Source organism: Microbacterium saperdae (assembly GCF_006716345.1).
GTDB classification, from domain to species: Bacteria; Actinomycetota; Actinomycetes; order Actinomycetales; family Microbacteriaceae; genus Microbacterium; species Microbacterium saperdae.
Map to the genome: position 1 here is coordinate 955590 of NZ_VFOX01000002.1, position 57671 is coordinate 1013260.

51 protein-coding genes (2 of these 51 cut by a window edge) are annotated in these 57671 nt (G+C 68.4%); 34 read left to right on the forward strand and 17 right to left on the reverse strand.

The window, feature by feature from the left end; translation table 11 throughout:
- The 18 genes from FB560_RS19130 to FB560_RS19215 all read left to right on the forward strand — a co-directional run.
- Positions 1-59, forward strand: the 3' portion of a protein-coding gene (locus FB560_RS19130; protein ID WP_141874299.1) for a hypothetical protein. Its footprint begins 667 nt before the window's first position; only the last 59 of its 726 coding nucleotides appear in the window; its start codon lies off the left edge, out of view; its stop codon occupies positions 57-59.
- Positions 56-1498, forward strand: a complete 1443-nt coding sequence (locus tag FB560_RS19135; protein WP_141874300.1) for an RDD family protein — start codon at positions 56-58, stop codon at positions 1496-1498. The genes FB560_RS19130 and FB560_RS19135 overlap by 4 nt, the downstream gene beginning before the upstream one ends.
- 43 nt (positions 1499-1541) lie before the next feature.
- The gene (locus FB560_RS19140) at positions 1542-6053 is read left to right on the forward strand and encodes an FtsK/SpoIIIE domain-containing protein (protein ID WP_141874301.1); all 4512 of its coding nucleotides are present in this window, start codon (positions 1542-1544) and stop codon (positions 6051-6053) included.
- Between the two features lie 127 nt (positions 6054-6180).
- The gene (locus FB560_RS19145) at positions 6181-6516 is read left to right on the forward strand and encodes a flagellar protein FlgN (RefSeq protein WP_141874302.1); all 336 of its coding nucleotides are present in this window, start codon (positions 6181-6183) and stop codon (positions 6514-6516) included.
- A gap of 1 nt (position 6517) precedes the next feature.
- A complete protein-coding gene (locus tag FB560_RS19150) occupies positions 6518-7780 on the forward strand; it encodes a hypothetical protein (RefSeq protein ID WP_141874303.1) in 1263 nt (420 codons plus the stop codon).
- Positions 7780-8328, forward strand: a complete 549-nt coding sequence (locus FB560_RS19155) for a hypothetical protein (RefSeq protein ID WP_141874304.1) — start codon at positions 7780-7782, stop codon at positions 8326-8328. Before FB560_RS19150 ends, FB560_RS19155 begins: the two co-directional genes overlap by 1 nt.
- Positions 8315-8932 (forward strand): hypothetical protein, encoded by a 618-nt coding sequence (locus FB560_RS19160; protein ID WP_141874305.1) that lies wholly within the window; start codon positions 8315-8317, stop codon positions 8930-8932. Before FB560_RS19155 ends, FB560_RS19160 begins: the two co-directional genes overlap by 14 nt.
- 5 nt (positions 8933-8937) lie before the next feature.
- On the forward strand, positions 8938-9804 hold the full coding sequence (locus FB560_RS19165; RefSeq protein WP_141874306.1) for a hypothetical protein: 867 nt from the start codon (positions 8938-8940) through the stop codon (positions 9802-9804).
- Positions 9805-9929: 125 nt separating this feature from the next.
- Entirely contained in the window at positions 9930-10217 is a 288-nt protein-coding gene (locus FB560_RS19170; RefSeq protein WP_052678951.1) for a WXG100 family type VII secretion target, read from the forward strand.
- A 69-nt stretch (positions 10218-10286) separates the two neighbouring features.
- Positions 10287-10589, forward strand: coding sequence for a hypothetical protein (locus tag FB560_RS19175; RefSeq protein WP_141874307.1), 303 nt, complete (start codon positions 10287-10289; stop codon positions 10587-10589).
- Positions 10586-11713: a hypothetical protein gene (locus FB560_RS19180; protein ID WP_141874308.1), complete on the forward strand. Its 1128-nt coding sequence runs from the start codon at positions 10586-10588 to the stop codon at positions 11711-11713. The genes FB560_RS19175 and FB560_RS19180 overlap by 4 nt, the downstream gene beginning before the upstream one ends.
- Positions 11710-12345 carry a hypothetical protein gene (locus FB560_RS19185; RefSeq protein ID WP_141874309.1) on the forward strand — a complete coding sequence of 212 codons (636 nt, stop codon included), beginning with the start codon at positions 11710-11712 and terminating at the stop codon, positions 12343-12345. The genes FB560_RS19180 and FB560_RS19185 overlap by 4 nt, the downstream gene beginning before the upstream one ends.
- 9 nt (positions 12346-12354) lie before the next feature.
- Positions 12355-13020 (forward strand): hypothetical protein, encoded by a 666-nt coding sequence (locus tag FB560_RS19190; RefSeq protein WP_141874310.1) that lies wholly within the window; start codon positions 12355-12357, stop codon positions 13018-13020.
- A gap of 25 nt (positions 13021-13045) precedes the next feature.
- Positions 13046-13945, forward strand: a complete 900-nt coding sequence (locus FB560_RS19195) for a hypothetical protein (RefSeq protein ID WP_141874311.1) — start codon at positions 13046-13048, stop codon at positions 13943-13945.
- Between the two features lie 124 nt (positions 13946-14069).
- Positions 14070-14357 (forward strand): WXG100 family type VII secretion target, encoded by a 288-nt coding sequence (locus tag FB560_RS19200; RefSeq protein ID WP_052678951.1) that lies wholly within the window; start codon positions 14070-14072, stop codon positions 14355-14357.
- Between the two features lie 84 nt (positions 14358-14441).
- A complete protein-coding gene (locus tag FB560_RS19205; RefSeq protein WP_141874312.1) occupies positions 14442-14735 on the forward strand; it encodes a hypothetical protein in 294 nt (97 codons plus the stop codon).
- Positions 14732-16396 carry an alpha/beta hydrolase gene (locus FB560_RS19210; protein ID WP_141874313.1) on the forward strand — a complete coding sequence of 555 codons (1665 nt, stop codon included), beginning with the start codon at positions 14732-14734 and terminating at the stop codon, positions 16394-16396. The genes FB560_RS19205 and FB560_RS19210 overlap by 4 nt, the downstream gene beginning before the upstream one ends.
- A 14-nt stretch (positions 16397-16410) precedes the next feature.
- A complete protein-coding gene (locus FB560_RS19215) occupies positions 16411-17112 on the forward strand; it encodes a hypothetical protein (protein ID WP_141874314.1) in 702 nt (233 codons plus the stop codon).
- A 25-nt stretch (positions 17113-17137) separates the two neighbouring features.
- On the opposite strand, the gene FB560_RS19220 is transcribed toward FB560_RS19215, so the two are convergent.
- Both FB560_RS19220 and FB560_RS19225 read right to left on the reverse strand, forming a co-directional pair.
- Positions 17138-17614: a recombinase family protein gene (locus FB560_RS19220; RefSeq protein WP_141874315.1), complete on the reverse strand. Its 477-nt coding sequence runs from the start codon at positions 17612-17614 to the stop codon at positions 17138-17140.
- A 53-nt stretch (positions 17615-17667) separates the two neighbouring features.
- A complete protein-coding gene (locus FB560_RS19225) occupies positions 17668-18657 on the reverse strand; it encodes a malate dehydrogenase (protein WP_141874316.1) in 990 nt (329 codons plus the stop codon).
- 52 nt (positions 18658-18709) lie between these two features.
- On the opposite strand from FB560_RS19225, the gene ypfJ reads away from it, so the two are divergent.
- Both ypfJ and pip read left to right on the forward strand, forming a co-directional pair.
- Entirely contained in the window at positions 18710-19588 is an 879-nt protein-coding gene (gene ypfJ / locus FB560_RS19230; protein WP_141874317.1) for a KPN_02809 family neutral zinc metallopeptidase, read from the forward strand.
- A 66-nt stretch (positions 19589-19654) separates the two neighbouring features.
- On the forward strand, positions 19655-20623 hold the full coding sequence (gene pip / locus FB560_RS19235; protein WP_188895044.1) for a prolyl aminopeptidase: 969 nt from the start codon (positions 19655-19657) through the stop codon (positions 20621-20623).
- Positions 20624-20644: 21 nt separating this feature from the next.
- Here pip and FB560_RS19240 read toward each other — a convergent pair whose 3' ends face one another.
- From FB560_RS19240 to FB560_RS19250, 3 genes are read right to left on the reverse strand one after another with little or no spacing between them, the layout of a single operon-like run.
- Positions 20645-22411, reverse strand: a complete 1767-nt coding sequence (locus FB560_RS19240; RefSeq protein ID WP_141874318.1) for an aldehyde dehydrogenase family protein — start codon at positions 22409-22411, stop codon at positions 20645-20647.
- Between the two features lie 58 nt (positions 22412-22469).
- Entirely contained in the window at positions 22470-23849 is a 1380-nt protein-coding gene (locus tag FB560_RS19245) for an MFS transporter (RefSeq protein WP_141874319.1), read from the reverse strand.
- A gap of 43 nt (positions 23850-23892) precedes the next feature.
- Entirely contained in the window at positions 23893-24156 is a 264-nt protein-coding gene (locus FB560_RS19250; protein ID WP_141874320.1) for a glutaredoxin family protein, read from the reverse strand.
- A gap of 84 nt (positions 24157-24240) precedes the next feature.
- Here FB560_RS19250 and FB560_RS19255 point away from each other — a divergent pair, with 84 nt between their 5' ends.
- Positions 24241-24633, forward strand: coding sequence for an SIP domain-containing protein (locus FB560_RS19255; protein WP_141874321.1), 393 nt, complete (start codon positions 24241-24243; stop codon positions 24631-24633).
- A 29-nt stretch (positions 24634-24662) separates the two neighbouring features.
- On the opposite strand, the gene FB560_RS19260 is transcribed toward FB560_RS19255, so the two are convergent.
- Positions 24663-25118: an adenylyltransferase/cytidyltransferase family protein gene (locus FB560_RS19260; protein ID WP_141874322.1), complete on the reverse strand. Its 456-nt coding sequence runs from the start codon at positions 25116-25118 to the stop codon at positions 24663-24665.
- A 189-nt stretch (positions 25119-25307) separates the two neighbouring features.
- On the opposite strand from FB560_RS19260, the gene FB560_RS19265 reads away from it, so the two are divergent.
- Positions 25308-26516: a glycosyltransferase gene (locus tag FB560_RS19265; RefSeq protein WP_141874323.1), complete on the forward strand. Its 1209-nt coding sequence runs from the start codon at positions 25308-25310 to the stop codon at positions 26514-26516.
- On the opposite strand, the gene FB560_RS19270 is transcribed toward FB560_RS19265, so the two are convergent.
- From FB560_RS19270 to FB560_RS19295, 6 genes are all read right to left on the reverse strand, one after another.
- Positions 26513-27928, reverse strand: coding sequence for a sugar nucleotide-binding protein (locus tag FB560_RS19270; RefSeq protein ID WP_141874324.1), 1416 nt, complete (start codon positions 27926-27928; stop codon positions 26513-26515). The two genes, FB560_RS19265 and FB560_RS19270, sit on opposite strands and share 4 nt — an antisense overlap.
- Positions 27928-28926, reverse strand: coding sequence for a dTDP-glucose 4,6-dehydratase (rfbB, locus tag FB560_RS19275; RefSeq protein WP_141874325.1), 999 nt, complete (start codon positions 28924-28926; stop codon positions 27928-27930). The genes FB560_RS19270 and rfbB overlap by 1 nt, the downstream gene beginning before the upstream one ends.
- A complete protein-coding gene (gene rfbA / locus FB560_RS19280; RefSeq protein ID WP_141874326.1) occupies positions 28923-29795 on the reverse strand; it encodes a glucose-1-phosphate thymidylyltransferase RfbA in 873 nt (290 codons plus the stop codon). Before rfbA ends, rfbB begins: the two co-directional genes overlap by 4 nt.
- Before the next feature lie 94 nt (positions 29796-29889).
- Positions 29890-31146: a hypothetical protein gene (locus tag FB560_RS19285; protein WP_141874327.1), complete on the reverse strand. Its 1257-nt coding sequence runs from the start codon at positions 31144-31146 to the stop codon at positions 29890-29892.
- A 14-nt stretch (positions 31147-31160) separates the two neighbouring features.
- Complete coding sequence (locus tag FB560_RS19290; RefSeq protein WP_141874328.1) at positions 31161-31808, reverse strand: hypothetical protein; 648 nt, start codon at positions 31806-31808, stop codon at positions 31161-31163.
- 63 nt (positions 31809-31871) lie between these two features.
- The gene (locus FB560_RS19295; protein WP_141874329.1) at positions 31872-32804 is read right to left on the reverse strand and encodes a glycosyltransferase family 2 protein; all 933 of its coding nucleotides are present in this window, start codon (positions 32802-32804) and stop codon (positions 31872-31874) included.
- Between the two features lie 97 nt (positions 32805-32901).
- Between FB560_RS19295 and FB560_RS19300 the strand changes: the two genes are divergently transcribed.
- The 5 genes from FB560_RS19300 to FB560_RS19320 all read left to right on the forward strand — a co-directional run bounded on the left by FB560_RS19300 (position 32902) and on the right by FB560_RS19320 (position 40176).
- Entirely contained in the window at positions 32902-33645 is a 744-nt protein-coding gene (locus tag FB560_RS19300) for a CDP-alcohol phosphatidyltransferase family protein (RefSeq protein ID WP_211350007.1), read from the forward strand.
- Positions 33638-34696 carry a glycosyltransferase family protein gene (locus FB560_RS19305; protein ID WP_141874330.1) on the forward strand — a complete coding sequence of 353 codons (1059 nt, stop codon included), beginning with the start codon at positions 33638-33640 and terminating at the stop codon, positions 34694-34696. The genes FB560_RS19300 and FB560_RS19305 overlap by 8 nt, the downstream gene beginning before the upstream one ends.
- Positions 34693-36024 (forward strand): phenylacetate--CoA ligase family protein, encoded by a 1332-nt coding sequence (locus FB560_RS19310; protein WP_141874331.1) that lies wholly within the window; start codon positions 34693-34695, stop codon positions 36022-36024. The genes FB560_RS19305 and FB560_RS19310 overlap by 4 nt, the downstream gene beginning before the upstream one ends.
- Before the next feature lie 187 nt (positions 36025-36211).
- Positions 36212-38932 carry a right-handed parallel beta-helix repeat-containing protein gene (locus FB560_RS19315; protein ID WP_141874332.1) on the forward strand — a complete coding sequence of 907 codons (2721 nt, stop codon included), beginning with the start codon at positions 36212-36214 and terminating at the stop codon, positions 38930-38932.
- 95 nt (positions 38933-39027) lie between these two features.
- Complete coding sequence (locus FB560_RS19320; RefSeq protein ID WP_141874333.1) at positions 39028-40176, forward strand: glycosyltransferase; 1149 nt, start codon at positions 39028-39030, stop codon at positions 40174-40176.
- A gap of 30 nt (positions 40177-40206) precedes the next feature.
- Here FB560_RS19320 and FB560_RS19325 read toward each other — a convergent pair whose 3' ends face one another.
- Positions 40207-40932 carry an arsenate reductase/protein-tyrosine-phosphatase family protein gene (locus tag FB560_RS19325; protein ID WP_170198219.1) on the reverse strand — a complete coding sequence of 242 codons (726 nt, stop codon included), beginning with the start codon at positions 40930-40932 and terminating at the stop codon, positions 40207-40209.
- Positions 40933-41052: 120 nt separating this feature from the next.
- Here FB560_RS19325 and FB560_RS19330 point away from each other — a divergent pair, with 120 nt between their 5' ends.
- Positions 41053-42438, forward strand: coding sequence for a polysaccharide biosynthesis tyrosine autokinase (locus FB560_RS19330; RefSeq protein ID WP_170198220.1), 1386 nt, complete (start codon positions 41053-41055; stop codon positions 42436-42438).
- Positions 42439-42443: 5 nt separating this feature from the next.
- Entirely contained in the window at positions 42444-43778 is a 1335-nt protein-coding gene (locus tag FB560_RS19335) for an MATE family efflux transporter (RefSeq protein ID WP_141874336.1), read from the forward strand.
- On the opposite strand, the gene FB560_RS19340 is transcribed toward FB560_RS19335, so the two are convergent.
- Complete coding sequence (locus tag FB560_RS19340; protein WP_141874337.1) at positions 43775-44962, reverse strand: DUF1972 domain-containing protein; 1188 nt, start codon at positions 44960-44962, stop codon at positions 43775-43777. The genes FB560_RS19335 and FB560_RS19340 overlap by 4 nt on opposite strands.
- A 59-nt stretch (positions 44963-45021) precedes the next feature.
- On the opposite strand from FB560_RS19340, the gene FB560_RS19345 reads away from it, so the two are divergent.
- Together FB560_RS19345 and FB560_RS19350 are read left to right on the forward strand one after the other, a co-directional pair.
- Complete coding sequence (locus tag FB560_RS19345; RefSeq protein WP_229673012.1) at positions 45022-46044, forward strand: glycosyltransferase family 4 protein; 1023 nt, start codon at positions 45022-45024, stop codon at positions 46042-46044.
- Positions 46045-46242: 198 nt separating this feature from the next.
- Positions 46243-51639, forward strand: a complete 5397-nt coding sequence (locus FB560_RS19350; RefSeq protein ID WP_170198221.1) for a PKD domain-containing protein — start codon at positions 46243-46245, stop codon at positions 51637-51639.
- 262 nt (positions 51640-51901) lie between these two features.
- Here FB560_RS19350 and FB560_RS19355 read toward each other — a convergent pair whose 3' ends face one another.
- Both FB560_RS19355 and FB560_RS19360 read right to left on the reverse strand, forming a co-directional pair.
- A complete protein-coding gene (locus FB560_RS19355; RefSeq protein WP_141874338.1) occupies positions 51902-52864 on the reverse strand; it encodes a glycosyltransferase family 2 protein in 963 nt (320 codons plus the stop codon).
- Between the two features lie 4 nt (positions 52865-52868).
- Positions 52869-54401 (reverse strand): sugar transferase, encoded by a 1533-nt coding sequence (locus tag FB560_RS19360; protein WP_141874339.1) that lies wholly within the window; start codon positions 54399-54401, stop codon positions 52869-52871.
- A gap of 357 nt (positions 54402-54758) precedes the next feature.
- Between FB560_RS19360 and FB560_RS19365 the strand changes: the two genes are divergently transcribed.
- Positions 54759-55913: a low temperature requirement protein A gene (locus FB560_RS19365; protein ID WP_141874626.1), complete on the forward strand. Its 1155-nt coding sequence runs from the start codon at positions 54759-54761 to the stop codon at positions 55911-55913.
- A gap of 168 nt (positions 55914-56081) precedes the next feature.
- Complete coding sequence (locus FB560_RS19370; protein WP_141874340.1) at positions 56082-56369, forward strand: hypothetical protein; 288 nt, start codon at positions 56082-56084, stop codon at positions 56367-56369.
- Between the two features lie 37 nt (positions 56370-56406).
- Here the strand turns inward: FB560_RS19370 and FB560_RS19375 are convergent, their stop codons facing one another.
- Positions 56407-56880: a hypothetical protein gene (locus FB560_RS19375; protein WP_141874341.1), complete on the reverse strand. Its 474-nt coding sequence runs from the start codon at positions 56878-56880 to the stop codon at positions 56407-56409.
- Positions 56881-57020: 140 nt separating this feature from the next.
- Here FB560_RS19375 and FB560_RS19380 point away from each other — a divergent pair, with 140 nt between their 5' ends.
- On the forward strand, positions 57021-57671 hold the 5' portion of the coding sequence (locus FB560_RS19380; protein ID WP_407662575.1) for a fatty acid desaturase family protein. The gene runs 462 nt beyond the window's last position; 651 of the gene's 1113 nt are visible here — the first part of the coding sequence; it begins with the start codon at positions 57021-57023; its stop codon lies beyond the right edge, outside the window.

Below are 57671 nucleotides of genomic sequence, written 5' to 3' on the forward strand. Positions count from 1 at the left end.
CGGATCTTCCGCTGCTGGACGCCTCCCACGATGAAGAAGCAGAAGGAGAGCAGGAGTGATCTGGGAGATCGACGATCACGCTCCTGAGATCGAGGGACTCGACAAGAACGGACGGCCCGATCCGGCGTACGCCGCTTCCCTCGGCCTGATCATGGCGGGCCGCGGGGCCCGCGTCGGAGCGGCGCTGCTGGAATGGGCCGTGGCGGTGGTCATCGCCCTGCCGGCGATCATCGCGTTCACCCCGGTGCTCGCCGAGATCGTCTCCGGCGGTTTCGATCCGGAGGCGTTCTTCGCGCGCTCCGACCTGGTGTGGCTCATCGTCGCCGCCGCCGTCTCCCAGGGACTCATGATCGCGTACACGGTGGTGCAGCTGGTGTTGCACGGCCGCAAGGGCGTCACGCTCGGCAAGGCGGTGTGCGGCATCCGCTCCGTCAACGTCCGCACGCTCGAGCGGCCGGGCTTCTGGCGCGGAGCCGTGGTGCGATATCTGGTCGCGGGCGCGTCGTTCCTGATCCCCGTGATCGGACCCGTGCTGGTGATCGCGCTCTCGCCATTGTTCGACATCGAGCGTCGAGGTCGCGGGTGGCTCGATCTCGCCGCCGCCACCTGGTTCGTCGATGTTCGTCACGGCCTCAACCCCTACGACCCGAAGCGGATGCGCATCGCGCGCAAGCGCGTGAAGACCCCGGAGCATGAGGAGAAGGCACCGCTGCCTTCGCTCGCGACCCCGGTCGACCGTGACGCTCCCGCCGAGTACGTGCCGAGTGCGCGCCTGTCGGGTGGCGTGATCGGCGCCCACCGGGGCGGCACTCCGACCCCGGCCGCCCCGCAGGCGGAGGGAGCCGTCGCAGGAGCGGTCGTCTCGTCCGTGCCGCCGTCTCTGGCGACGGGAGCAGCCCCGCCCGCAGCCTCGGCGCCGAGCTTCGCGCCGCCTGCCGCCGCACCTCGGCCTGCGCCGGATCCCGTCCCTGCGCCGACTCCTGCGCCGACTCCTGCCGCTCCGGCGGCGTCGTTCGCGCCTCCTGCGGCCGTCTCGCCGCCGGCATTCGCGCCACCGCCCGTGCTGCGTCCGGCAGCCGCCGCTCCGGCAGCGGTGCCGGCGCCTGCATCGGCACCGACCCCGGCAGCAGCGACCCCGGCAGCACAGACCGCCGCCGCCGCTCCCGCCGGCACCCGTGCCGTGCTGATCCTCGACTCGGGAGAACGCATCGAGGTGCGAGGCACGACACTGTTCGGGCGCGCGCCCGCTGCCGCCGCCGGCGAGGGCGAGGCGCAGCTGGTGCGCGTCGCCGACGACACCCGCTCCGTCTCCAAGACGCACCTGGCCGTGATGCCTGCGCGACGCGGCGTGTTCGCCGTCGACCGTGCATCGACCAACGGCAGTGCGATCATCCGCGACGGGATCGAGACCGCGCTGGTCGCCGGTCATCCGGCGGAGCTGCGGATCGGTGACACCGTGCGCTTCGGCGACCGGCTGCTGACGGTGGAATGGGTATGACCGCACACGATGAGACGCGCCCCCGGCGCGGTGAGGACGGACGATGAGAGTCAAGCTGACCCTGCGTCGACCCGCAGCTCCCCTGACCGACGTGGTGGTGATGGCGGACTCGACGGCGACGATCGCCGATGTCGCACGCCAGATCGCGTCGACCGATCCGCTGCGCAGCATCGCCGCCGGCCCCGCCGATGTGCTCACGCTGTCGGTGGCGCCGCCGACCAGCGATCAGACGACCATGCTGAACCCCGACCTGCTCGTGGGCGATGCGCCGATCGGCTCCGGCTTCCTCGCCGAAGTCGTCAACGTCGGGCCCAACCGCGCCTCCGTCGGCACTCTCGGTGCCCGGCCGGCCGCATTGCTCAGCGTGGTGTCCGGACCGGCATCCGGCCAGGAGTTCCCGCTGCCGATCGGGCACTTCCTGATCGGGCGCGATGCCGCCAACGACGTCACGGTGGCTGATCCGCTGGTGTCGAAGCGTCACGCTCGCATCGAGGTCGCGTCGACCTTCGTCGAGCTCGTCGACCTCAACTCCGCCAACGGCATCCTCGTCGACGGCGGTCTCGTGCAGCGTCTGCGCGTGATCCCCGGCCAACGGTTCACGCTGGGCGACTGCGAGTTCGTGGTGCACCTGGTCAGCGACTTCGACGGCTCCGCCGACGGCGACCCCGTGCTCGAGCGCGGCGGAGCACTCATGTTCAACCGCAGCCCGCGGGTCGAGGAGCGGTTCACGGGCGAGGAGATCGACGAGCCGCGGTACCCCCGCGACCAGCCGTCACGACTGTTCCCCTGGCCCATGCTGGTCGCGCCCATCCTGCTCGCGATGACGATGTACAGCCTCACCGGCCGTCCGGCCTCGCTGCTGATGGCGGCGGCGTCGCCCATGATGATGTTCGGCAACTTCATCTCGCAGAAGACGAACATCGGGCAGCGTCTGCGCAAAGAGGTCGAGTCCTTCGAGGAGCAGTTCGAGCGGCTCGAGGAGAAGCTGTACCACTCCCATCCCAAGGAACGCGAGGTGCGGCAGAACGAGGTGCCCGCCGTCGCGGTCGTGTTCGACGAGGCGATGCGCCTCGGCCCGCTGCTGTGGACGCGCAGGCCCGAGCACTGGAACTTCCTGTCGGTGCGGCTCGGCGTGTGCGACGACATCGCGCGCACGCGCATCAAGCGCACCGACACTCCGGAGGCGCTCGTCGAGTACGTCGAGCGCGTCGACCGCTTGGAGGAGCGCTACCGCACGATCACCGAGGTGCCGATCCTGGAGTCGCTCCAGAGCGTCGGCTCGATCGGCGTCGCCGGACCCACGTCGCTCGCGAGCGACGCCCTGCGAGGGATCGCGGTCCAGCTGTTCGGCACGCACTCCCCGAACGAGCTGGTCACGGTCGCCCTCACCGAACCGGGCTGGGCGAACGAGCTGGACTGGCTCAAGTGGCTGCCGCACACCTCCAGCGAGCGGAACCCCTTCAAGGACATGCCGCTGGCGGACTCCGCCTCCACCGGCACGGCGCTGCTCAGCGGTCTCGAGGAGATCGTGCTGCGCCGCTCGCGCGAGTCGAAGTCCGCGCGTCCTCCCTACGGCGCGGACTGGGATCCGATGCGCTACGGCACCGACGTCAAGCGGGCGGCCGAGGACGCCACCTTCCCCGGACAGACCGCGATCCTGGTCATCGTCACCAACGACGCCCCCGTCGACCGCGCTCGTCTGACCCAGATCCTGGAGCGCGGCGCCGACGTCGGCGTGTACGCCCTGTTCGTGGCTCCCGTGGTCGAGGCGCTGCCGGCGGCCTGCCGCACGTTCGTCGATGTCGGCAAGGGCCTCGACGACGCCACGGTCGGCACCGTGCGCAGTGGCGTGGACTACCGCGGCGCCCAGGTCGAGGGCGTCTCGCACGCCTACATGATGATGTTCGCCAAGCGCCTGGCTCCGGTCGTCGACTCCAGCACCGTGATCGAGGATGCCTCCGACATCCCGAACTCGGTCAGCTTCCTCTCGCTGGTGGGCGCCGAGATCGCGGAGGACGCGAACGCGGTCATCGACCGCTGGCGGCAGAACAACACGATCATCGATCGCTCCGGAGCACCCCAGTCGCGACTCAAGAAGGCCGGCAACCTGCGCGCGATCATCGGTCAGTCGCAGACGGATGCCATGACCCTCGATCTGCGTCTGCAGGGCCCGCACGCGCTGGTCGGAGGAACGACCGGCGCGGGCAAGAGCGAGTTCCTCCAGGCATGGGTGCTCGGCATGGCGGCGGCGCACAGCCCCGACCGCGTCACCTTCCTGTTCGTCGACTACAAGGGTGGGTCTGCCTTCGCGGACTGCGTCGACCTCCCGCACACCGTGGGACTGGTCACCGACCTGAGCCCGCACCTCGTGCGCCGCGCGCTCACGAGTCTGCGTGCCGAGCTGCACCACCGCGAGCACCTCTTCAACCGCAAGAAGGCGAAGGATCTGCTCGAGCTCGAGAAGCGCCGCGACCCCGAGACGCCGCCCGCGCTGGTTCTCGTGATCGACGAGTTCGCGGCGCTCGCCGGAGAAGTGCCGGAGTTCGTGGACGGCGTGGTCGACATCGCCCAGCGCGGTCGCTCGCTCGGCATCCACCTGATCATGGCGACGCAGCGTCCGGCCGGCGTGATCAAGGACAACCTGCGCGCGAACACCAACCTGCGCGTCGCGCTGCGCATGGCCGACGAGTCGGATTCGAAGGACGTCGTGGACGATCCGGTGGCGGCGACCTTCTCGCCTTCGCTGCCCGGTCGTGGCATCGCGAAGACCGGCCCTGGGCGCCTCGTGCCGTTCCAGTCCGCCTATGCCGGAGGATGGACGACCGAGGAGGCGCAGGTCGCCGAGGTCAAGGTCGCCGAGCTCCGATTCGGCTCGATCCAGACCTGGGAGGCCGAGCAGGCGCCGGAGTCCGACTCGCACGACGAGGACCTCGGGCCCAACGACCAGAAGCGCATCGTGGCGACCCTCGTGAGCGCCGCGCGTCAGGCCCGCATCCCCGCTCCTCGTCGGCCCTGGCTCGACGATCTGGAGGGCGCTGTCGACATCCGCGATCTGCCCGTCCTCGGTGACGGACAGGTGCTGCTCGGCAAGATGGACGTCCCGGAGCGCCAGCTCCAGGAGCCTGCCTACTTCCACCCGGACAAGGACGGTTCGCTGCTGGTCTACGGCACCAGCGGATCCGGCAAGTCGACCGTGCTGCGCACGATCGCGATCGCCGCCGGCTTCGATCCGGCGCACTCGAACGTCGAGGTCTACGGTCTCGACTTCGGATCAGGATCCCTCAAGAGCCTCGAGGTGCTGCCGCACGTCGGATCGGTCATCTCCGGCGACGACTCCGAGCGCGTGCAGCGCGTTCTCCGCTCGCTCGCCAGGGTGCTCGACGACCGCGGCAAGCGCTTCAGCGCGGCGAACGCCTCCAGCCTCACCGAGTACCGCGAGATCAGCGGGAGGGATGAGGCGCGCATCCTGTTCCTGATCGACGGGTTCCCCCAGTTCCGGGCGGAGTGGGAGTCGACCACGGCGCGCATGCCGTTCTACCAGACCTTCATGCGCATCCTCGGCGAGGGACGTCCGCTCGGCGTCCATGTGATCGCGAGCGCCGACCGCTCGGGTTCGGTGCCGACCGCGGTCAGCGCGAACGTCTCGCGTCGCGTGGTGCTGCGCCTCTCGGACGAGTCCGGCTACGCGATGCTGAACGCGCCGAAGGACGTGCTGGACGAGCGCTCGGCGCCCGGTCGCGCGATCGTGGATGGGCGAGAGACCCAGATCGCGACGCTCGGAGGCACTCCGAACGTCGCGGAGCAGACCAAGCTCCTCGAGAAGCTCGCCGAGTCCCTGCGCGACGCCGGTGCGCGGGAGGTGCCGGAGATCGGCGCCCTGCCCACGCGCCTGTCGTTGCGCGATCTGCCCGATCGCCTGGGCGAGTTCCCGGTGCTCGGTGTCGCGGAGGACACGCTGGCTGCCCGCGACTTCGATCCGGTCGGCACGTTCGTCGTCGCCGGTCCGCCGTCGTCGGGCAAGACCAACGCCCTCAAGGCGATCATCACCTCGATGCGCCGTCTCGACCCGCAGGTCAAGCTCTTCCACTTCGGGGGACGCCGCGCGCAGCTCAAGGACTACGTCGAGTGGACGCGCAGCGCGGTGACGCCGGAAGACGCCAAGGAGCTGGCCAAGGAGATCACCGAGATCGCCACAGACGAGACGATGGGCGTGCGTCTGCTGATCGTCGTCGAGGATGTTCCGCAGTTCGCGGACAGCCCGGCCGAGCGCGAGATGAAGGCGCTGTTCCAGGCCGTCAACCGCAGCGATCACCTGCTCATCGGCGACGCCGACGTGACCCAGGTCACCAGCGGCTTCGGGTTCATCGCGGACTTCAAGGCCGGCCGCAAGGGCATCATCCTCAAGCCGGATGCCTTCGACGGCGACGCGGTGTTCAAGGTGCCGTTCCCGAAGGTCAAGCGCACCGACTTCCCGGAGGGACGAGGGATCTTCGTGCAGGCGGGTCGTCAGGTCACCGTGCAGCTGCCGTTGGTGGATGCCGAGAGGAAGGCGTGACTCGATGGGGAGTTGTCCCCATCGAGAACACGTGTGGTTCTCTCTAGGGTGAGGAGGGGCCGCATCATGCAGGTCGCAATGCGGGCAGCCGTCACAGGTCGTTCGATGGAATCGAGGGGGTATCGCCGTGGGAACTGACATCAACATCCCCATGTCGCAACTGGAGCGTCTGAACACGTCGTTGGGCAACATCATCGCGGAGTTCGAGAGCGCCGGTTCACGCAGCGACGCCTTGGAATCCGCGATCGGATCCCCGCACGGTGAGACGGCTCTGCGCAGCGAGGTCAGTCGCTTCGAGAGCGACTGGAACGACAAGCGCGACACTCTGAAGTCAAAGCTCGAGAGCGCGAAGGAGCGCGTCGTCGATTTCGTCGCGGCGTGGACGGACTTCGACCTCGAGGCGGCGAAGAGCCTCGACACCACCGAGAACCCCTCGCAGGTCGAACCGAACGGGGCGCGCTGACATGGACCGGACACCCACCGCAGGCAAGCAGTACGAGATCATCGCGATCGCAGGGGACGCCGCCGCGATCGAACGCCGCGGCCTCGAGATCGAGAGCCTCGGCGACCAGATGCTCGGCGCGGCCGATCTGCTCGACACGATCGACCTGGGAGCCGAGTGCCGGGGGAAGAGCCTCGACGCGATGAAGGGCGACGTCACCGACGTCAAGGACGATCTGCGCAAGGCGGGCGAGCGATACCAGCCCAGCGGCACGCACATCACCGAGTATGCGCGGACGCTCGACGGGGTGCAGACGACGTTGAGCACCCTGATCCCCGACCTCGAGGATCTCTGGAACGCCTATCAGACCACGGCCGGCAGCTATGAGGACGACTCGAAGCTCCCGGAGCCCGAAGAGGGCGAATCCACGGATGACCGCACGTCTCTCGCCGACGTCGACGGCGACCACGACGCCTGGAAGACCAAGGCCGTCGAGTATGAGGGCGCGTACGACACGTGGTGGGAGGCCTACGAGAAGGCCAGGACGGGCATCCAGACCGCGAACGACGAGGGCGTCAAGGACTCCTGGTGGGACGACCAGCTGCCCTGGCTGGAGACGCTCGGCACGATCCTCTCCTACGCGGGAATCGTGCTGGCCGTCGCTGCCTGCATCATCGGCGGTCCGTTCATCCTCGCAGCGGCGATCATCGGTCTGGCTGCGCTCGCCGTCACGGTGTGGAAGGTCAGCTGCGGACGCGGAAACGGGTGGGACATCGCCATGGCTGCCGTCGGGGTCTTCCCGTTCGGCAAGGCTTTCGCACTCGTCAAGGGGATGCGAGCGGCCCCGGGGCTGGCGACGCTCGGACGCGGTCTGCTCGGCATGGGTGGCGACATGGTCGGCGCCGGCTGGCGGGGTGGCTCGCGGCTGACCGGCGTCCTGGCCGAAGGACGTCTGGGGCAGGTGTTCCACGCCGGTGGTGCCGTCAACCGCAACGGCACATCGGTGATGCGCAACTTCTTCAACGGCCTGGAGTCGCCGTCCGTGCTCAGCAGACTGCTCCGTGGAGGCGAGGGGTCCTGGGCGGGCGCGATCGGCGACGGGGCATCCGGTCTCTCGAACGCGGCGTTCAACAACCTCCGGTCGTTCCTCGGCAACACGCCGAACGGCAGCGTCATGGACGACATGCTGTCCGGTGGCAATGCCGCGCTCGATTTCCTCGACAACCTCGGCAAGGCCGGAGCGGGCTTCGCCTACGACCGGTCGACGAGCGGCTGGGGCATCTGATGCGGACCATCGAGGTCGATCTCGACGATCGCTGGCTGCTGCCGGTGCCTTCGGGCGGCGATCCGGTGATCTGGGCGAACGAGAAGGTCGCGACGCTGCAGTCCGAGCCGGATCGCGATCCCGCGGAGACCGTCGATGCCCTCGTCGCCCTCACCGCGAGCGCGGATCCGACCGCGTTCGCCACGCTGCTGTTCTGCCCCGACGGGTTGCCCGGACGCGCACTCGTGGCGGTCTACGCGGCGGAGAGCGATCTCTCCTCCCTCGACGACCTGCCCGAGCTCGCGCCCGCCGCACTGCCGCGGCAGGTTCTCCCGTTGCGCGAGCACGATCCCACGGTGGGTCGGATCATCTCGACGATCACCCAGGTGCCGGACGTCGGCATCCTGGGGACCCTGCACTACGAACTGCTGCGCGACGGCGCACTGCTGGAGGTCGTCGTGACCAGTCCGAGTCTTCCCCATCTCGGTGCGGGGATGCCGGTGTTCGAAGAGCTCATCGAGCGCATCATCGTGGCCCCGAGCGGATCGGGAGAGCATGTCACTGCGTGAGGAACTGCTCGGGCTCTCCTCGGGGACACCCCGCTTCCGGATCCTGCTCCCTGCGGAGTGGGCGAGCTGGCCGGTGACCCCGGAGCTGGGCGCACAGATCGAGCAGCGGACCCGGCCTGCGTTCGCGCGAGCCGGTCGCCCCGACCTCGACGGCGTGTTCACCGCGCAGCTCAACAGCGCGATGAAAGGGCTGGCCGAAGCGGGTGCGAAGTACGTGTTCCTCCCCTCGGAGCGCACACCGGGAAAGGACCCGCTCGCGCTGTCGATGATCGCGACGTTCATCGATTCGCCGGACGGACCGCTCGACGCGTGGGTCACGTCGCGGATCCGTGACGGAGCCGAGCTGCTCGATACGGAGGGGCGGATCGTCTACTGGCGCGACCGCAGGGCGGGACTCGACGACGAGACGCATCGCGCGCAGAGCATCTACGTGATCTCGGTCCCCGGCACGAACCGCCGGAAGGCGCTCATGCTGACCGGCAGCACGATCGTCGGTGCCGAGACAGCCGATGACGACGAGTACGCTGTCGCCGTGCGAATGATCTTCGATGCGATGGCATCAACTGTGACCTGGGTGGCCGACGACGTGGACGCCGACGAGTGAAGCCGGTGACCCGTCTCTCGGGAGACGACTCTGCCGTCCGGGAGGTGGGAGCGGCGGCCGTGAAGGCGCTCGGTGCGGATCCGCAGGCCGCCTCCGCGCTCTTCAGCCGACTCTGGAAGCTGCATCTGCGCCGTGCGCGATTCGTGACGAGTGCCACGGCGCAACCGGTGTCGTCGTCCGCAGCGCCACCCGAGCGCGAGTCGGGTGCGCTGTATCGCACGGTCTGGGGTGTGCTGCTCGGCATCGGACTCGTCGCCGCGCTGGTCCAGGCCGTGATGCTCGGACCCGCCGACCGGAGGAACTCGTTCATGGACCCGAGCACCGCGCTCGCGGTCGCTCTCGTCGCGGGTGTGATCGCGATCCCGGCGCTGCTCATCGTGCTGGTGCTGCGCGTGCCCGACCACAAGAGCGCGCGGACGGGCGAGACCCTCGCCGTGCTGGTCGGGCTGATCTGCGGAGGCATCCTGGTCTTCCGCCTCGTGGTCGGTGGCAGCGACGATCGCGGATTCGACCCGCAGGATCTCGTGGCGTGGCTGCCGATGACCGCGGTGAGCGTGTTGTTGATCATCGGCATCGCGGTTCGGAGCGATCTGGTGCGACGGCGCTCCGTGGGGCCGGCTCCGGCCGGCTCGGCCGGAGCGCAGACGGACTCTGTCCGGGAGATGCGCCGTGAGGCCGAGTGGGCGGCATCGTCCACGCGACAGGATGCGACGGCGAAGACCGACTGGCTGGCGCGGCTCGACCAGCTGGGCGAGCGGGGAGTCGACGCGGACAGCGTCGCCCAGGCGCGGACCATGACGCCGGCCGCGTGGCTGACCTGGCTCGCCTACGACGGCGAGATCGACATCGCCGGAGTCATCCCACGCCCCTGATGCGCGTCGGAGCGCGGGATGACGGATGGGGAGTTGTCCCCATCGACACCGTCGCCCGCGGGTCCGTAGTGTGAAAGCTGTCGGACCGGAGGGGTCCTGATTCTCGACGAACGAAGGAGTGGACGATGGCCGATTTCGGTGCGTCTTATGCAGAGATGGAGCAGGTGGCGTCGTCGCTGTCGCAGGCTCGTGATGACATTCAGGGTCAGCTGGACACGCTGAAGGGTCAGGTCGACACTCTTCTGGGTGATGACTTCAAGACGCAGCACGCGTCGGGCAAGTTCGGTGAGGGTTACACCGAGCTGACCACGGGTCTGAAGACCGCGGTCGACGGCATCAACGACATGTCCGAGTCGCTGCTGGGCATGATGCGCGCGATCCAGGACCTGGACCAGCAGCTCGCCGGCAGCTGACACGAGGATTCAAGAGGGGTGCCGACCGGGGGTCGGCACCCCTCTTCCGACTCGACACGGAGAACAGTCATGACGGATGTGAGTATCGACTTCGCCGCGATGGAGGCGAGCAGGACCGCGTACGCGAACATGCGCTCATCGCTCGACGCGGCGACAAGCGGACTGGGTGCCGTCTCCGGTGCCGCTGTGCCGCAGGACGAGCTGCGGCGGCGGCTCGAGGACCTTCACGACTCCTGGGGCGGCGGGCTCGACAAGCTCGGACGATACGCCGAGGATGCGAGCACGGGACTGCAGGGCATCCTCGAGGCGTTCCAGGGCCTCGATTCCGAGCTCGCCGCGAGCATGGAGCCCGAGGACGGAGCGGCGGCATGAGTTCCTTCCCTGCGATCGGGTTCGACCCCGCTCCCGGCGACCTCGCTCAGCTCGAGGACTTCGTCACCGGCCTGTCCGTGGGCTGCGACAGCGTCGATGACGCGCTCGCGATGCTCAACGGAGACGACGACGCCGCCTGGTCGGGCGAGGCGGCGGTGGCCTTCCGTGCGGCGATGAGTGAAGACTTCCGCCCGCACCTCGTCGACACGGGTTCGGCATTGCGCACTTCGCGCGACGCCCTCGGCGCGTGGGTGACGCAGCTCTCGGGCTATCAGGCCCGCGCCCGCGCCCTCGAGGAGCAGGCGGCTGTGGCTGCGGCGACCGTGAACCGCAAGGCCACGGCGAAGACGAACGCCGTGGATGCGGCCGACGATGACGACGCCGATCCGGACGCCCTCTCGAAGGCCACGACCGCGCTCGCGACTGCGCAGAGGGAGCTCGACGACATCGTCGCAGCCGCGCGCAGTCTGAAGGGCGAGGTGGATGCGGATGCGGCCGTGGCGGCGCAACAGCTGGTCGGCGCGAGCGAGACCCTCGACGCCTACGCGGGCAACGCGTTCTCGAACTTCCTCGAGGGGGCGGGCGACTGGCTGGCGGACGCCGGCGAGTGGCTCATGGACAACGTGGTGCCGATCCTGGAGGACATCCTCCGGGCGGCACTGCCGATCATCGCCATCCTGTCGATCTTCTTCCCGGTCCTCGGCACGGTGGCACTGATCATGTCGATCGCCCTCGTCGCGATCGATGGACTTCAGGCGCTCACCGGACGCGGCTCCTGGACCGACTTCGCGGTCGGCGCGCTGGGGCTGCTCGCGGGTGGCGCGCTCGGCGCTGCGGCCAAGACGCTGATCGGCCCCGGTGGTGCGGTGCTGATCCCGTCGATCCAGCGGATGACGCCGGCCCTCGCCGGCGGCGGCACGGCGGCGGGCACCCTCGCCGTCACCCTCAACATCAACATGAGCAACATGGTCGCCAACACCTATTGGATGATGTCGTCGGCGAAAGATGCGCATGACAACGGGCAGAGCTTCGTCGAGAGTCTCGGCGGTCCGTGGCAGAATCTCGCCGAACGCGTGGACAACACCCTCCAGGGCGACGGCCCGAAGACGGACGACGAGCTGTGAGCGCCGCGCAGACCGCCCGGCACCGGGTGTGGCAGCGGATGCCGCAGGGGTGGATCGAGTTCCGCGCGCTCGGCGACCGCACGCCCGACGAATGGCTCGAGCGGTATCTGGCGAGTGGAGACGGCTGGCTGCCCGACGATGCGCGTGCGGCCATCACGCAGGGCTTCCATGCCGGAGTACGCCTGTTCGCCGACGTCCCGTTCGACTTCGCGGGAGTGTCGATCGTGCTGGGCGAGCATCCGGCCGTGTCGTTCCTGTGCACGCATGTCGTGGCGTCGACGCCGGACGAGGTCGCCGATTCCGTGGCGCTTCATCGGCTGCTGCCGCTGGGGCGTTTCGGCGACGACAGCACCGCGGAGACGTTCACCTCGCCGGACGGTCGGGTGGGGACCGTCACGAGCGGGACGTCGGCGCGAGGCGGGATCGACTCGGTCATGACCGTCGGCGAGATCCGACTGCCCTCCGACGCGGGCACCGTGCTCATCATGGGAATGTGCTCGGATCCGGCGCAGCGTCAGGAGCTGGCAGTGCTGACGGCGTTCGCGTTGTCGATGACGCAGTATCTGCCGGACGGCGTCGAGCCGCAGCTGCCGGCGGGCGCGCAGTTCGAGACGCCGCTCGACGGCGAATAACCTGAGTCCATGGCTTTCGCGCTGATCCGACCAGAGTCGGGCCCGTTCCTCGACGCGGCCCGCTCGGCGGACGCGCGACCCGTGGACGCGGATAGGGCTGCGGCCGCGCTCCGCTCCGACTTCGAGCGCTGGTCGAGGTGGAGCCTCGGGATGCTCGGGTTCGTGCTCGCGGCAGGCGGAGCTTTCGTCGCGGTCGGACTGAGCGAGACCGTGCGGATGCTCGGCGGCGTGCCGCAGGCCGTCGATCTCACCGTCATCGTGATCTCCGCCGTGATCGGAGTCGGCGGCGTCGCGCTCCTGACCGCCCTGTGGTGGAGCGGTCGACGGCTCCTCTCCGCGATCTCGTGGTGGCTCCGTCTGCCCTACGCGCAGGGCGGACGGCAGCGGCGCGCCGGTGGATGGCTGCAGGCGCGCACGGTGAACTTCGAGCCGCGGGTGTTCGTGCGGATCGTCTCCGGCACCCTCGCACTGCTGCTCGCGGTGGGCGGCATCGCGCTGTTCATCCGTGATCTGAACGAGCAGGTCACCTCGATGACGGCGGTGTCTGCGGCCGTCGGCGTGATCGCACTGGCGGTCGGCGTCGGACAGATCGGCGGCGTGATGCGCCTGGTCTCAGGCGTGGCCGAGGCGGACCCGCTGTGGGCGCGGATCCGCGCCGCGTTCGCCCGACGCTGACACCGGCCCGGCCTACGCTGTGCGCATGGGAGTTGCCGATGTCGTCGACGAGTTCGAGCGGGATGTCCTCGCCGCGAACGCTCCGCTGACCGCTCTGGTCGCGAACTGCGTGGTGTCGGGCGCGGCGAGGATGCGCGAGCTCGAGGAACGCATCGCCTTCCCCTCGTGGCCGGGAGCCACATCCGCATCCGCGCTGAACCGCGCGGCGAGGGAAGCCGAGATCACGGCGGTGCTCGCCGACTACGCGGACGCGGCTCGCCGGCTGATCCGGCCCGCAGATCAGAAGCGGTGGGGAGAACTGGTCGCCGATGCCCAGCGGCGTCGGGGCGAGGGGGTACTGAGGGATGAGCTGGGACGCAGCGCGGTCGGTGCTTCTCGGCTGCGCGACGAGCTGGGCGGAGGCCCGCGCCGTGTTCCCTCGCGTCGAGGCATCGTGTGCGACTGCGGCTACGCCCGCGACGGTGTACTTCCGCCGCTCCTCTGCGACGAGTGCGAGCAGCTGATGCTGCGCCGGTGGGTGGCCGAGGAACGGCGACTGTTGCGCGGGATGCCGGCCTACGCCGAGGACGTGGCGCAGGTGATCGAGCGGGTCGCACAGCGGCAGACGAAGGTGTTCCAGACGCGGGGAGATGACCTGTCGTCCGAAGCGTTCGGAAAGCGCAAGGCAGGGGCGCGCCGTCTCGGTCGTCTGCGTACACGACATCGCGCAGAACTGGCGGACCTCGATCTCGGCCGCTGGGCGGGTTTTGTGGCGCCGCTCTCGCGAGCCTCGACCACGAGTGTGCGTTCGACGGTGCAGAAGACGCATCGGCGAGGTCTCGGCGCCGCGGCGCTCACTGAGCTCGCGGTCCGCGCCGACCAAGAGGGCATCGCGTCGTTCGTCCGGTACTCCGAAGGGCGTAGAAACAGTCGGTGGCAGATCTGATGGTTCGGCGCACGCCGTGACCGATGGGGAGTTGTCCCCATCGACGGGCGCGGTCGTTTGTCCGTAGGGTGGAGTTATTCGGGCCGGAGCGGTCCGATCCAATCGATTTCCGGAGGTGTGGACGATGGCCGATTTCGGTGCGTCTTATGCAGAGATGGAGCAGGTGGCGTCGTCGCTGTCGCAGGCTCGTGATGACATTCAGGGTCAGCTGGACACGCTGAAGGGTCAGGTCGACACTCTTCTGGGTGATGACTTCAAGACGCAGCACGCGTCGGGCAAGTTCGGTGAGGGTTACACCGAGCTGACCACGGGTCTGAAGACCGCGGTCGACGGCATCAACGACATGTCCGAGTCGCTGCTGGGCATGATGCGCGCGATCCAGGACCTGGACCAGCAGCTCGCCGGCAGCTGACACGAGGCACGGCGGGAAAGGGGTTGACGGGAGACCGTCGGCCCCTTTCCCTTCACAAGTCCAGCATTCCTCGGGGGGCGAGCAATGAGCGATGTCGAGATCTTCTACGCCGAGTTGAACGATGCGTCCAGCGCGCTCACGACGGCCACGTACGAGGTCCTGATGGAGGCGGCGAACGTCATCGGCGAAGACACCGGCGTCGAGAATCCCGCGCAGCGCGCCGGACTCCGTCTCGAGATGCACCGGCGCCTGACCGCCTTGCACGATGCGGCGTACGACCGCAACGAGGCGGGCGACGCGCTGGCGGCCGCGATCTCCGCCATCGCGAACAAGTACACCGAGCTCGATGCCGAGCTCACCGGCGGTGACCACTCATGACGCTCACCTCGCCGAACCGCGGCTATCCGCTCGAACGCCTCGAGGGCAACAGCGGGTCGATGTCGTACTGGAGCAGCCTGTTCACGCGTGTGGCGGATCGCCTCGGCGATCTGCGCACGGCGGTGCAGTCCGCGCATGATCTGCCCGGTGTCGGGCGCGCGGTCACCGCGGTGCGCACCGATGCGAGCGATCTCTCCGGTCTGCTCCCGGCGGACATCGCAGAGGCGCAGCTGCTCGCCGGCGTCATGCAGCGATACGCCGACGCCTTCGACGCGCATGCGAAGCCCGCGAACGACCTGATCGACGACATCGAGACCGCGCACGCGGAGTGGTCGCGCCTGAACCTGGCCGCCGACCACGCCGGTCGCGCGGCGATGTCCGCGGCCTACGGCGACGATCAGGACAAGATCGACGATACGAACGATGCGGTGACCGAGGCGATCGGCGACCGGGATGCCGCGAAAGAGGCTCTGGACGCCCTCTGGACGCAGTACGAGGGGTACTACGGGGACTGGGACACCGCGTACGCGGCCGCGCTCTCGGAACTCGCCGGCGGCGGCGGGACCGTGCTGACGAACGAGGCACGCGATCTCCTCGATGCACTGCTCGCGGCCACGAGTCCGGAGGACATCTACCGGCTCTGGCTGGAGAATCCCGAGCTGCAGCAGGAGATCATCGACAGCCATCCCGAGATCATCGGCAACCTCGACGGCATCCCCTGGGACGTGCGGGCGACGGTGAACGCCGCACGGCTGGACGAACTGCTCGAGACCGAGCCCGAGGGGCCGCACCGTGACGAACTCGAAGCGATCGTTCGGGCGCTGAATGCGGGTGGGACGCCGCCGCCGAACCTCATCAGCTTCGACCCGGACGGCTCGGAGCAGGTGACCGCGGCGATCGCGTACGGTGATCTGACGACGGCATCCGAGATCAACACGCTCATCCCCGGCATGAAGGGGAACGTCGAAGATCTGCTGTCCTGGGGAGAGTCGGCGAAGGCGCTCAACGAATCGGTCGGTCCCGGATCTGCCACCGTCGTGTGGTTCGGCTATGACACTCCGGAACTGCTGGAGGAGCCCGACATGGCTCGCGCCGAAGACGGGGCTGCGGCGCTGCGTTCCTACCTCTTGGCGGTGCGCGCGCTCTCGCCCGAGGCCGATGTGAACGTGATCGCCCACTCGTACGGCTCCACCACCGCGGCGCTCGCGATCGGCTCGCAGCCCGACGGGCTCGGAGTCACCTCCTTCATCGCGGTCGGCTCCGCCGGCTTCCCGAACGATCCGACCGTGGTCGAGAACCTGACCAACGGCAAGCCGCCGCAGATCTACGCGACGATCTCGGAAGACGACGCCGTCGCCCGGGTCGGGCGTGCCACCGCTCCCGGGCATCCTGTCAGCCCCGAGCGGCTGCCAGGTACTACCGTGTTCGACAGCGATGGTGGCGTGGACGCATCCGGGGGGAGCCTTCCCTCTGCGACCGGGCATGATGCTCTCGGCCCCGGTGCGTACCTGGAGCCGGGTTCCGAGTCGTTCTACAACGTCTCGGAGATCATCCAGACCGGGCAGCCGGGCACCGAGCGCGGAGGCGAAGGCAGCACGCAGGGATTCTGGGATGCGAACAACTGGTGGATCAGCGATGAGTACGCGCTCATCGACTTCTGAGCGGATGGTGGCGGATGCGCGGTAAGTGGCAGCGCGGACTGATGGCGGCAGCAGCCGTCGGATTGGTGATGACGATGACGAGCTGTGGGTCGGCGCCCGAGGGCGATGCGCTGTATCGCGATGGCGAGAAGAACTACGTCGCCTATGCCACGGTCATGCACTCCGTGATCATGGCGGTCCACGAGGGTGACTGGGCTGTGGATCAGGGTTCTTTCGGTGCTTCGCCGATTCCCTGCCGCATCAACGGCGAGGTGACCGGCTACACGTTCTCCTGGGCGCGGGTGCTCGAGCCTGACGAGGAGATCGATGTGGATGCGGTCGTCGCCGCGGCGACGGCGGCGTTCGAGGATGCCGGGGTGGAGGCCAGCACGGCCCGGTTCGGCGAGGGCGACCGGCAGGAGGTGAATGTCATCGGCACCGGTGGCGATATCGGTCGCGGTGTCGTGACGATCCGTCCTGGTCGGAACCAGATCCGGGCCTCGGCGACGCCGGGGTGCATTCCGGGCGATGCGGCCGACCTCTCCGACATGGTCTTCGGCGGCGAGCTCGCCTATGACGGGGCGTCGCTGCGGTTCCCCGCGTTCGAGGGGCCGGACTGGCAGCCGCGGTTCTACTTCCCCGAAGACGGGAGCCCGGTCTACTACAACGAAGACGGCACGCCCATCGAACCCCAGCCGACGACGACCGATTTCCCCGAAGCGCCCTACGGCGGCTGACGGAGGCTGCCGGCCGAGGGGTGGCTCAGTGCATCGCGGTGGCGTCTGCCAGGTGCCGCGCGTCGTGGTTCAGGACCTTCACGATGATGCCGTGACGGCGCAGCTCGGCGGCTGTGCGGGCACCCTCGTCGGCGTCGAGGCCGAGCGCCTTGATGTTCGCCACGACCACGACGTCACCGGTGCGCAGAGTCGAGATCAGGCGGGAGAGGCGGTCGTTCCAGCTCTCCAGGATGTCGGGTGCCGGATGACGGAACCCCTCGATCGGCACACCGAAGCGGGTCAGGTCGTCGCGCTGTTCGACGACCGACGGCATCCCCTCGCGGGCGACGACGAGGCCGACCAGGCGTGAGCCATCGGGCCGCGCGATCCAGAAGTTGCGGTTCTGCTGCAGCTCGGTGAAGCACTTGGGGCACTGCGCCGCGTCGTGCGGCAGGTGCAGGGGGCTCGTCAGGGCGTCATCGACGGATGCCGTCGCCTTCGTGGGATCAATCGTCTCGCTCATCGCGCACCTCCGCACCCATTCTGCCCTGTTCCGATGCGGATGGGCGACCAGTCTCAGAGCAGGCCGAGTGCCTTCACCGCGTCGCGCTCCTCGACCAGCTCGGCGACGGACGCATCGATCCGGTTGCGCGCCCAGTCGCTGACATCGAGGCCCTCGACGATCTGCCACTCCCCATCGACGGAGCGCACGGGGAACGACGAGACGAGACCCTCGGGAACCCCGTACTCGCCATGAGAGACGACCCCGGCCGATGTCCAGTCCTCGGTGCCGCGCACCCAATCGCGGACGTGCTCGATGGTCGCGTTCGCCGCGGAGGCGACCGACGACGATCCGCGCACCTGGATGATCTCGGCGCCGCGCTTCGCGACCCGCGGGATGAACGTCTCGTCCAGCCAGGTCGGGACATCTCCGACGATCGCTTCGAGTGCGTCGGTGACCGGCTCCCCGCCGACGGTCGCATGCGAGACATCGGGGAACTGGGTGGCCGAGTGGTTGCCCCAGATGGGCAGGCGACGGATCGTGGAGACCGGAACGCCCAGCGTCTGCGAGAGCTGGGCGCGTGCGCGGTTCTCGTCGAGACGGGTCAGGGCGGTGAACCGCTCCGCGGGCACCCCGTCGGCGGAAGCCGCGGCGATCAGCGCGTTCGTGTTGGCCGGGTTGCCGACGACCGTGACTCGCACACCGGGGGCGGCGTTCGCGGCGATCGCGGCGCCCTGCGGGCCGAAGATGCCGGCGTTGGCGGCGAGCAGGTCGCCGCGCTCCATGCCGGGACCACGGGGACGTGCGCCGACGAGCAGGGCGAGGTCGCAGCCGTCGAAGCCCACCGCGACGTCATCGGTCACCTCGACGTGCTCGAGCAGCTCGAACGCGCCGTCCTGCAGCTCGAGCGCTGCCCCTTCCGCCGCCCCGAGGCCCTGCGGGATCTCGAGCAGTCGCAGTCGTACTTTCTCGTCGGGTCCGAGCAGGTCGCCCGCTGCGATCCGGAAGAGGAGTGCGTAGCCGATCTGTCCGCCGGCGCCGGTGAGGGTGATCGTGGTCGTCATGCCCCGAGCCTACGTCCGTTCCGAGGTCGACCGTCGGAGTACCCTCTGTCTCATGACCTTCAATCCCGACGCCGACCTGTCCGGCAACACGACGCGTCGCCGTGGACGCACCGCCGCGATCGCCGGTGGCGCGGGAGTCGGCGTGCTCGGCCTCATCGCGCTCATCGCCGGCCCGTTGCTCGGCATCGACCTCACGGGGTTGCTCGGGGGCGGTTCGCAGCCGAGTGGCGACTCAGGATCGAGCGGCTCCGTGATCGAGAACTGCGACACGGGTCAGGACGCCAACGAGAACGTCAACTGTCGGATGGCCGGTGCGCAGGTCGCGCTCGACGCGTTCTGGGCCGACAACGTCGACGGCTACCGCAAGCCCACGATGACCGTGGTGGACGGGGCGACCTCGACGCAGTGCGGCACGGCCTCGAATGCCGTGGGTCCGTTCTACTGCCCGCCCGAAGAGGGCGTCTACGTCGACCCGACGTTCTTCCAGCTCATGCAGCAGCAGTTCGGAGCATCCGCAGGGAACCTGGCCCAGCTCTACATCGTGGGTCACGAGTGGGGGCACCACATCCAGAACATCACGGGTGACATGGAGAAGTACCCGAACAACGGGACGGGCCCCGGCAGCAACGGTGTGCGGATGGAGTTGCAGGCGGACTGCTACGCCGGCGCGTGGATCGGACGCATGACGGAGCAGACGGATGCCGACGGCGACCCGTACCTCCTTAAGCCCACGGAAACGGAGCTGCGAGATGCGCTCAATGCGGCGTCGACGGTCGGCGACGACAACATCCAGGAGCAGTCCGGCGTCGTGAACCCGGAGAGCTGGACGCACGGTTCCAGCACGCAGCGGCAGTACTGGTTCGCGAATGGCTACGAGAACGGCGTCGGTGTTTGTGCCGAGGCGTTCACCCGCAGCGAGGGCGACCTGTAATACCGGCTGACCGGGCCCTCTCGGGTAGCGTGGCATACGTAGTCTTCTTTCCGGGCTGGGGGCAAAATGACGAAGAACCTGGATGCGCTGTATCCGCCGATCGAGCCGTACGAGTCGGGTGAACTCCTCGTCGGCGACGGCCACCGCCTGTACTGGGAGGTCAGCGGCAATCCCGAGGGGCGGCCGGTGGTGTTCCTGCACGGAGGACCCGGCAGCGGCACCTCGCCCTGGCAGCGGCGTTTCTTCGATCCCGAGAAGTACCGCATCGTCCTGTTCGACCAGCGCGGCTGCGGAAAGAGCACCCCGCACGCCGGCGAGCCCGGTGCGGACCTGCGCCACATCACCACGGCACATCTGATCGCCGACATCGAGCTGCTGCGCAAGAACCTCGGCGTCGAGCAGTGGCAGGTCTTCGGCGGCTCCTGGGGCAGCGCTCTCGCACTCGCCTACGCGCAGGCGCATCCAGATGCCGTCTCGGCGCTCGTGCTGCGCGGCATCTTCACGCTGCGGCGCATGGAGCTGGAGTGGTTCTACGAGGGTGGAGCGGCTGCGCTGTTCCCCGACCTGTGGGAGAGCTTCATCGCCCCGATCCCGGTGCTGGAGCGCTCGCACATGATCGACGCGTATCACCGGCAGCTCTTCGATCCCGACCCCGCGGTGCACGTGCCCGCGGCGATCGCGTGGTCGACGTGGGAGGCCTCGACCGTGACGCTGCGGCCTGACGTCGAGCAGATCGCCGCGATGTCCGACCCGCGCACCGCCACCGCGTTCGCGCGGATCGAGAATCACTTCTTCGTCAACCGCGGATGGTGGTCCGAGGGTCAGCTGCTCGACGGCATCGATGCGATCCGGCACATCCCCGCGGTCATCGTGCAGGGCAGGCACGACGTCTGCACGCCGATGATGACGGCGTGGGACCTGCATCGCGCATGGCCGGAGGCCGAGTTCGTGGTGGTCGACGATGCCGGCCATTCGGCGGCAGAGCCCGGCATCCAGCAGGCGCTGCGCGACGCGACCGACCTGTTCTCCTTCTGACGCCGGCCGCAGCGCCGGGAGTCAGGCCTGCAGCGCCTTCGTCAACGTCTTCACGAGTCCGAGCACGCCGCCGTTCGCGCGGAAGCGGGTGAGGCCCTCGCTCACGGCCGCACCGGTGCGCGCCGACACGAACCACGGCGGCTTCGGCAGGATGGTCAGGCGACCCCCGCCGTTCAGGATCGGCAACGATCGCGGCAGTGGACGGAACGGTCCGCGGATGACGGAGCGCTCGACGTGGTCGAGCAGGAGCGCGTTGTGCACCACGCCGATCCCACTGCCCACATCGTCGATCGTGTTCCCGGGGAACGCGCCCCAGGTCATGGTCGGGGTGATGAAGCCGAACGCCGTCCAGCCGTTGATCGCGATGGAGCCGTAGCGGAGGTTCGCGATCGCCCGCTCGAAACCGCCGCCGAGCGCCCGCTCCGTGGCGGGGGCGATGATGAGGTTGGCCCCGAGGGTGCCCTGGAGCCGATCGTTCGCGTACGAGACGGCGGCGTCGAGGAACTCCTGTCCCGCGCCGGCCACCGATACGACGCCGAGCACCGGGGCGAAGTACTCCGTGTTCTGCAGTGCCGTCGGATCGTCGTCTCCTTCGATCTCCACGAGCACGCGGTCGCCGAGCACGAGGGCGTCCGGGTAGTCGTCTGCGGCGCGATGCATGCGCGTGGGGGAGCCCGGATACCAGATCGGCCGTTCGGGGGCGTTCGCATAGGCGCGGCGGAGCGCCGCGCGGAAGGCATCGGCCTGCGCCCAGTCGGAGGAGAGGATCACGACCTGTCCGGCGATGCAGTTGTGTCCGCTGTTCTGCAGTCGCATCGTCGCGATGTGCTCGGCGTGGTAGGTGAGGTCGGCGTCGCTCCAGTCGCCCGGCACGACGATGATCGGCGAGACGCCACCCAGCTCCGCGGTGATCGGCTTCTTGAGCTGCGGCCGGTTCTCGCGGCGTCGGCGCTTCGCCGCGGCCCCGGTTCCCCACACGATCGCGTCGAAGGTCGCTGCGGAGCCGGTGATGTGCACGTGCGCCAGGTCGGAGTGCCCCGTGAGGTAGGCGCCGACCTCGGGACCTCCGCGCACGATGCGCACCAGACCCGGCTCGATCAGCGGTGCGAAGGCGCGCTTGTACACCGGCACCAGCGCGTCCTGCGTCGGATTGACCTTGAGCAGGGCGGTGCGATTGTGGGCGAGGAGTTCGTAGAGCACGTCGAGCACGGGGATCGAGGTGACGTTGCCCGCCCCGAGCACGAGGCCGACGCCTCCCGAGACGGTCGGCGTGCGCTGCGCGAGGCCCGCGGCGGCGCGGGCGGTGTTCGGGGTGACGCCGGGTTCCAGCCACACCTCGCCGGTGTATCCCGACAGCAGGAACTTGTCGATGCCCGTGAGCGGGAAGGCGTGTACGCGGGAGCGTCCGCCCGGTGCCCGATCGATCGTGATCCCGTCGAGCGGGTTGGTGCCGGCGGCCAGCCGCGAGAGCGTCTCGATGTAGGCGTCGAGTGCGCCGAGCACGCTGTAGGGGCCGCTGAGCCACTCCTCGCCGCGGAGCGGATGGCGTCCGTCGAGCCCCTTAGACGCGGCGGCGGTGTTCGCCCAGTCCTCGGATGCAGCGGCGACGCTCGTGCGCACGGCGCGCAGCAGGGTCACCCGCTGAGTCAGCGCGAGTGCGGTCCAGGTGCGCGATCCGGTCTGCAGCTCGGCGATCGCGGAGTCGAGCCGCGTACGTTCGTCGGTGCTGAGCTCGTTCGTCGGCGCGCTCTTCGCCGCCGGGGTGGCCGTTGTGGTCGCAGAAGTCATCGGAGTCTCCTTCGGACGGGATCCCAGCTTAGGTGCCGCCCCTGTGGCGATGCCTCGATCACGAGACCTCGATGTCGGCACGGCGCAGACGGTAGCGCCGCAGCGGGAGCAGGCTCGCGAGCATCAGGACGGCGGGGAGGATGCTGAAGCTCAGCACGATGCCCGTGATGGCCTCCGCCGGCTGCGCGACCGCGGCTCCGGCGACGGTGGAGACGTACCCGGTCGCGGCGAGGGTCAGTGACACCGCCGTCGCGCCGAGGGCGAAGCCGACGGTCTCTCCTGCGGTCCAGATGCCGGTGAAGGTCCCGGCCTGCCCATGACCGTTCGTGCGCTCATCATGGGAGATGACGTCGGGGAGCATCGCCATCGGGAGCGACTGCAGACCGGCATAGGCGATGCCGGCGACCGCGACCGAGCCGAAGATCCAGTCGCCCGGCGCCCAGACCGCGGCCGTGATGGACGCGGCGGCCAGCGTGAACAGCACGCTCGCCATCGCGAACGCCCGCTCCTTGCCGACGCGCCGCGCGATCACGGTCCATCCCGGGGTGGCCAGCAGCGCAGGTCCGACGAGCGCGATGAACACGAAGGTCACGGCGTCTTCGGAGCGGAGCACCCAGGTCGCGACATACTGCGCGCCGGCGAGCATGGTGCCGGTGGCGAGCGCCTGCAACAGGAAGGTGCCCAGCAGTGCGCGGAACGGCTGGCTGCGCCGCAGGGCGCGGAAGCCCGAGAGGTACTGCTCGCGGATGCCGTCGGGCGCGACGGCGGCCTGCCCGACAGGGGAGGTGCGGCCCGCCGCGATATCGGCCGTGCGCGCCGCGATGAACATGCCGATGCCGATCACGAGGCCGGCGACGATCCCCATCAGGAGGTAGCCGATGACCTGATCCGAGCCCGCCTTGCGCAGCGCGGGGCCACCGGCGCCGAACAGCAGGATCGACGCGGTCAGCACGACCACGCGCCAGCCGAGCAGGCGGGTGCGCTCGTCGTAGCTGCCCGTGAGCTCGGCGGGCAACGCGACATACGGCACCTGGAAGAGGCTGAACGCCGTGGCGGTGGCGAGGAATGCCAGGAGCACGCAGATCGCGCCGGTCACGGGGCCCCACGACGGCGGCACCGCGAAGGTGAGCGCGAAGAACACGGGCAGCGCGAGCGCACCGGTGACCATGAAGCCGCGGCGAGAACCCGTGCGTGCGAGCTGCCGGTCCGAGGCCGCACCGATCAGCGGGTCGATCACGACGTCCCAGATCTTCGCGACCGTCACGATGAGGCCTGCTGCGAGTGCGGCGACGCCGAGGTTGTCGGTGAGGAAGTACGTCAGCACCAGTCCGGGGAGCGTGGCGTACCCGCCGGTGCCCAGCGAGCCGATCGCGTACAGCACGATCGTGCGGGGGGACAGGCGGACGGATGCGTGTTCCGGAGGAGCCTCGGTGCTCATCGCGCCAGTGTATCGGCGCGCGGGCGCGGTGCGACGGAGCGCGTCAGATCAGCGACAGCTCACGGAGCTTGGACTCGACATCGGAGTTCGCGGGCTCGACGTGGTGCGTGGAGTCGGGGTAGACGACCACGGGGATGTTCGTGCGTCCCGAGATCTCCTTGGCCACATCGGCCGCGGACGGGTCGGCGACCAGATCGACGTAGGTGTACTCGACGCCGAGTTCATCGAGCTGCTTCTTGGTGCGGATGCAGTCGCGGCACCAGTCAGCGCCGAACAGGGTGATCGTGGAGTCGTTGAGAGAAGTCATACATCAAGCGTATGCCCGTCGGGAGCAGTGGGCTTCGCCGTTTCGGGATTGTCACTAAGGGTAGCCTTACCTATACTTGGTGGCATGAATGGTGCGTGCGAACATCTGAGTGATCCGGACTGGGATAACATCGAAGGTCCGGTCCTGATCGCCGGTGACGCCGCGGACGCGGCGGTCATCGCCGGGATCGCCGCTCGACTGCCGTGGGACGCGCAGGGCGCGATCGTCCTCGAGGCCGCCGCGCGGATCCAGTACCGCCATATCGACGTCCCCGAGGGTGTCTCGGTGCGATGGCTGCTGCGCGGCGACGGCATCCGCGCGCACACCAAGGGTGAGCGTCTCGCGAACGCCGTGCATGCCTGGTGCGTCGAGTGGACCTGCACCGAGCCGCCCGCGCACTGGACGGTATGGCTCGGGCCACACACGCCACCCCACGTGGCGCGCATGGCCCGAAGTCTGCTGGGCGTCGCGAACTGATTCGCTGCCTCGGGGCAGCGGTCGTCGGATCAGCGCGAGGCTGCCACCGGCTGCGCATTCGCGCCTGCGGTGATCGCGTCGAGGGCGCGGCGCAGTGCCGAGCTGGAGGTGTGCGCGGTGTACGGGAAGTACACGACCTCGACGCCCACTTCGGCGAACTCGCGCTCGAGGCGCAGCCCTTTGTCGGTGCCACGCCAGTCGTCGCCCTTGAAGAAGTGCGTGAATCGCACGTCTTCCCAGGCGTCCAGCTTCGACGGGCTCGTCTCGACGTAGACATCGTCGACGAATGAGATGTGACTCACGATCTCCGCGCGCTCCGCCGTCGGGATGACGGGCTCGATGCCCTTCACCTGGCGCAGCATCTCGTCACTCACGACGCCGGCGATCAGAATGTCGCACTGCTGCTTGGCGTGACGAAGAAGGTTGAGGTGCCCGACGTGAAAAAGGTCGAAAGCTCCCGCGGCATAGCCGATACGCGTCCCCATGATCTCCCCAGATCAATAAATCCCCAGAGCGGATCCCCATCCGCCAGCGACTCCCACAGCCGCATCGGGTCAGTCTAGCGGACGGAAGCACGCCGATGCGACCCCCGATCGTGTGACCGACGACTCCTCGCCCGCGCGCGCGTGCGCCCGTGCCCGCGGGTTTCTCACCCCACAGGAACCCGTGCGACGATGGGTGCCGCAGGCCAGACATCAGGGGGAGGGCGGCGCGTGGGGACAGCGGTGACGATCATCGTGCCGACCTTCAACGAGCGCGACAATGTCGCCGAGCTCGTGGAGCGCACGGCGGCGGCTCTCCGCGGTCGCGACGCCGAGATCCTGTTCGTCGACGACAGCACCGATGACACGGCCGCCGAGGTCGCCCGCGTGGCCGCAGACGCGCCGGTACCGGTACGGGTCATCCACCGCACCGAGAACACCGGGGGACTCGGCGGCGCCGTGGTCGTCGGTCTCTCCGCCGCGGAATCGGACATCTGCATCGTGATGGACGGCGACCTGCAGCATCCGCCCGAGCTCCTGCCTGCACTGCTGGACCGCTTCGCCGAGGGCGACGCCGACGTGGTCGCCGCCTCGCGCTACGTGGGCGGTGGTGACACGAGCGGACTGGGCACTGCCGTGCGGTTCGGGGTGTCTCGTGCGGCGACCTGGCTGACGAGGGCGATGTTCCCCATCCGTCTGGCTCGCAGCACCGACCCGATGACCGGCTTCTTCCTCGTCGACCGCCGGAGGGTGGACGTCGCCGCACTGCGGCCGCAGGGATTCAAGATCCTGCTCGAGATCCTCGCGCGCACGGATCTGCGCATCGCCGAGATCCCGATGGAGTTCGCGGAACGTCGCCACGGCACATCCAAGGCGAGTCTGCGCCAGGGCGTCACGTTCGTCGCCCACCTCGCACGCCTCCGCTTCGGCAAGATGTCGTTGTTCGCGATCATCGGCGTGATCGGAGCCGTCGCGAACCTCGGCATCATGTGGCTCCTGGTCGCGCTCGGTGTGCCCTACATCTGGGCCGCGATCATCGGGGCCGAGGTGACGATCATCGGCAACTTCATCCTGCAGGAGCGGTTCGTCTTCGCCGACATGCGCACGGATGCCCGGGGACTCGGCCTCCGCTTCGTCACCTCGTTCGCGTTCAACAACGTCGAAGCCGCGGTGCGCATCCCGGTGATGGCGCTGATGGTCGAGACCTGGCACATCTCGAGCGTGCTGGCCACCGGGCTCTCGCTCATCGTGGCGTTCTTCGCCCGATTCCTCTTCCACTCGCTCGTGGTCTACGCCCCGCGGCGCGGCACGGACGAGGCTCGGGAGCCGAAGGCCGACACCGCGACGCTCCGTGTCATCCGTGCCATCGACGCCGAGGCCATGAAGCCCGGCGAGCTCTAGACGGCCGCCGCCAGGTACGCCTCGAGGGAGAGCGCCGCTTCTCGCGGCGTCCAGCCTGCCGCGGTGATGCGACCCAGGTCGAGCACGCTGTTGAGCGGTCGCGGGGCCACGGGTCCTGCCTGGCCGGCGAAGTACTCCGCGGTCGTCACGTCGCTCACCCCGGAGGGGTCGTGGCCGGTGAGGCGGTAGACGGCCCGCGCCACGTCGGCCCAGGACTGCGGTTCGCCTGCGCCCGTCACGTTGTACACGCCGTAGGCCGGCCGTTCCGCGAGCAGATGCGCGATCGCGGAGGCGAGGTCGGCCGTGAAGGTGAGCCGTCCGATCTGATCCCCGACCACGCGCGGCGCGATGCCGCGCTCGGCGAGCGACGCCATGGTGCGCACGAAGTTCTTCCCCTCGCCGATCACCCACGAGGTGCGCACGATGTAGTGACGTGGCACCGTGGCGACGACGGCATCGCCGGCAGCCTTGGTCTGCCCGTAGACGCCGAGCGGCTGCACGGGGTCGGACTCCGTGTAGGGCTCGGCCTGCGCGCCGTCGAACACGTAGTCGCTCGACACGTGCACGAGCGTGAGGCCGTTCTCGGTCACGATGCGGGCGAGCGCGGCGACACCGGTCACGTTGGCCGCCCAGGCGTCACGGCGGCCGGCCGGCGTCTCGGCGAGGTCGACGGCGGTGTACGCGCCGGCGTTGATGATCGTGCCGTAGTCGCGCCAGCGGCGCGCGCTCGGGAGGTCGGTGTCTGCCAGGTCGAAGGTCTCGCGCGTCGTGTACTCGACGTGCGCCGCATCGCCGAGCTCTGCGCGCAGCGCCGTGCCCAGCTGACCGGATGCGCCGATCACGAGGATCTTGCGAGGTCGGATCGGTGTCACCCCTGCCAGGCGCGGGTGCCCGAGGTCCTTGGCCGAGATCTCGACATCGGCGAGCGGGATCGGCCACGCGATCGCCGCGGTCTCATCCGCGAGATTCAGGAACGAGTACTCCGCGTCGGGCGACCAGTGGTCGTTGACGAGGTAGGCGTACGCGGTGTCGGGCTCGAGCGTCTGGTACGAGTTCCCGACCCCGCGCGGCACCAGGATCGCCCGTGACGGGTCGATCTCGGCCGTGAACACCGTGCCGAACGTGGCTCCCTCGCGCAGGTCGACCCAGGCGCCGAAGATCTTGCCGGTGGCGACCGACACCCACTTGTCCCACGGCTCCGCGTGGATCCCGCGGGTGGTGCCGACGGCATCGTTGAACGAGACGTTGTTCTGCACCGGCCCGAAGTCGGGCAGGCCGGCGGCGACCATCTTCTCGCGCTGCCAGTTCTCCTTGAACCAGCCGCGGGAGTCGCCGTGCACCGGGAGGTCGACGAGGAGGAGACCGGGGATCGACGTCTCGGTGACCGTGAGCGCCTTGCCGAACGCGGTCATCACTGCCCCTTGGAGGCGTAGAAGGACTCGGTGGCGTCCTTGGACGGGGCCCACCAGTCCTCGTTGTCGCGGTACCAGTCGATCGTCGAGGCGAGTCCGGACTCGAAGTCGGAGTAGCGCGGTGCCCAGCCCAGCTCGGTGCGCAGTCGCGTCGAGTCGATCGCGTAGCGCAGGTCGTGCCCAGCCCGATCGGTCACGTGGTCGTAGGCGTCGGCCGGCTGGCCCATCTGCGTGAGGATGAGCTCGATCACCGACCGGTTGTCCTTCTCGCCGTCGGCGCCGATCAGATACGTCTCTCCGATCACGCCCTTGTCGAGGATGGTCAGCACCGCCGAGGAGTGGTCGTCGGCGTGGATCCAGTCGCGCACGTTGTGCCCCGCGCCGTAGAGCTTGGGGCGGATGCCGCGCAGCACGTTCGTGATCTGCCGCGGGATGAACTTCTCGACGTGCTGGTACGGGCCGTAGTTGTTCGAGCAGTTCGAGATCGTGGCCTGCACCCCGAAGGAGCGTACCCACGCCCGCACGAGCAGGTCGCTGCCGGCCTTCGTGGAGGAGTACGGCGAGGAGGGGTTGTACGGGGTCTGCTCGGTGAACCGCTGCGGGTCGTCGAGCTCGAGATCCCCGTACACCTCGTCCGTGGAGATGTGGTGGAACCGTCGCTCGTGCCGGCGGGCCGCTTCGAGGAGCGTGTACGTCCCCATGATGTTGGTGTCGAGGAAGGGCCGCGGGTCGTGCAGCGAGTTGTCGTTGTGCGACTCGGCGGCGTAGTGCACCACCGCGTCGGTCTGGGCGAAGAGCGAATCGACGAGCGCGGCATCCATGATGTCGCCCTTGACGAGCTCGACGCGGTCGGCGGGAAGGCCCGCCAACGAGGCGCGGTTCCCGGCGTAGGTGAGCTTGTCGAGCACCGTCACCTGCGCATCGGTGTGCGCGACGACGTGGTGGACGAAGTTGGAGCCGATGAAGCCGGCACCCCCGGTCACGAGCAGGCGGGTCATCGGTGTCCTCGTTCCAGCAGATCGAGCAGGTAGGAGCCGTACCCGGACTTCACGAGCGCCTCGGCGCGTGCCCGCAGCTGTTCGTCGTCCAGGAAGCCCTGTCGCCAGGCGACCTCTTCGGGAACACCGATCTTCATGCCGGTGCGGCGCTCCATGGTGCGCACGTAGTCGGCGGCATCCGTCATCTGGTCGAACGTCCCGGTGTCGAGCCAGGCGGTTCCACGGGGGAGCACCTCGACCTGGAGCTTCTTGCGCTGCAGGTACTCGCGGTTGACGTCGGTGATCTCGTACTCGCCGCGGGCGCTCGGGGCGAGGGTGCGCGCGATCTCGACGACGTCGTTGTCGTAGAAGTACAGACCGGGGACCGCGTAGTTGCTCTGCGGGTCCTTCGGCTTCTCCTCCAGGGAGACCGCCTGCCCGTTCTCATCGAACGAGACGACACCGTAGGCCTGCGGCTCCGCCACCCAATACGCGAAGACCGCGCCGCCGTCGATGTCGGCGAAGCGCTTGAGCTGCGTACCGAGGCCGGGACCGTAGAGCAGGTTGTCGCCGAGGACGAGCGCGACGCTGTCATCGCCGATGAAGTCGGCGCCGATCGTGAAGGCCTGCGCGAGGCCGTCCGGCGACTCCTGCTGCGCGAAGGTGAGCGAGATGCCGAACTGCGATCCGTCGCCGAGAAGCCGTTCGAAGTGCGCGGCGTCGTGCGGGGTCGTGATCACGAGGATGTCGCGGATGCCGGCGAGCATGAGCGTCGAAAGGGGGTAGTAGACCATCGGCTTGTCGTACACCGGGATGAGCTGCTTGGAGACTCCCAGGGTGATCGGATGCAGTCGCGTTCCGGATCCGCCCGCGAGAATGATGCCCTTCATGATCCCCCTTGTGAAAACGTCGATGTCCATGGTGGCGTCGCGTGATCGACGGTTCCCCAACCGCCCACGACCCCCACAGTCGTTCCGCTCGACTCTAGCGGGTCGGACGAGGCGAGTCCGCACCGAGCGGAACTGATTCCGTTCCGCCCCGACGTCGGTGCGCGAGTTCAGCCAGCGGAATGGCGGTGAGGGCGAACAGCAGCGCGAGGGTGCGCGACGAGGTCAGAAGCGGGCTGAAGAACGTGTCCCAGGCGCCGAGCAGGACCAGCAGGACCGCGAGCCCGGATGCCGCCTTGATCGACACGCTGCGAGCCACCGCATACACCGCGCACACGACGAGCATCAATGAGAAAGCGGCGCCGAGCGGCCCGAAGCGCAGCCACATGTCGCCGAGCACGGAGTGGACCTCGTACTGCCCGCCGAACATGTACCCCTCCACGTAGCCGTTGTTGGGGTCGTAGTTGAGTCCGCTCATGCCGGTCTTCGCGATCCAGACGTCCTGCGAGGTCGGGAGCACCCCGCTGCCGAACCCCTGCGGACGGTGGGAGATGAGCGCCGTCGCCGCTCCCAGCTCCGGTCGTCCCCCGGCGATCAGCGAACCGGAGGTGTCGATCTGCGCCTGAGTGCGCTGTTGCGCGGCATCGCCGAGCGCGCCATCGAGGATGAGCGCCTGCAGGAGGCTGAAAGCCGCGACGCTCAGCAGCCCCAGCAGGATCAGCGTCTGTGCGGGTCGCGGGCGGCGCCGGCCCGGCGGCATGAACGACTGCCACAGCACGATCACGCCCGAGAGCAGAAGGAAGGACGTCATCGATCGCGAGTCCGATACCAGGCAGACGGCGGCGAGGGCGGCGAGTGCGAGGAGGTCGAGCCATCGCCGTGCACTCGAGGACGTGAGTCCCAGGACGATGATGATGACGGGCACGGCGAGCGAGTACTTCCAGAGGTTCGCGGAGTTGCCGCCCGTGAGCGCCACGTTCACCAGAGCGCCCACGCCGAAGGCGACCGCCGTGGCGGCGATTCCGAGCTGGCTGCGGACCCACAGCAGCACCCCGATTCCCCCCGCGAGCGAGAGCAGGGTGAAGGTCTGCTCCATCATCAGCGAGGACGAGGTCGGCCGCACCGTCTCGAAGATCGTCAGCACCACGCCCCACACCGCCGCTGCGGCGGCGAGGCCCAGCAGCGGGCGGGCGAAGCGGTACTCCTTCATCGCCGGCCACCAGACGGGGATCAGGACCACGGCGACGAGCAGCGACAGGCTGACGCCGGGACCGAACTGGTAGCGGATCGCCGACGCCGCGGCAGCGGCGGCGGCGATGATCGACGTCGTCGTGTATTTCTCCGTGCGGAGCATGCTCTCGGTGCCGGTCAGCGAAGGTCTCCGCGGAACACGGCCACCTTCGAGCCGAAGAGGTAGTCCACGGTGAGGGTGACATCTTCGCGGTCGGCTTCGGCGATCGAGAACAGGTACGTGCCGTCGGCGGACTCGCCCGGAGCGAGCGATCCTTCGAACGGGGCGCCGCCCGGCTGGGTCAGGATGCCCGCGGGCGCCCTGTCCTTGCCCGAATAGGCGTTGACGGCGATGTACTCGAGATCGAGCGGCTCGGTGCCGGTGTTCACGACCCGCACAGTGGCGCGGATCGCCGGGCCGGAGGTCTCTCCGGCGGTGGTGGCCTCACCCTGCACGGCCTGCACGCTCGACAACGAGATCTCGATGCCACCGTCCGCGACGATCGTCGCATCGGGTGCGACCGGCGAGAGCTCGGCGAACGGGGCGTCGCTCTCCACAGGTGCGGGGGTGGGCGTCTGGGTGGGCCGGGGGGCATCGGGGTTCAGGATGTCGCGCGGCGGCACGGTGGGCGTCGCGGAGGACGACGGCGTCGCCGATGGCGTGCCCGACAGCAGCGACGGGACGACGAGGGCTCCCACGACGGCCAGGGCGATCACCGCGAACAGGATCGAGAGCGTGATCCAGGCGCGCCGGCGGTTCGGCGTCGACTCCTCAGTTGATTCCACCGTATGACCCCCATGCTGATACCCCGTGGTGTCGCCCGCGAGAACGGGCGGCGTGATCAGAGTTTAGACCGATGCGTTCCTCTGCGAGAGAGCGTCCGACATCAGGCGGCGTCCGTCGCGGACCCCCCGCCAGGCGGCGCGGAGAGGGGCGATCGGATGCAGGAACTGGCGACGCCCGCCACGCAGGAGCACCTGCCAGGCGTTGCGGAACGCGGTGCGCGACCAGGCATCGGCATCCGCGCGGTCCAGCAGCAGCGCCGCGAAGAGGAGTCTGTTCCGGATGTTGTAGTAGTAGTAGAGCGCGGACTTGGCCTCTGGTCGTTGAGACGTGGAGCGATGGGTGGCTCCCTCGTCGTGCACGGCGATCGCCTCCTCGACGACGAGAAGTCGCGCTCCCGCTCTGCTCGCACGCACCGAGATGTCGACGTCTTCCCAGTACAGGAAATAGTCGTGGTGGAAGCCGCCCACGCGCTCCCAGAGGGCGCGGGGCACCCACAGGCACGCGCCGCTGAGCCAAGGGAGCCGCCGCGCGTCCGGCTGCTCCCGTCGCCGCCGAGGGCCCCCCATCGACCCGTCGTCGAGGTAGACGTCCATCCCGGCGAACCACGTGCGCCCGTCGGCGTCCTCGACGCGCGGGGATGCGAGGGTCATGCCGTCCGCCGTGGCCGATGCCAACGCGGACGTCGACCGGGAGTCGATGTGGGCGTCCGGGTTGAGCAGCAGGATGTCGGTCGCGCCGAGCTCGTCGAAGGCGAGGGCTGCGCCGGCGTTCACCCCTCCGCCGAAGCCGGCGTTGTCGGGCATGGCCACCAGATGCCAGCCGTGTTCCTCGCACAAGGTGCCGACCCGTTCCCGCTCCGCAGGGCTGGAGAGGTTGTCGACGACGATGATCCTGGCGTCCGGGACCGCTGCGGCCGTCGCCGCCAGATTCACCTCCAGCAGGTGCGATGACGCGTAGTTGACGACGATGATCCCCAGCACTCGTGACGTGCTCATCGGTGGTGCTCCCCTGGCGTTGCGGATCCGATCTCCGTGGAATGGACCCTGTCGATATAGTGAAGGCTACATTTCGGCGCCGCCTGGGGGAGTTGTCGTGTCAGAGATCCGAGCCGCCATGTCGCGGTTGAAGCAGGCGCAGAAGTCGTCGAAAGGCGCGGCGGCGTACTCGCGGTACGTGAATCGTCCGCTCGGTCGACCGCTCGCGGCGACCGCCTATGCGATCGGGATGACGCCGACGCAGGTCACGATGGTCAGCGCCCTCTGCACGCTCAGCGGTGTCGCGTTGATCGCGCTGCTCACGCCCACCGTGTGGTCATCCGTGCTCGTGGCCGTGCTCCTCGTCCTGGGGTACGCACTCGATTCGGCCGATGGACAGCTCGCGCGGCTCACCGGCACCGGCTCGCTCGCCGGGGAGTGGCTCGACCACTTCTTCGACTCGCTCAAGCTCGCCACCATCCATCTCGCGGTGCTCGTGTGCTGGTTCCGCTTCTACGAGATCGATGAGGCGTGGCTGCTCGTGCCGCTCGCCTTCGCGGCGATCGCGAACACCTTCTTCTTCGGGATCATGGCCGCCGACTTCCTCCGCCGCATCCACCGCCTGCAGGCTCCTGTCGAGACCGCGGAGGCGCCGCGCGAGGCGTGGCGCTCGGGCTCGCTGTATTCGCTCGCGGTGATTCCGACGGACTACGGCTTCCTGAGCCTCTCGTTCGTCCTGCTCTGGTGGCAGCCGGGATTCATGGTGGTCTACACGGTTCTCGCGGCCATCAACGCGCTCATGCTCTTCCTGGCGGCGATGCGCTGGTACCGCTCGATCCGCGGATTGGAGGCCCATGCCTGAGTCCACCCGCCCCCTGCGCGTGATGCAGTCCTTCGGGGCGCCGCGCGTGACCACGAACCCGTACATCACGATGCTCGACCAGGCGCTCTCCTCGTCCGACGAGGTGGAGCACCTGCGGTTCTCCTGGCGGGGGGCACTGCTCGGTCGCTACGACGTCTTCCACTGGCACTGGCCCGAGGTCAAGCTGCACGGCGGCAGCAGGGTCTCGTCGGTCGGGAAGTACGCGCTGGCCTCCCTGCTCGCGTTGCGTCACGCGCTCGCTCGGAACATCGCGGTCGTCCGGACCGTGCACAATCTCGACCTCCCCGACGACAACGCCGCGCGGCTGTGGCTGCTGCGCAGGATCGATCGTCAGGCCGATCACCGCATCGTCCTGAACGAGACGACACCGCTCCCGGCCGGGACCGCGCAGTCGCTCATCCTGCATGGCCACTACCGGGACTGGTATCGGCCGGAGCCGGATGCCGTGGCCATACGCGGAAGGCTCGGCACCTTCGGGGGAGTGCGTCGATACAAGGGGGTCTCCGGATTCGTGGACGCCTACGCGGAGGCCGTCGCGATCGATGACGGCATCAGCATGGTGATCGGCGGCAAGGCATCCAGCACGGAGCTCGCCGACGACCTGCGGGCCCGTGTGGCCGACCTCCCGGGGGTGACCCTGCAACTGGAGTTCCTCAGCGATGAGGAGCTCGTCGAGCTGGTCAGCTCGTCGGAGCTCGTGGTGCTCGCCTACCGTTTCATGCACAACTCGGGCAGTGTGCTGGCTGCTCTCTCCCTCGATCGACCGGTGCTGGTGCCCCGGAACGACCCGAACGAGGCGCTCGCGCGCGAGGTCGGTCCCGAGTGGGTGCAGATGTACGACGGCGAGCTCGACGGGCCCGGCCTGCTGCGCGCGTTGCAGTCGGTGCGTGAGATCACGGCGGATCGGCCGGACCTTTCGCGACGGGAGTGGGTGGATGCCGGAGCGGCACACGCCGCCGCCTATCGCGCCGCGCTGCACGGACGCCGCGCTGGCGGACGTCCACGAGGACGGACCGGAGCCGGATCATGATGCGGGAAGCGGCGTTCCGGATCAAGACGGCTCTCGGCGGCCGTAGCAGCACCGACGCCTATCGCGAGTTCCTGGCGATGGACGCCCTCGACCCCGAGGCGATCGCCGAGGTCTCGGCCCGCCGATCGGCCGAGCACGCGCAGTTCGCCTTCGGCCACAGTCCGTTCTACCGCGAGCTCTACTCGTCACACGGGTTCTCGGCCGATGATCTCCGCGACCCCGCCGCGTTCTCAGCGCTGCCGATCGTCGACAAGGCCATGTTGCGCGAGAACTTCGACCGCATCCGCACCGATGAGGCGAACGACCGCACGAGCGTGGTGTCGAAGACCGGTGGCAGCACCGGACTGCCGCTGCATCTGCTGCGCGACCTCCGCTTCCCGGCGCGCGCCTTGGAATGGCGCCTGTTCGAATGGTGGGGTGTGCGACCGTGGGACGACCGTGGCATCGTCACCCGTCACGTCCTCACCGGTGCGGCGCGGATCCGTCACGACCTCGGGTGGTTGCCGTCACGGCGCGTGCAGTTGGACGCCTTCCAGATCACCGATGAGGCAGTGGCCGAGTTCGCGCGCTCCTGGAACCGGGTTCGTCCGCGCTTCCTCATCGGCTATGGCGGTGGCGTGCTCGACGCCGTACGGCGCCTGCAGCGACTCGGACTCACGCTGACGCCGCCGCGTGCGGTCGCAGTGACCGCAGCGCCGCTGACGGCGGGGACCCGCGCCGAGATCGAGACGGCCTTCGGTGCACCCTGCTTCGATCACTACCGCTCGGCGGAGATCCCCTGGATGGCCGGCGAGTGCGCGCACCAGAGCGGTCTGCACGTGTTCGCGGATGTGCGCCGCGTCGAGATCGTCGATGCCGCAGACGAGGTCGTCCCCGACGGCGTCGAGGGGGAGGTCGTGGTGAGCGACCTGACGAATCGTGTGTTCCCCGTGATCCGATACCGGCTCGGAGACATCAGTCGCCTTCTGCCGGGTACCTGCGCGTGCGGACGGGGACTTCCCCGGCTCGGCGCGATCTCCGGACGGTCCTCGGATGCGGTCCGGCTGCCGGACGGCACGACCATCGCCGGAGCGCTGGGGCACATCTTCGACGACTTCCCGCTCTCCATCCGCCAGTTCGAGATCGTGCAGGAGGCGGACTACTCGGTGACGCTCCGATGCATCCCCAGCGACCGGCCCGATGCGCAGACGGGCATCGACGCGGCCGCGGAGAAGCTGCGTTTCGCGACCAAGGGGATCGTGCCGGTCACCGTCGAGAGGGTCGACAGCATCCCGCAGGTCGGCGGAAAGATGCGGTTCATCCGCAGCGCTGTTCCCGCGACCTCCTGAAGACGACCGCGGGGAAGGGCGCCGCGTAATATCTCGGTTCGGCAACAATCTTCAGGATCATCTGTATAGACTGACCCCTGGCCACCGCCCTCCGGGTAGGTGGTGCGTACCGAATCTGCACACCATCTCGCCCGGAGGGGGCTAGCTGGAGGGGCGCGGTGTACGCGGGCTGAAACCCCAAGGAGACATGCTGTTGCTTCTGCGACGTCGACCCACCCCTTCCCATCCCTCCCATACGATCGCCGCAGGCACCACTGCGGCTCTCGTCGCCGCGACGCTGCTGGTCGGCCTCGTCGGCGCTCCTGCTTACGCGGCGGAGACACCGTCGCCGGATCCATCGCCGACGGCCGAACCCACACCGTCGTCGGAACCCGCACCGACCACGGTGCCTCCGACCGACCGAGCGGTCGAACAATCGGTGCCTGCGCCGACCGAGGAGCCGACTGCTCCGTCTGCGCAGCTCGCGCCCCTCGCGGCGGCGCCCGCCGTGCTGCTCGCCGACGATTTCAGCCGGACTGCGTCGGCCGGGTGGGGGCGGTCCGACAACGGACTCGCCTACTCGTCCTGGTCATCACGCACCACGGTTGCGAGCATCGACGGGGAAGCCGCGTCGATCGCCCTCAACCCGGGTGAATCCGCGTACCTGACGCCGCGTGACGTGCAGGCGGCGGACATCCGGATCTCATCCGACATCCGCCTGGAGGCTGCGGGCGGACGCAGCTATTACGCCTACACCACACGTGTGCAGCGAGACGGATCCGCCTACCGCCTGCGTATCTTCACCGATGCCGACGGCAAGGTGCAGTTGTCGGTCCTGCGCAGTGTGAAGGGGGTGGACACCGAGCTCAAGTCGATCGCTGTCCCCGTCACGCTGCTCGGCGACGACTGGTACACGTTCGACGCCACGGTGACAGGAACAGACGCGGTCGCCTTCGAGGCGCGGATCACGCCGAAGGGCGACACGCCCGGGGCGCCCCAGCTCACCGTGACGGACCGTTCCGCCGCCCGTCTGTCGGCAGCCGGCGGTCTGGCGGTCTGGGGCTATGCGTCCAGCAGCGCCAAGAGCCAGACCGTCCTCCAGCTCGATTCGCTCACCGCGGTCGCCGCGAAGACACCGCTGAGCGGCGAGGTGACGCCGGCGCCCGAACCCGAGCCGCAGCCGGAACCGCAGCCGGAACCGCAGCCTGAACCGCAGCCCGAACCGCAGCCCGAACCGCAGCCCGAACCGCAGCCCGAGCCTCAGCCGCAGCCCGAGCCCGAGCCGCAGCCGGAGCCCGCGCCGAACACCTCGCGCGGCGCGGCGACCGTGGGAACCGCGTCGTACGCCGTCCCGCAAGGGGCCGTGTACGTGAACCGGTCCTCGAACGCCACGACGCAGGACGGCAAGGCGGCGACGCCGTTCCGCACGGTGCAGGCCGCGGTGGACGCATCGCCTGCCGGTTCCACCATCGTCATCCGCGCCGGTGAGTACCACGAGTCCGTCGAGGTGCCGTTCAACAAGACGCTCACGATTCAGGCGTATCCCGGTGAAGCGGTCTGGTTCGACGGCTCGACACGGGTGTCCTCGTGGAGCAAGTCCGGCTCGACCTGGGTCAGCGGCGGATGGAAGGCCGAGTTCAGCGACGACATGCTCAACGGCAACGCCAGCTGGTTCGTCGACCCGAAGTATCCGATGGCGAACCATCCCGACATGCTGTTCATCGACGGTGTCGCGCAGAAGCAGGTCGCGTCTGCCGACCAGGTCGTCGACGGCACGTTCGCCGTGGACTACGCCGCCGACCGCCTCATCCTGGGCACGAACCCCGAGGGGCGCCAGGTGCGGGTCAGCGACCTGGGACAGGCGCTCAACGTGCGCTCGGCGAACTCGGTTCTCCAGGGATTCGGAGTGCGTCGGTATGCGACGTCGTACGACGTGCTCGGCACCGTGCGCATGCACAACGTCGGGACGACGCTGCGCGATCTGGTGATCGAGGACAACGCGACCATCGGGCTCTTCGTCGGCAACGACAGGGCCACGGTCGACAACCTCACGATCCGGCGCAACGGCCTGCTCGGGTTCTCACTCACGACGGCGTACGACTCGAAGGTCTCGGACTCGCTGTTCACCGACAACAACGTGGAGCATTTCAACGGTTCCCCGGTTGCGGGCGGTATCAAGGTGACGCGTTCGCGCGGCGTGGTGATGAGCAACGTCGACACGAGCCGGAACATCGGCAGCGGTACCTGGTTCGATGAATCCTGCTTCGACGTGAAGATCGTCGACGTCACGTCGAACGACAACACGGAGATCGGTATCCACGCCGAACTGTCATCTCAGGTGACGATCGCGGGAAGCCAGGCGTTCAACAACAAGGAGGGCATCCGCATCTTCGACACCGAGAACGTGCTCGTCACGAACAACGATCTCGGCAACAACTCCCGTCATGACATCAACCTCATGCAGGATGAGCGGCGCCAGGCCACGCATCGCGTGGGACGCGATCCGCGCGTGAGCGGCGTCGACTCGACGGTCACGTGGATCACGCGCAACATCACGATCCGCAACAACGTGTTCGGGGCAGGCGGGCCGCGCGCCATCTTCGCTCACGATACGGCGACCGGACGGGCAGTGGACACCTGGAACCTGGTGATCGACGGAAACCTGTTCAGCAGCAGTGCCGCGGGTGGCCCGTCCATGGTGACGTGGGGCGGATCCGGCAACGTGTACGAGTCCTTCCAGACTCCGCAGGCGCTGGCATCGGCGAAGAACCCGTCGTGGCGCAACGCCATGACGTCGAAGCCGGAGGCGTTCGACGCGATGGCTGACGACGTCGCGGCGAACTCCTCGATCGCCCGACCGCTCACATCGACCGTCGCCACGCTGCTCGGCGTCGCGAACGGCGTGGTGCAGCTCGGCAGCGGCCGCTGACGATCGGACTCCGACCCCGCCAGCGCCCCCGGGGCGTCGGCGGGGTCGGAGTGCGTGGGGCCGCGGTGTCGCCCTCCACCCGGCACAATGGAGTCGTGACAGATGACACGCGTGCGCCCTACCTCCTCGTCCACGCGGGCTGGGAGCTGTTCGGCTCCGACCGGATGCTCTTGGAGAGCGCGATCGGGCTGAAGGAAGCGGGCCAGCGGGTGGTCGTGGCGTTGCCTGAGCGCGGCCCCCTGGTCGCTGCCCTCCACCAGGCGGGTGCCGAGGTCCTGCTGCCGCCGACGTTCGCGCTGCGGAAATCCGCTCTGCGCCCTCGGAACTGGCTGCGGACGGCGCGCGACGCCATCCGGGGCACGGCGGCGGCCGTGGCCATCATCCGCAGGCTCCGTCCCCGAGCCATCTACGTCAGCACGATCGTGCTGCCGGTCTGGCCGGTGATCGGACGGCTCCTGCGCGTGCCGACCGTGACGCACGTGCACGAAGCCGAAGCCGGTGCGCCGCGCCTGGTCAACGTCCTCCTCTACGCGCCGCACCTCGCCTCGCACGGTCTGATCGTGAACAGCGAGTTCACGCTGCGCACGGTCGGGGGGAGCATCCCGGCGCTCGCACGCCGTGCCACCGTGATCCCCAACGGTGTCGCCTCACCCGTCGATGCCCCGGCACCCCGCGCGCAGCTCGACGGGCTCCGGGTGGTCTACGTCGGGCGCATGTCGCACCGCAAGGGCCCGGATGTCGCGGTCGAGGCCGTGGGGCTGCTGAACGCGCGAGGCGTCGACGTGGATCTGCATCTGATCGGGGCCGCTTTCGCAGGGAATGAGGCCTTCGAGGAGACGCTCACGCACCGCATCGATGAGCTGTCGCTGACCGATCGGGTGACGCATCATGGTTTTCGGTCCGACATCTGGCCCGTGCTGGCCGCGGCGGATGTCGTCGTCGTCCCCTCCCGCCAGGATGAGTCCTTCGGCAACACCGCGGTCGAGGGGATCCTCGCGGCGCGCCCGGTCGTGGCAAGCGACATCGCCGGTCTGCGAGAGGCCGTCGGGGAATATGACTCCGCCGTCTTCGTCGCGCCGGGTGATCCGGAGGAGCTGGCGGCTGCCCTCGCCGCCATCGTCTCGGATTGGCCCTCGTTCCAGGCGAGCGCTCAGACGGACCGAGAAGCCGCGCTCACCCGCTTCGCCCCGGACGCGTATCGGAAGGCCGTCGCTGCCCTGATGCAGGGGATCGCGCGCGACTGATCTCCGAGACGGACGTCTCAATACCGGGTCTCAGACCGTCGGCGTCTTCTGCTTCTTCTGCTTCTTGTGCTTCTTCTTGTCGGGCACGGGCACGGGCTGCGGCGACGGCGTCGTCGGAGCATCGAGGAACTCGACGGCCTGACGGTGGAGCTGCTCGACGTCCGCGACGGTCGAGGCCAGCATGGCGTGGTGCGCGCGTGCGGACCCGTGATGCGCATCCGGGATGTCGTACGGATTGCGCCGACGCTTTCCCCACAGGCTCCGCCGCGCCAGCGGGAGGGCGATGAAACCCCGTCGTGCGTGCAGCACTTCCGCATAGAGCTGGAGGCCGCGCGCTTCGACGGCCGACGACGCGAACTCCGCCATCCGTTCGAACTCGTGCGGCTGCACCGGCTCCTTGCCGAGGTAGGCCGCCTCGCGAAGCGTGAAGGTGCGTGATCGCACTTCCGGCACCAGCGCTGCCACCGCGGAGCGCTCGGCGCGACTCGCCGTGAGGATCAGATCGGCCGCACGCAGGTCCTCGGCATCGATGCCGGCGGGGCGGTGCGTTTTCGTGAGCGCGGCCGCCTCGGTGCCACCGGCCGCCGCGACGAGCGAGGCGGAGACGGTGCACATCTCGAGCGCACCGGTGCCCACTCTGGTGCCCGCGCTGGAGATCTCCCAGCCATCCGCGTGGCTCGACGCTCTCAAGGCGCCTTCCATCAACGGGGAGCGGCAGACATTGGCTTCGCAGACGAAGATCAGTCTGTGCGTCACGTGCATCCCCCATCACGGAACCGTCGACTCCGGCCCGATCTACCAAGATAGGCGATAATGAGCCGATGGCGAATCGCGAGACGACGCGTCGCACATTGTGTCGAGGGGATACGGGGACACATGACTTTGCATGACTACATCCAGTCGCTCAAGAGCCATTGGATCGTGATCGTCCTCCTGGCGATGGTCGGAGGAGGGTCGGCGTACGCGTACTCGCAGTTCGTGGACCCCGAGTATCGAGCCGCCGCGCAGGTCATGGTCATCGCGACGCGGGGTGAGAACACCAGCGAGCTGTTGCAGGGCTCGAACTACGTGCAGAGCCTGGTGCAGACCTACACGATCCTGGTGACGTCGCCCACCGTCCTCGATCCGGTCATCGAAGATCTGGGGCTCGACGAGACCCCCAACCGCCTCGCGCGCCGGGTCGATGTGAACGTCCCCTTGAACACCGTCGTGATCGAGATCGGCGTGACGGATGCCGATGGCGAGAGCGCGCACAACACCGCGAACGCGATCGCCAAGGAACTCGCCGACGCGGTGCGCAACGTCTCGCCGGTGAGCGCCGATGGCGAGCCCGCCGTGCGCATCGAGACGATCTCTCCGGCGCGCATACCGACGGTGCCGGTGTCGCCGAACACGCGCAACAACGTCATCCTCGGCGTAGCGGCCGGGCTGTTCGCCGGCGTCGTCTTCGCCGTGCTCCGCCGGCGTCTGGCCACCCGTCTCACCACTGCCCGGTCGCTCAGCGAGGTCACCGATGTCGCCCTTCTGGGGGAGATTCCCGAGGCATCGGACAACCAGACCATCGCCCGCGTCATCCGCTCGCAGCCGGACGGCCGCGTCGCCGAGGCCATGCGCCAGGTGGCCGCGAGCCTCAAGTTCGTCGACGTCGACAAGAACCGGCGCGTCATCCTCGTCACGTCGTGCTCCGCGCAGGAGGGCAAGTCCTCGGTCAGCCTCGGACTGGCGCTCACGCTCGCCGAGGGCGGTCGCTCGGTGCTCTTCATCGAAGCCGATCTCCGCCGACCGAGCACCGCCAGATACACCCAGCTCGAAGGCGCCGTCGGTCTGACCACCGTGCTCATCGGTGACGTCGAACTCGCTGAGGCGGTTCAGGAATGGGGGCGTCCCGGTCTCGACATCCTCACCGCGGGTGCACAACCCCCGAACCCGGGCCAGCTGCTCTCGAGCGGGGGACTTCACCGCGTCGTCGAAGCCGCGCGCGACTCCTACGACTACGTCATCATCGACACCGCCCCGGTGCTGTCGGTCAGCGATGCACTGTGGTTGTCGACCATGGCGGACGGCACGCTGTTCGTCGTGCGGGCCAATCGCACCAAGGGTGCGGACCTCAGCCGCGCGCTCAGCTCGCTGGAGTCCACCAGGACCCCGGTGCTCGGCATCGTGTTCAACGGAGTCAAGGGAGCTGCCAAGAGCCCGTACTACACGGACGATCGCGCGAAGGGCTTCTTCTCCCGGCGTCTGCTGCGCAGCTCGCGGGGGTAGGCGCCGTGAACTCCCTCCTCGCCCTCGGCGCCCGCGCGCTGACGATGGTGATCTCGCTCGTCTGCGGCGTGATCACGACACGGATGATCCTCGGAGAGACGGACATCCAGCACTACGCGCTCTATTCGTTGCTGATCACGATCCCGTCCCTGCTGACGTTCACGGATCTGGGCAGTGGAGCGGTCCTCGTGAACGCCGTGGCCACCAGCGACGACATCCGCACCGATCGCAAGCTGCGTCTGCAGATCACTTCGGTCGGCCGCGTCCTGTTGATGTTCGCCACCGGACTGATGATCGTCAACACGGTGCTGCTGGTGACGGGCGGCTGGCGGGCGCTCTTCGGTGACGCCGGAACGATCCCCGGCGCGGCGCTCGCCGCGTTCCTCTGCATCACGCTCTTCAGCCTGTCGATCACGCTGGGCGTCTGGTTCCGGATCCTCCTCGGTCAGCGTCGCAACCATCTGGTGATCCTCGTGCAGGGGATGATCTCGCCGGTCACCTTGGGTGGCGTGTGGCTCATGCTCACCTTCGGGGGGCGGGACTTCGACTCGTACCTGGCGATCGCCTCCTACGGGGCGTCGTTGTTCTCGGCGATCGTCGGCTTCCTCCTGGTGACGCGATCCACGTCGCCGCTGATCCCGGATTCCCTGCGGATGGTGCTGCGCTGGCGGCGGGTGCCGGGGGTGCGGGTGATGGATGTCGGGTGGCCGATGCTCGCCCAGATGGTGACCTACCCGATCGCGGTCGGATCTCAGCGCTACGTGCTCGCGCAGTTCGGGACGCCGGTCGATGTCGCCGAGTACGGCGTGGCCGGGCAGGTGTTCTTCGCGCTGAACGGCCTCGTGATGGCAGCCGGTGTCGCACTGTGGCCGCAGTTCGCGCGTCTCCGGCACAAGGGCGAGCTCCGCCGCGGTCCCTACCTGCTGTCGGTGATCTTCGCCGGTGCGATCGCCGCCGCCACGTTCATGGTGTGGTTCGTGTCGCCGTGGCTGTTCGAGTTCATCACGCAGGGCGAGCTCGAGGTGCGCACCCTCACGATCCTCGCGTTCGGCTGCATGATCATGCTCACGGCGGCCGTGTATCCGCTGGGCATGTTCATCATGGACAAGCCGGGCATCCGCTTCCAGGTCATCCCGACCCTCGCGATGGCGGCGGTCAGCATCGTGCTGTCGGTCGTGCTGACCCCTCTGATCGGCATCGTCGGACCGCTGCTCGGCGTGTCCTTCGCGCTGATCGTGTGCCAGATCATCCCGTACTCGATCTACATCCACCGGCATCGAGAGCGTCTGCTCGGGGCGCAGGGCGAGCCCAGCGCCGAGGAGCCGGCCGAGGTCGGTTAGCCGGGCCAGTCGGTCTCGGTGCGGCGCGCGCGACGTGCCGTGGGATGAATCGAGCCGCCAGCGGCGATGCGGATCGCCAGATCCTCGTAGGCCGTCGTGACGTCGCCCCAGGAGAACGCCTCTGCCGCGCGCTGACGCACGGATGCCGATGCCGTCGACACGGCGTCGGCGTCAGCCTCGGCGGCATCGAGCGCCCGCGCGACGTCGGCAGGCTCCCCGAAGAACCATCCCTGCTCGTCGAGGACTTCGCGGTTGAAGACCACATCGAATGCGATGACCGCGGTGCCGGCCCCCATGGCTCGCAGAAGCGAGGGGTTCGTCCCGCCCACCGAGTGCCCATGCAGGTAGGTGTAGGCATGGTGGTAGAGCGCATCGAGCAGGCCCTGGTCGTACACTCCGCCGAGCAGTCGGATACGTGGATCCGACGCGGCGATGCGGTCGATCTCCGCGGTGTACTCGGCGGCGTAGGGCGCGGAACCCACGACCACGAGGGGCTTGGACGCGCCGGAGGCCGCATACCCCTCGACGATCTCCCGAACATGATTCTCGGGTTCGAAGCGTGCCACGACCAGGTGATAGCCGCCCGGCTCGAGGCCCAGGGCGGTGATGCCGTCGGTCGGCGCCTCATCGAGCAGCGGGGCGCCGTAGCGGATGAGCTCGCTGTCGACGCCGTACTGGTGGTCGTAGTAGTCGGCGATGCCGGGGGCGTCGGCGATGATGGCGTCCGCCGTACGCACGCCGAACGTCTCGGCCCAGCGGTAGTACGCCTTGCCGCGCGATCCCCACTTCGAGCGACGCCACTCCAGGCCGTCCATGTGCAGCGCCACCGGGATGCGCCGGGCGCGCAGCAGAGGAAGGAACGGCGAGTTCGCCGCATTGAAGACGAACGCGGCGTCCGGGCGCCCCTTGGTGACGGAGTGCAGAGTCGACAGTGCGGTGTGGCTCAGCGTCTCGAGCGCCTTCTGGCGGACAGCCGGAAGAGTGACGCGGCGCATGCCGAGATAGCTGTCGCCGACCGTTCCCGCGTCGCGTCCGTAGACGAGGACCCGGTGGCCGCGATCGACCAGACGGCGGCCGACCTCCTCCACCGCCGTCTCGAACCCGCCGTACGCGGCGGGGATCCCGCGCGTTCCGATCAGGGCGATGCGGAGCGATGGCGTCGATGAAGTCGAGTCGGAGCGCATCGCATCAGTATGCCCGAGCCGACGCGCCGGCTCCTGATGCGTCCCGCTATCCTGAGGCGGTGTCCACACGCCACGGTGCCGATCATCCCCTGACATGGGGGTTTCCCGCCGAGCAGTCCGTGAGCAGCTGGGAACAGCGCCACGACCGCGGAGAGGTCCCAAGCGTATGGCCGTACGGGCTCGACGGGCTGCGGGAGTTCGCGCCCGTGTCCGTGGCCGACCTGCCGGTGCCGGGGCGGCTGGCCCGGCTGCGCGCCCGTGCGGGTGTCGGACCCCGAAGGCAGGCAGGGACGGCGTTCACCTGGGACGAGAACGCGGCTTTCCGTTTGCAGGTGACGAAACCGCATGAGCGTTTCATCTCGGGAGTGATCTGGCTGACGGACATGGTCGAGCGCGGCACGGTGCCCGCCCGGCTGATCGAGGTGCTGCGTGAGGCGGAGGCCCTGTGGGTGCTCAGCGAGGCGCAGGTCGATCCGTTGCGGGCATTGCTCGGCGCCGGCGGTCCGCGTGTCGTTGCCGTGCCCTTCGGCGTCGACGCCGAGTTCTTCTCGGTCCGCCCGTACCCGTCACGGCCCCGGATCGTGAGCATCGGCAACGATCGCGACCGCGATCCGCAGACACTGTTCCGGGCGTTCTCGCGCGTGCTCGACGCGCGACCGGAGACCGAGATCATCGTGCAGACCTCGGCGGAGGGGGCGCCGGACGGTGTCCAGGTCGCGCAGCGCATGTCGCACAGCGAGCTGCACGAGCTCTACGCCACCGCGAGCGTCGTGGCGACCGCGACCCGACCGAACCTGCACGTGTCGGGGATGACGGTCACGCTGGAGGCGCTCGCCACCGGGAGGCCCGTCGTCAACACCGGCACCCCGGGGATGTCGCAGTACGTCGACGAGGGGCGCACGGGACACCTGGTGCCCGTCGGGGACGCGGCGGCGATGGCCGACCGGCTCATCGCTCTGCTCGACGACCCCGCGCGCGCGGCGACGATGGGTGAGCAGGGGCGTCTCGCCGTCGAAACGGGCTTCACCACGCAGGTGATGTGCGCGCACCTTGCCACGCTCCTGCTTCCCGACGTGGAGTGACACGCGCCTGGCGGGAGATCGCCGGAGCATAGGAGTGGCGCGACTCGACCGAGTGCGCTATCGTTGGCGCGGATGCGTCTATGGGGGACGCGGGGGAATCCAATTCTGCTTGCCGTTCTTCGGCAGTGCCTATGGGGAGGCGCTATGCGAGTCCAACGACTCGATTCAATCGACCGTGACTTCGATTCACGATCAGGTATGTTCCGTCGTATCGCTCTGGGAGTTGTCGCCGCTCTGGTGATCACGCTCCTGGGATCGGTGCTCACCGCTCCGACAGCGAACGCCGACACCGCACCGACAGACCCGGCCCTGCCGGCGACGGTGAGCGCTGACCCGCTCCCGACGACGCAGATCAACGGGATCGTCTGGGCGCAGGCCGTCGCGGGCAACAAGGTCTACGCCGGTGGTCAGTTCACCAGCGCGCGTCCCGCCGGGGCCGCCGCCGGAACGAACGAGACGCCGCGCTCGAACCTGCTCGCGTACGATCTCGCGACCGGTGTGCTCGACGCATCGTTCAATCCGCAGGTCAACGGCCGCATCCTCGCGGCCGCGGTCTCGCCGGATGGGTCGCGCCTGTACATCGGCGGTGGATTCACCGCTGTCGACGGGCAGAACCGCTACCGACTCGCCGCGTTCAACACCGCCACGGGCCAGCTCATCGCGAACTGGACCCCCGGCACCAACACGGTCGTCCAGGGCATCGTCGCCACGGACACGACGGTGTACGTGACGGGTGAGTTCTCGAACATCAACAACACGACCCGCACGGGTGTCGCCGCGCTGAGCGCGTCGACCGGAGCCGTCCAGGCGTTCAACCCGGTTCTCGCCGGAGGATACGGCGTGCGCGCCGTGGTCGTCTCGCCCGACAAGTCGAAGGTCGTCATCGCCGGCTCCTTCACGTCGACCAACGGGTCGACCAATCCCGGACGTGGGATGGCAGCCCTCGATGCGACCACGGGCACCAGCCTGCCCTGGGGCGTCAACAGCGTGATCCGCAACGCGGGCACGGGCTCGTCGATCTACTCGCTCGCCTCCGACGGCGACAGCGTGTACGGCAGCGGCTACGACTTCGGCGGGTCCAAGACCGAAGACGACTTCGAAGGCGCGTTCCGTGCCAACTGGAGCGACGGATCGATGGTCTGGATGGAGGACTGCCACGGCGACACCTACTCGGTGTATCCGACCGGCGGCGTCCTCTACACCGCAGCGCACTCGCACTACTGCGGCAACATCGGCGAGTTCCCGCAGCTCGACCCGTGGAACTTCAACTTCTCGCTCGCGTTCGACAAGAACCCGTCGAACCGCACGATCACGCCTGACCCCTACGGATACCGGAGCTTCACGGGCAACCCGGCAGCGCGACTGCTGCACTGGTACCCGACGTGGCAGCCCGGGACCGTGTCCGGCATGAGCCAGGCCGCGTGGTCGGTGACCGGCGGTGGCGACTATCTCGTCTACGGCGGCGAGTTCACCGCCGTGAGCGGTACCGCCCAGCAGGGGCTGGTGCGCTTCGCGAAGCCGGGAACGGCTCCGAACAAGGTCGGTCCCACCATCAAGGGCGGCGCCTACCAGATCAGTGCCCAGTCCTTCCGTGCCGGTCAGGTGCGAGTGGCATGGCCTGCGAACTACGACGCCGACAACGCGAAGCTCACGTACGAGGTGTACCGCCGCGACATCGCGCAGCCCGTCTACACGACGACCGCTGACTCGACGTTCTGGGTGCGTCCGCGCATGATGTACTCCGACACCGCGGTCACGGCCGGACAGGTGTACGAGTACCGCGTCAAGGTGACGGATGCGAACGGCAACTCGACCACCTCCGACTGGACCTCGGTCACGGCCGCTGCGACCGGTACCGCCAACACCTACAACTCCGCGATCCTCGACTCCGCGCCGAAGTACTACTGGCCGCTCAACGAGGCATCCGGATCGTCGGCGATCGACTGGGTGACGGGCAACGACCTGAACCTCGCCGGCGGCACCACGCGCGGTCTGCCCGGCCAGGTGCAGGGGGAGACCTCGGCATCCACCGGGTTCAACGGATCCAACGGAACCGCCGCTTCGGTCACTTCCGAGGTCGCACCGAACCAGTTCTCCGTCGAGGCTTGGTTCCAGACCACCAGCACCAGCGGCGGGAAGATCGTCGGTTTCGGCAACAGCGCGACGGGTGTGTCGGGCAGCTACGACCGCCACATCTACCTGAGCAACTCCGGACAGATCACGTTCGGCGTGTACCCGGGCGGTACCCGGACGCTCACCAGCGGCGCCGGTTACAACGACGGGAAGTGGCACCAGGTCGTGGGCACGATGAGCCCCGCCGGCATGGTGCTGTACGTCGACGGCGTCCGCGTGGGCGTGCGCACCGACACCACGACCGGCCAGGACTACAGCGGTTACTGGCGAGTCGGCGGCGACAACCAGGGCGGCTGGCCGTCTGCCGGTTCGTCGAACTTCCTGAACGGACGCATCGCGGATGTCGCCGTGTACTCCACCGCACTGTCGCGCAATGATGTCGACGCGCACTGGGTCGCATCCGGACGCACGTCGGCACTGCCGGCGGCTCCGGCGGACGCATACGGCAAGGCCGTGTACGACCTCGACCCGGCGTTCTACTGGCGTCTGAACGAGACCACGGGCACCGTTGCGGCGGATGCCGGACGCGACGCGAGCACCGGTGGGTACAAGACCAACGGCACCGCGACGATCCAGCGTGGACAGACCGGCGCGATCGCAGGCACGACGAACAAGGCGATCCGCTTCACCTCGTCCAAGCTCGGCTCGACGTGGAACAACCGGCAGACGGTGATCAGCGATCGCCAGTACGTCTCGCCGAACACCTACTCCATCGAGACCTGGTTCAAGACGACGTCCACGGGCGGCGGCAAGCTGATCGGCTTCGGCAACAGCAACTCCAACAACGCCAACGCGAGCTCGAACTACGACCGGCACATCTACATGGACTCGGTCGGTCGCCTCAAGTTCGGTGTCTACAGCGGAGGAACGCAGATCCTGACGGCTCCGAGCACGTACCGTGACGGCCAGTGGCACCACGTGGTGGCGCAGCAGTCGGCGAGTGGCATGCAGCTGTTCGTCGACGGCACAGAGGTCGCATCGAACGGCGTCTCGACGGCTGACCAGTACAGCGGTTACTGGCGGCTCGGCGGTGACACGACCTGGGAAGGCGACCCCTTCTGGGTCGGCACCCTCGACGAGCCTGCCGTGTACTCGGCCCCGCTGACGGCGAGCCAGGTGCTGCAGCACTACCAGCTCGGCACGACGGGTACGCCCAACGAGCTCCCGGTGGCGCAGTTCACCTCCACGTCGACCGATCTCTCGGTGGCGTTCGACGCCGCAGCCTCGAGCGACCAGGAAGGGCCGATCGCGGCCTACACCTGGAACTTCGGTGACGGGCAGACCGGCACCGGAGTGGCACCGACTCACGTCTACGACGCAGCAGGCACCTACACGGTGACCCTGACGGTTCGTGACGGGGGATCGCTGACCTCCTCGATCAGCCACGAGGTCATCACCCGCAACCCGAACGTGCTGCCGACGGCGGCCTTCACCGAGACCAAGGACTTCCTGGATCTCGCTGTCGACGCTTCGACCAGCGCGGACACCGACGGCACGATCGCCGCGTACGCCTGGAACTTCGGTGACGGCGCAGCCGCCACCGGTGTCACCGCGGCGCACACCTACACCGCCTCCGGCACCTACGAGGTGTCGCTGACGGTGACGGATGACCGTGGCGGCTCTGCGACGACCTCCAAGTCGATCGTGGTCGAGGCGGCAAACATCGCTCCGGTCGCCGTCGCCAACGTGGTCCGTGGTGCCGACGGCATGTCGATCACGGCAGACGGAACGGGTTCCACCGACAGCGACGGAACCGTCGCGGCGTACGCCTGGACCTTCGGCGACGGAGGCACGGCGACGGGTGCGACGGCGACCCACACCTACACGACGGCCGGCACGTACACAGTGACGCTCAAGGTGACGGACGACGATGGGGCGACCCACCAGGTCACGGCATCGGTCACCGTCGCGCCGGCCGCCACGGAGGATGTCATCGCAAAGGATGCGTTCGAGCGCACCGCTGCTTCTTCGTGGGGCAGCGCGGACGTCGGCGGCAGCTGGACGACCACCGGCGGGGCGGCAGCCTTCTCGGTCGGCGACGGAGTGGGCAAGTTCGCCCTGGCGCCGGCAGCGACTCGCGAGGCGCGTCTGGCCGGAGTCTCCGGCACGCAGACGGTCACCTCGTTGACGATCGCATCGAGCAACGCGACCAACGGTGGAGCCTTCAACCTGACGGTCAACGGCCGCCAGGTCGGCAGCGACACGTACTCGGGACGCATCAAGATCGAGGCGAATGGAGCGATCAGGCTCTACCTGCTGCGCAACGAGGTCGCGATCGGAAACAGCGTCGTGCTCGCCGGGAACTACACCGCCGGTGAGAAGCTCTCGCTCGCTCTGTCGGTCCGCGGCACCTCGCCGACGAACCTCTCGCTGAAGGTGTGGCGCACGGGAACCACGGAGCCTGCGAACCCGCAGCTCCAGGCGACCGACACCACGGCTGCGCTGCAGGTGGCGGGATCCGTGGGGCTGAAGATGGCGGTCAGCTCGGTGTCGACGGTGTCGACGGTCATCTCCGTCGATGACTACAAGGTCGTCACCGGCGCCGTCGTGGCCCCGGTGAACCAGGCGCCCACCGCGTCGTTCACCTCGACGACCAACGGCCTCACCGCCAACGTCGACGGCAACGCATCCACCGATTCCGACGGGACCATCGCGTCGTACGCCTGGACCTTCGGAGACGGCGGCACGGCGACGGGCGCAACGGCCTCGCACGCCTACACCGCAGCCGGCACGTACAACGTGACGCTCACCGTGAAGGACGACAAGGGCACGACCGCCTCGGTCACCAACCCGGTGACCGTGACGGCTCCGGTCGTCGATCCGCCGGACCCGACGGGCCCGGTGCCGCTGGCGACCGACGAGTTCGATCGTGCGGTGACGGGAGGCTGGGGCACGTCCGACCTGGGCGGTGCCTGGGCGACGACGGGAGGAAACCCGGCGTTCACGGTCGCAGGAGGAAAGGGCACCATCACGCTCGCTCCCTCTCAGACGCGTGAGGCCCGTCTGGCCGTGTCGGGTACCAGCACGGTTCTCGACACGACGTTCGCCGCGGATGTCGCCTCTGTCGGAGGCACGACCAGCATCACGTTGCACGGGCGTACGGTCGGCACCTCGGTGTACTCGGCCAGGGTCCGCCTCGAGCCGGCCGGAGTCGTGCGCCTGTACATCCTTCGGGATGAGACAGCCATCGGCAACAGCTTCGTGCTTCCGACCAGCTACACCGCCGGACAGGTCCTGCACACGCGGTTGTCCGTCACCGGCACCAGCCCCACGACGATCGCCGCCAAGGTGTGGGTCGAGGGACAGACGGAGCCTGCCACGTGGCAGCTTCAGGGGACGGATACCACGGCAGCCATGCAGGCAGCCGGCGGAGTCGGGATCAAGACGTCGGTGAGCTCGGCGTCCACGAACGCGGCGACGAAGATCTCCTTCGACCGTTTCGCGGTGGTTGTTCCGCAGTAACGATCCTCATGAGAGCGGATGGGGTGCGTGGCTTCGATGCCCGCACCTCATCCGCTTTTCTGTGCGCCGGACGCGCAGCATCGCGGAAAGGACACCGAGCCTGAAGCGAGAACGTCTCCGCCTTCGCGGCCGGCAACTCCGTCTGTGGCGACGGAACGGAGAGCCGACGCGGTCATGCGGGTCGACTCACCCGTGGCACAGGCACGCGGCGAACGTCGTGCGGCTCTGCGAAGGCGGTTCGCAGGTTCGCAGGGGGCCGGTCTCAGCCTCGGACGTCAGAGGGGACGCTGTGCGCGGCGCGCGCGTACTCGGGAGTGATCCGCCCGAGCGCTCCGAGTATCCGGCCCTGGGCGAACCAGGCCCGGCGGCGAAGCACCGCATGCGCGGACACGTTGCCGCGCAGACGCGCGAAGAGCCCGCGGGCGGAGAAGACGACAAGGCGGATCACTCCGCCCACCAGGTGCAGCGCTCGAAGCGCCAGCGTGCGAGCGACAGACGAGCTGCGACTGAGCAGCTTGGTGCGCATCTGGCCCTGTGAGATCGTGCGGCGCCGGACGAACTCCTTCGTGGTGCGTTCGACGGGCACCTCGTCGCGGACGACGGAGTCCGCAGACGCCATGATCTTGCCGCCTGCAGAAAGCAACGCCCGCCCGAACAGCATGTCCTCACCGCCGGCGAGGCCGAGGGACGCATCGAATCGGACGCCGAGACTCCGGACCTGGGCGGAGTCGATGAGGACGTTCCCGGTGGCCATCGCCTCCAGGGGCTGGCCGTTCACTCGCCGCCGTCGACGCATGAAGCCGCCGGCGATGATCCACGGATCAGTCCCCTCCGGCCACACGTAGTCGACATAGCCCATGACGACCGCGGGGTGGGACGCTGTCCAGACGCGCACCAGTGCGTCCAACCATCCCGGCTGGGGCACGACATCGTCATCCACCATCGCGACGAGTTCACCGTCTCGCGCGCCATCGAGTGCGGCTTGCCGCGCTGCGGCTATACCCGGCGTCGGTTCGTGTATGTAGTCGACGTCGAGCTCGTGAGCGAGAGGTGCGGCGGACCTCTCAGGATCGTTGTCCACCAGAGCGATGCGGATGTCGGCTGCCAGCGTCCCCTGATTCGCGCGGATCGCGTCGATCAGTGGAGCGAGGAGTTCGGTGCGGCGAAAAGTCGTGACGGCGACGAGGACGGACGGGGTCCCATCGGGGTGTGACGGAGCACTCATCCGTTCAGTATGCCCCGCTGGGCTGCACCATCACCTTGGCCGTGCGCCACATGATCTGCAGGTCGTTCATCACAGACCAGTTCTCGACGTAACGCAGGTCCAGGCGCACGCTCTCATCCCAGGAGAGATCGCTGCGACCGGAGACCTGCCACAGGCCGGTGATCCCCGGCTTGATGTAGAGGCGGCGGAACACGGTTCCGTCGTACGCCGTGACCTCGCTGGGGAGCGGAGGGCGGGGTCCGACGACACTCATGTCACCGACCAGCACGTTCCAGAACTGCGGCAGCTCGTCGAGCGACAGCTTGCGCAGGATGCGACCCACGCGGGTGACACGGGGGTCGTCCTTCAGCTTGAACAGCAGGCCGGCACCCTCGTTCTGTTCCTTCAGCGCCGCGAGCTGCTGCTCGGCATCGGTCCTCATGGAACGGAACTTGACCATCTTGAAACGGCGACCGTCGCGGCCGACGCGCTCCTGGAAGAAGAAGACCGGGCCCGGCGAGTCGATCTTCACCAGCAGCGCGAGCACGGGCGTGATCAGACCGATCGGGATCAGGGCGAGCGTCGCGACGGCGATGTCGAGTGCGCGCTTGAGGAGGTGCTGTCCGCCCTCGTAGCGAGGGATCTGGACCTGGATCAGGGGGAGTCCCTCGACCGGCGCGAACGAGATCCGCGGGCCGGCGACGTCGGTGAGGCGGCTCGACAGCACCAGCTCGGCAGCGGTGCCCTCGAGCTGCCAGCTCAGTCGCTTGACGAACTCGGGGTCGCCCTCGGGGCGGCTCGCGACGATGATCGTGTCGGCGCCGAGCTCGGCTGCGACGGCCGACACGGTGTTGACGTTGCCGAGCACGGGGAACAGCGCATCGCGGATCTCGATGTCGCGGGCATTGCCATCGAGCAGCGTGGCGCCGACGACCTGGTAGCCCGAGGCTCCGATCGGGTGGAGCGTGCGCACGACGTACTCGACGTCGTCCTTGTTGCCGACGACGAGCGTGCGCGATGCGAAGCGACCGTGGCTCCGCTGGATCTGGAGCCAGTGGCGCCAGATCCAGCGGGTCACGAGCAGAGTCAACACACCGAGCGGCAGCCCCAGCAGCAGCGTCAGTTGCATCGACTCCCAGCTCAGGAGCACCGCGACGATGGCGATGATCCCGAAGGCGAGACCGCTGGCGTGCACGACGCCCCGGTACTCGGTGGCACTCGCACGGAAGAGCGCGGCGTCCCGCGTGTGGAGTGCGCTGAGCATGAGGTACCAGAGCGCGGCGAGGGGGACGCCGGCACGCAGGACCTCAGGAACGGCGACGCCGCTGATCAGCTGGACGGTCGCGGTCAGGCCGACGGCGAACAGGATGACAGCGGCATCCGTGACTCGCAGTCTGATCCGATAGCGGCGTTCCCACTGACGGCGTCGTTCCAACGTTGCGGAGGCGCGCGGCGTGACCACGGTGCGCGTCACCGACTTGGTGGCTCTCGGTGCGGCGACCGGCACAAAGCCAGCTCCCGTACGAGTGATGCTCAGGGCATCCTCGACGGAGGTCATGCCCCGGCCCCGAAAGCCGTTGATGTACGCAGAATTCCCCAGTGCGACATGGTTTCCCCAGTGTTTCCCCAGACCGCGAGCAAAACGCTTGCGGCGTTCGTCCGCATTCCCGACCCCTCGGGTTCCCGCTGCCATCTCCGTGATCCCACACCACGGATTGCGATCACCGTCCCACACGGCGATGCTTGCAGCGAGCACTGCAGACTCTCGACAGCATAGCGGAATCATCGGGCGGAGGGAAGGTTTTTCGTACGTGTGGATCAATCGGGGGTCAGAGGCCTCGTCGCAGCGGATCGCGGGGCTATTCTGGCCCCCGTGATCGACAACACCGCACCCGCGCGCTTCCAGCTCCGCCGCATGCTGCCGCGTGATCCCGCTCAACCGCATCGGGCGGCCAGCATGCTGGAGCTGTTCTTCGACCTCGTGTTCGTCGTGGCGGTGAGCATCGCTTCGGCTCAGCTGCATCACGCGCTCAGCCACGGCGACTTCGTGCACGGCATCACTTCGTACGCGATGATCTTCTTCGCGATCTGGTGGGCGTGGATGAACTTCACGTGGTTCGCGACGTCCTTCGACACGGACGACTGGTTGTACCGGGTGACGACCATCGTGCAGATGGGCGGCGTGCTGGTGATGGCCGCGGGCATCCCCGATGCGTTCGAACACGGAGACTTCACGATCCCGGTCGTGGGCTACGTGGTGATGAGGGTCGCCATGATCGCGCAGTGGCTGCGGGCATCGCGCTCCGCCGGCGCGCTGCGGTCGGCCACCCGGCGCTACGCCTTCGGGATCGCGGCGGTGCAGGTGCTCTGGATCCTGTTCCTCCTGATCCCGGGCGGCCCGCTGCAGCTCATCGCATTCGTCGTGTTCGCCCTGATCGAGATCAGCATCCCGGTGTTCGCCGAGCATCGCAGGCAGACGCCATGGCATCCGCATCACATCACCGAACGATACGGACTGTTCACCCTGATCGTGCTCGGTGAGAGTCTGCTCGCCTCGGCGAACGCGATCATCGATGCGCTCAAGGAGGTCGAATCCCTCGGGCCGCTCATCGCGATCTCGGTACTCGCGCTCGTCGTGACCGCGTCGCTCTGGTGGATCTACTTCTGGCCGCCGCATCACCGCGCGATCACCTCGTTCGGCCGATCGCTGCGCTACGGGTACACGCACTACTTCGTCTTCGCCGCAGCGGCGGCGTTCTCGGCGGGGGTCGAGGTCGAGATCGACGTGCTCACCGGGAAGAGCGAGCTGTCGAGCGTGGCCGCGTCCTTCACGGTCACGATCCCGATCGCGATCTTCCTGCTCGGCATCTGGTGGATCGCCATCCGTGAGAACGCGGACCGTGTGGTCAACACGGTCGTCCCGGTCGGAGCGCTCGTCGTGCTGCTCGATCCGGTGCTCCCTGTCCCGGTGACCCTCACCGCGCTCATCCTCGTCGTGATCGTGGTGGTGCTGGTCATCCGTCCGCCCGTGGAGAAGGAGAATGAGCGCTTCGACTCCGTGAGTGCATGATCTGTTAGACTGTCTGATGCAACGTGAGTGATTCGCCCCTCTCGGCCGTCACGTCGCCACTGATCAGGGCCATTACGGACCGCGCACGTCGATGCGCGCGGGATCCGCCCTCGATCTCACATCAGCGAGGCGCCGACGTGCGCCCGCCCCACAGCAATGAGCATGACCATGAGTATTACGACCTTCCCCCCTTTCGATCCGTTGACCTGGAAACAGGCCGACGCCGATGTACACGTCGCGACCCGCAACGGCGAATTCGCCGGCTTCGTCGAGTTCGACGGCTCCGCCCACCTCGTCCGTGACGAGCGCGGCACCGATCTCGGCTCGTTCGAGACCCTCGGCGACGCCCAGAGTGCGCTCGAGGACACCCACGAGTCCCGCGTCCCGCGGAGTCGACGGATCCCGTTGACTCTTCCCCGGGCCTTCCGCCGGGGGTTGCGGCGCGCTCGCGCCTGACCCCGGGGCCGACTCGCGCCGGAACGAGGTACGGGTCTCAGCCCTCGATCGCGTCGGGCCAGACGGTGGGTATGCCTCCGTCGGGGCCTGCCGGGACCACTCCCTGCAGAGGAGTGATGATCTCCCATCCGGACGAGGCGTCGCGCAGGAACAGGATGACGGGCTCGTCTCCCTGTCTCTCCGACATGATGTCGCGGGTGTCCCCGCAGCTGCGGGGGAGCGAGGTCACCACGATCTCCCCGTCTCCCTCCCCACCACCGTCGAGCCAGGAGTCCACCTCCACGTTCCAAGTCGTGGCAGGGATGTCCAGGTAGTTCGATGTGCCGGCCTGGTCGACGATGCGGCCGAGCACGACCGCATCCGACTCGGCGGCGGCGTCGGCCGGCGTCTCGAACCAGACCCAGTCGATGCACGTCTCCGAGGTGACGAACGGAGAACCCGCGCACGCCGCCATCGGGGCGAGCGCGAGGATCACGGCGGCGGATGCGGCCGCCCGGGCGTGTCGAGCCATGAGCCGATCATGGCACAGGCCGCGAAAACGCCGCTGTCGTATTCCGTTCGGCGCATGTGGCCGGGGCTACCCTGAGTTAAGCGTTGGGCGTCCGCCTTGGGCTTTCACAGCCGCAGGGCTCCGATGGACGGGAGAGCAACATCTCCACTTCAGAGGTCGAAACGACCGCAACGCTCGGACCGGTACGTCAGACGTATGCCGGTAACGCAGATTTCCCCCCGATGGCGCAGGCCTACAAACAGGTGTCGCAGGTCGTCCGAGAGATGGGCCTGCTGCAGCGCGCAAGCTGGTTCTACATCTGGGTCTCCGCCGGCATCGCCGTCGCCCTCGCCGGCTGCATCGCCGGCTTCATCCTGCTCGGCGACAGCTGGTTCCAGCTGCTCATCGCCGCAGCCCTCGGCATCGTCTTCACGCAGATCGCCTTCCTCACGCACGAGGCGGCGCACCGCCAGATCCTCAGCTCGGGTCCTGCCAACTTCCGCCTCGCGCGCATCCTCGCCGCCAGCATCGGCATGAGCTACTCCTGGTGGGATTCCAAGCACACCAAGCACCACGGCAACCCGAACCAGGTGGGCAAGGATCCCGACATCGAGGTCGACACGATCTCCTTCCTCGAAGAGGACGCGGCGAAGTCCCGCGGCATCATCCGTCTGATCACCCGCAAGCAGGGATGGCTGTTCTTCCCGCTCCTCACGCTCGAGGGGCTGAACCTGCACTACCTCGGTCTCAAGCACCTGACGACCAAGAAGAACGTCAAGGGACGCTGGATCGAGCTGAGCATCATCGCCGCA

Bases quoted from the DNA above. Each gene is read 5' to 3' on its own strand.
- FB560_RS19140 (WP_141874301.1), top strand. From the start codon at position 1,542: ATGAGAGTCAAGCTGACCCTGCGTCGACCCGCAGCTCCCCTGACCGAC.
- FB560_RS19150 (WP_141874303.1), top strand. From the start codon at position 6,518: ATGGACCGGACACCCACCGCAGGCAAGCAGTACGAGATCATCGCGATC.
- FB560_RS19155 (WP_141874304.1), top strand. From the start codon at position 7,780: ATGCGGACCATCGAGGTCGATCTCGACGATCGCTGGCTGCTGCCGGTG.
- FB560_RS19160 (WP_141874305.1), top strand. From the start codon at position 8,315: ATGTCACTGCGTGAGGAACTGCTCGGGCTCTCCTCGGGGACACCCCGC.
- FB560_RS19170 (WP_052678951.1), top strand. From the start codon at position 9,930: ATGGCCGATTTCGGTGCGTCTTATGCAGAGATGGAGCAGGTGGCGTCG.
- FB560_RS19175 (WP_141874307.1), top strand. From the start codon at position 10,287: ATGACGGATGTGAGTATCGACTTCGCCGCGATGGAGGCGAGCAGGACC.
- FB560_RS19180 (WP_141874308.1), top strand. From the start codon at position 10,586: ATGAGTTCCTTCCCTGCGATCGGGTTCGACCCCGCTCCCGGCGACCTC.
- FB560_RS19190 (WP_141874310.1), top strand. From the start codon at position 12,355: ATGGCTTTCGCGCTGATCCGACCAGAGTCGGGCCCGTTCCTCGACGCG.
- FB560_RS19195 (WP_141874311.1), top strand. From the start codon at position 13,046: ATGGGAGTTGCCGATGTCGTCGACGAGTTCGAGCGGGATGTCCTCGCC.
- FB560_RS19200 (WP_052678951.1), top strand. From the start codon at position 14,070: ATGGCCGATTTCGGTGCGTCTTATGCAGAGATGGAGCAGGTGGCGTCG.
- FB560_RS19205 (WP_141874312.1), top strand. From the start codon at position 14,442: ATGAGCGATGTCGAGATCTTCTACGCCGAGTTGAACGATGCGTCCAGC.
- FB560_RS19210 (WP_141874313.1), top strand. From the start codon at position 14,732: ATGACGCTCACCTCGCCGAACCGCGGCTATCCGCTCGAACGCCTCGAG.
- FB560_RS19215 (WP_141874314.1), top strand. From the start codon at position 16,411: ATGCGCGGTAAGTGGCAGCGCGGACTGATGGCGGCAGCAGCCGTCGGA.
- FB560_RS19220 (WP_141874315.1), bottom strand. From the start codon at position 17,614: ATGAGCGAGACGATTGATCCCACGAAGGCGACGGCATCCGTCGATGAC.
- FB560_RS19225 (WP_141874316.1), bottom strand. From the start codon at position 18,657: ATGACGACCACGATCACCCTCACCGGCGCCGGCGGACAGATCGGCTAC.
- ypfJ (WP_141874317.1), top strand. From the start codon at position 18,710: ATGACCTTCAATCCCGACGCCGACCTGTCCGGCAACACGACGCGTCGC.
- pip (WP_188895044.1), top strand. From the start codon at position 19,655: ATGACGAAGAACCTGGATGCGCTGTATCCGCCGATCGAGCCGTACGAG.
- FB560_RS19240 (WP_141874318.1), bottom strand. From the start codon at position 22,411: ATGACTTCTGCGACCACAACGGCCACCCCGGCGGCGAAGAGCGCGCCG.
- FB560_RS19245 (WP_141874319.1), bottom strand. From the start codon at position 23,849: ATGAGCACCGAGGCTCCTCCGGAACACGCATCCGTCCGCCTGTCCCCC.
- FB560_RS19250 (WP_141874320.1), bottom strand. From the start codon at position 24,156: ATGACTTCTCTCAACGACTCCACGATCACCCTGTTCGGCGCTGACTGG.
- FB560_RS19255 (WP_141874321.1), top strand. From the start codon at position 24,241: ATGAATGGTGCGTGCGAACATCTGAGTGATCCGGACTGGGATAACATC.
- FB560_RS19260 (WP_141874322.1), bottom strand. From the start codon at position 25,118: ATGGGGACGCGTATCGGCTATGCCGCGGGAGCTTTCGACCTTTTTCAC.
- FB560_RS19265 (WP_141874323.1), top strand. From the start codon at position 25,308: ATGGGTGCCGCAGGCCAGACATCAGGGGGAGGGCGGCGCGTGGGGACA.
- FB560_RS19270 (WP_141874324.1), bottom strand. From the start codon at position 27,928: ATGACCGCGTTCGGCAAGGCGCTCACGGTCACCGAGACGTCGATCCCC.
- rfbB (WP_141874325.1), bottom strand. From the start codon at position 28,926: ATGACCCGCCTGCTCGTGACCGGGGGTGCCGGCTTCATCGGCTCCAAC.
- rfbA (WP_141874326.1), bottom strand. From the start codon at position 29,795: ATGAAGGGCATCATTCTCGCGGGCGGATCCGGAACGCGACTGCATCCG.
- FB560_RS19285 (WP_141874327.1), bottom strand. From the start codon at position 31,146: ATGCTCCGCACGGAGAAATACACGACGACGTCGATCATCGCCGCCGCC.
- FB560_RS19295 (WP_141874329.1), bottom strand. From the start codon at position 32,804: ATGAGCACGTCACGAGTGCTGGGGATCATCGTCGTCAACTACGCGTCA.
- FB560_RS19305 (WP_141874330.1), top strand. From the start codon at position 33,638: ATGCCTGAGTCCACCCGCCCCCTGCGCGTGATGCAGTCCTTCGGGGCG.
- FB560_RS19310 (WP_141874331.1), top strand. From the start codon at position 34,693: ATGATGCGGGAAGCGGCGTTCCGGATCAAGACGGCTCTCGGCGGCCGT.
- FB560_RS19315 (WP_141874332.1), top strand. From the start codon at position 36,212: ATGCTGTTGCTTCTGCGACGTCGACCCACCCCTTCCCATCCCTCCCAT.
- FB560_RS19330 (WP_170198220.1), top strand. From the start codon at position 41,053: ATGACTTTGCATGACTACATCCAGTCGCTCAAGAGCCATTGGATCGTG.
- FB560_RS19340 (WP_141874337.1), bottom strand. From the start codon at position 44,962: ATGCGCTCCGACTCGACTTCATCGACGCCATCGCTCCGCATCGCCCTG.
- FB560_RS19350 (WP_170198221.1), top strand. From the start codon at position 46,243: ATGTTCCGTCGTATCGCTCTGGGAGTTGTCGCCGCTCTGGTGATCACG.
- FB560_RS19355 (WP_141874338.1), bottom strand. From the start codon at position 52,864: ATGAGTGCTCCGTCACACCCCGATGGGACCCCGTCCGTCCTCGTCGCC.
- FB560_RS19360 (WP_141874339.1), bottom strand. From the start codon at position 54,401: ATGACCTCCGTCGAGGATGCCCTGAGCATCACTCGTACGGGAGCTGGC.
- FB560_RS19365 (WP_141874626.1), top strand. From the start codon at position 54,759: ATGCTGCCGCGTGATCCCGCTCAACCGCATCGGGCGGCCAGCATGCTG.
- FB560_RS19370 (WP_141874340.1), top strand. From the start codon at position 56,082: ATGAGTATTACGACCTTCCCCCCTTTCGATCCGTTGACCTGGAAACAG.
- FB560_RS19375 (WP_141874341.1), bottom strand. From the start codon at position 56,880: ATGGCTCGACACGCCCGGGCGGCCGCATCCGCCGCCGTGATCCTCGCG.